This window comes from Pseudomonas sp. Pseusp88 (assembly GCF_047303955.1).
Lineage (GTDB): Bacteria > Pseudomonadota > Gammaproteobacteria > Pseudomonadales > Pseudomonadaceae > Aquipseudomonas.
Map to the genome: position 1 here is coordinate 1 of NZ_JBGLYM010000023.1, position 57,671 is coordinate 57,671.

Below are 57,671 nucleotides of genomic sequence, written 5' to 3' on the forward strand. Positions count from 1 at the left end.
CCGCGAGGGGGCCAGAACATCCAACACATTGGCGGCGTCCGTAATAAAGCTTTCGCTAATTAATTCGCTCCCACAGTAGGGCGTGAATATCATCGGATCTGTGGGAGCGGATTCATTCGCGAAGAGGCTGCTCTGGTTTTACAGCAAACATAGAATCTCCCACAGGCCCAGCTCCCAGCTCGCCCACCCTATGGCTCGACCTTGGAGAACAACTCCCGCATCAACTCGAACAAGGTCACCTTGACTGCCGTATCCAACCCGGCCCAGGCCAGCCCCGTCGCGGCGCGGTGACCGCCCAGTTGCAATGGTCGGGCAACCACATTGGGCGGCACCGCGAGGGCTGCATGGGCAGGTAACAGACCGACACCCAGCCCCGCCGCGACCAGCGCCAGCATGGTGGTGAACTCACCCAGCTCCGAGCTAATGGGCAACGCCACACCCTGGGTGCGCAACGCCCGCATCAACTCATCGTAGAAACCCGGCGCATAACGCCGCCCCAGCACCAGGATCGGCAAGGCTTGCAGGTCTTCGGCAAGCAGACTCTTGCGAACCGCCAACGGATGTCCTGACGGCAGGGCCAGCACGAAGGACTCGCGCAGGACCACCTGGGTCTGAATCCCGGCATAGGCAGCGGGCAGGCGCATCAGGCCGAAATCCAGCTGGCCTTCCTGCAGCGCCGCCGCCTGGTCCGGCCCGGGCATGTCCTTGAGTTGCAGTTCGATGCGCGGGAAACGCTCATGCACGCTGCGGATCAGCGTCGGCAATAATTCAGGCAATACCGACGAGACAAAACCCAGGCGTACCCGACCAATCTCGCCGCGCCCCGATGCCCTGGCCATATCGGCGGCATGGGCGGCCTGATGCAGGGTCGCCCGGGCCTCCGGGAGAAACACCCTGCCCGCCTCGGTCAGGCTGACGGAATGGCGATTGCGCTCGAGCAGGCGCACGCCCAACTCCTGTTCCAGGGCCTTGATCTGCATGCTCAGGGCGGGCTGGACCACTGCCAGGCGCTGCGCCGCACGGCTGAAATGCAGCTCCTCGGCGAGGACGACAAAGGCGCGTAAATGCTTGAGTTCCATGCTGACCCATCAATGGTTATCAAAATCTGTGATTACCCTATCACCAATAAACATTGGCCGTGATCCTGAAACCAGGCTGAACTGGGCGGCATTCAACGCCTCATACCGATCATCAGGAGATCACTGCATGTCCAACGTTAGCGAGCGCTTTCGCCTCGATGGCCGACTGGCCCTGATCACCGGCTCCAGCGCCGGTATCGGCCTGGCCATAGCCCGCGGTCTGGCCCAGGCCGGGGCGCGGGTCGTACTCAATGGTCGCACTGCGCAAACCCTGGAGGCCGCCGCAGAAGTCTTGCGCGGCGAAGGGCTTGAGGTGCATACGCAAATTTTCGACGTGACCGACACCGATGCCATCCGTCACGCCGTGGCCGGTATCGAAAAGAACCTTGGCCCGATCGAGATCCTGGTCAACAACGCCGGGATGCAGCGCCGTGGCCCGCTGGAAGAATTCAGCGAGGTGCACTGGAGCGAATTGATGCGCACCAACCTGGACAGCGCCTTTCTGGTCGGCCAGGCCGTGGCGCGCTACATGATCAACCGCCAGCGCGGGCGCATCATCAATATCTGTTCGGTGCAGAGTGAATTGGCCCGTCCCGGTATCGCCCCCTACACCGCAAGCAAAGGCGCGCTGAAGATGCTGACCAAGGGCATGGCCGTGGACTGGGGTCCCCATGGCCTGAACATCAACGGCATCGGCCCCGGATATTTCAAGACTGAACTCAACGCCGCCCTGGTCGCCAACCCCGACTTCAGCAGTTGGCTGGTCCAGCACACCCCAAGCCGCCGTTGGGGCAATGTTGAAGAACTGGCAGGAGCCGCGGTGTTCCTCGCCTCTGACGCAGCCAGTTTCGTCAACGGCCATATTCTCTATGTCGACGGCGGCATCACCGCCTCACTGTGATTTTCGGAGTCAGTCATGAATGCAATTGTTTGCCACGCAGCCAAAGATCTGCGGGTTGAAGCGCAAGATGAAGCTGCCCTGCCCGCCCCAGATCAACTACGGGTGCGTGTCGCCCGTGGCGGGATCTGCGGCTCGGACTTACATTACTACCAGCATGGCGGCTTCGGCACCGTGCGCCTGCGCGAGCCGATGGTGCTGGGGCATGAAATTTCGGCGGTGATCGATGCTGTCGGCGATAGCGACAGCCCATTCACGGTCGGTCAGGCCATTGCGGTGTCGCCGTCGCGCCCTTGTGGCGGCTGCCGCTTCTGCCATCTGGGTCAACCCAATCATTGCCTTGACATGCGCTTCTACGGCAGCGCCATGCCCTTCCCGCATATCCAGGGGGCGTTTCGCCAGAGCCTGATGATCGATGCCAGCCAGGCACATCTTCTCGCCGACGGCCTGAGTCTGGGTGAAGGCGCCATGGCCGAGCCACTGTCAGTGGGCTTGCATGCCATCGCCCGTGCTGGTGGGGTATTCGGCAAGAAAGTTCTGGTTACCGGCTGCGGCCCGATCGGCAATCTGTTGATTGGCAGCCTGCGCGCCGCCGGAGCTGCCGAGATCGTCGCCGCCGACCTCAGCGATTCGGCCCTGGCTTGCGCCACTCGCATGGGCGCCAGCAGCACTCACAACCTGGCCAGCACGCCGGATGCCCTGCAAGGCTACACCGCGCAGAAAGGCTATTTCGACGTGATGTTCGAAGTCTCCGGCAGCGCCAAGGCCCTGCACGACGGGTTGCACTGCGTCGCGCCCCGTGGTGTGGTGGTGACCGTTGGCCTGGGCGGCGATGTCGCCCTGCCGCTGAACCTGATCGTCGGCAAGGAACTGGATCTGCGCGGCACCTTCCGCTTCCACCCGGAGTTTGCCCAGGCCGTGGACTTGCTCAATCGTCGGGTGATCGATGTGCGCCCGGTGATCTCCCACTCGGTGCCTTTCAGCGAAGCGGTCAGGGCTTTCGAACTGGCGGCGGACAAGAGCCAGGCAATGAAGGTGCTGCTGGACTTTGGCGTCGCCGACCGCTGAGGCTCTGGCATCCTTGCCTGATCCTCTGAGGCGGGTTGTGTTTTGTGCGGGTCACGCGCAGATTCAGGGTCTATACCGCTGCCCGGTTTGCTTGTCATGACTGACCGATTCGCCGACGACCCGCACCGATCCCGCCAGATGGTGGCGCTGCTGCAACAGCTCGCCCCCGTCGAGGGCTACAACCTCACGCCCCTGGCCGATGTGCGCCTGCTACGTTCCAACCGCCCCCTGAGCCGCACGCCGGTGCTCTACGACCCGGGCATCGTCATCGTATGCCAGGGCCGCAAGCGCGGTTACTGGGGTGACGAACTGTTCGTCTATGACGCCCGGCATTACCTGGCAGTGGCGGTGCCGGTGCCCTTCACCATGGAGACCGAGGCCAGCGCCGCAGAGCCGCTGCTGGCCATCTATCTGCATCTGGATTTCACCGTGGCCGCCGAAGTACTGCTGGCCCTGAGCGAGCAAGGCGCCGACGAGCACAGCGAACCCAAGGGCCTGTATGCCTCGCCCATGGAAACGCCCCTGGAACAGTCGGTGCTGCGCCTGCTGGAGGTACTGGGGTCGGAAGTGGAAAGCCGCGTGCTGGGGCCGGCGCTGGTACGGGAGATTTATTATCGGGTACTGACCGGCGCCCAGGGCGGTTCGTTACGGGCCGCCCTCGGCCGCCAAGGCCAGTTCGGGAAGATCTCACGGGCGATCCGCAAGATCCATACCTGCCTGGGTGAGTCACTCGACGTGGAGCAACTGGCCCGGGAGGTGAACATGAGCGTGCCGACCTTCCACGCTCACTTCAAGAACGTTACCCAGACCTCGCCCATGCAATATCTGAAAGCCACCCGCCTGCATCAGGCGCGATTATTGATGCTGCGCAATGGCCTCAATGTTTCCACTGCCTCGCTGCAGGTCGGCTACGAAAGCCCGTCGCAGTTCAGCCGCGAGTTCAAGCGTCTGTTCGGCCTGACGCCCAGCGACGAAATCATGCGCATGCAGCAGTCCTTCGCCCTGCCGCCGCCGGCGGCGTCGTCAATTTATGTGTCGTCGCATTAGCGGGTGAGGCCACTATCCGAACTGGAATTTGCTTCCACAGTATTTGCACGCCCTGCCAATGGTTTGCAGGGGGTTTTATGTCATTTCAGACGCGGAAGCGCGACACCAGCGTCTGCAAATGCGTCCCCAGGCGCGCAAGCTCGACGCTGGACGCTGCGGTCTTGTCACTGGCCGTCGCGGTCTGTTCCGACACATCGCGCACGCTGATCACACTGCGGTTGATATCGTCGGCCACGGAGGTCTGTTCTTCAGCGGCAGTGGCAATCTGTTGGTTCATTGACTGGATCGCGGCCACGCTGCGGGTGATGCTTTCCAGGGATTGCCCGGCCTGACGGGCCAGTTCGACGCTGCTGTCGCTCAGGGCGCGGCTGTTTTCCAGAGTAGTGGACACCTGCTGGGTGCCCGATTGCAGACCGGAGATCAGCCCTTCGATTTCCTCGGTGGATTTCTGCGTGCGCTGGGCAAGGCTGCGCACCTCATCGGCGACCACGGCAAAACCACGTCCGGCTTCACCGGCACGGGCCGCTTCGATGGCGGCGTTGAGGGCCAGCAGGTTGGTCTGTTCGGCCACTGACTTGATCACATCGAGCATGCTGCCGATCTTGTCGCTCTCAAGCTTGAGTTCATTCATGGCATGGGTCGAATGGCCGACTTCCGTGGCCAGGCGATCGATCTGGGCAATGGCCTTGTTCACCACCTCGTCACCGGCACGGGCTTCGCGGTCGGCACCGGCTGCGGCGGCCGAGGCCTGCTCGGCGTTGCGTGCGACTTCCTGAACGGTCGCGGTCATCTCGTTCATGGCCGTGGCCAGTTGATCGGTTTCGATCTTCTGGGTATTGACCCCGACACTGGTCTGCTCAGTCACCGCCGACAGTTGCTCTGCAGCACTGGAAATCTGCGTAACGCCGTCACGAATGCCACCGATCAGCCCACGCAGGTTAGTGGTCATGCCGTGCACGGAGGCCTGCAGTTTGCCCAGTTCATCGCCGCGCTCGGTACGGGCGTGCTCGGTCAGGTCACCCGCCGCAACACGCTCGACGACCAGCAAGGTTTCATTCAAGGGCGTGACGATCTGCCCGGTGATCAGCATGGCGGCAATAACGCCCAGCAACAGCGCACCAATGGCCGCACCAATCAGGATGTAACGCGCCTGCTGCGTATCGGCTTCCCGCCACTGAATCTGGTTTTGCGTCAGCTTGTCGCTGAGTGAAAGCATCGCGATCATGCTGTCGCCAAGAGTCTTTGCCGCTTGCTCGCTGTCCGCCTGGGCAGCACGGAACTGGTCTGCCGTCGCGCGATAGCCGACAAGGGCCTGATCCAGACGCGCAGCGCCATCGACCAGCGATGGCGGCAAGGCTTCGGCGAGTTTCTTGATATTGGCCCGGGCCGCATCAATAGCCGCCAGGGCGCCCGGATACATGGAAATTTTGCCGCTGTAGGTAAAACCGCGCAGGGCGAAACGTGCGCCCTGGAACAGACGCTCCTGCTCAACCACGGTTTTTTCCTGGATTTCCCGTTGCAACAGTGCATCCGGTTCGGTTGGCAGCTTGGCCAGGCTGCTGTTCATTTGCTCAAGTTCAGCGGCGCCGGCATCGGCGTATTTACCGAAGACATCGCGGGTAGCTTCACGGCTATCAATCGCCTGACGGTATTTACCGAAGACGCTGCGGTAATCATTGAGCTGCTTCTGCGCCTCGCTCAGTAATTTAAGGTCTTCAGGAAACGCCAACTGGGCCTGAAGTTTGCTGAGGTGCGGATCGAGGGCGTCCATGATCTTGACCACGGCCGTCGCATGTTCGGCATCGTAATTGAGCGTGTAGGACAAACGCGCAACCCGCAGGTCACGGTACATCTCGGCCATCTTGGCAATGCTGACCAATTTGTCACTGCGACTGGTCAGCGAACTCAAGCTGCTCCACCCGGTCAGGCTGATCATCAGGGTCAACAACAGAACCAGAGCAAAACCGAATGCCAGCTTTGCACGTACGCTGATATTGCCCAGCACACTGCCTGCGGGACGAGCCATGGGTGAATCTCCAGAAAAACGCACGATGAACGACTACCAGTCAGGCGCACCTCGGCGCCTGTCACAACTGGACATGTTCTCGCTGCATCGGCATTGGACGGCTTATCTTGAAGGCCCGCTCGATATTTCGTGAAGACAAATCCTGTTACTTATTCGGTGACCACCACTCCGCGACGCGGCTTGAACATCCAGGTGGCGACAGCACAGCCAGCCAGTAATACACAGGTGCCGAGAAATACCACGCGCATGCCGAAATGCCCGCCCAGAAAGCCACCGGCCAATGGCCCCAGCACCTGGCCGACATATTGACTGGAGGTGGAATAGCCGAGCATGCGCCCGGCCACGTTCTCCGGCACGGCATGGCGGATGATCGCGGCGATGCACGGCAGCAGCCCACCCAGGGCCAGGCCCATGAGAAAGCGCAGCAACACCAGCTGCCATTCCTGAGTAACAAAGGCCTGGGGGATCAACAACAGTGAGGCCACGGTCAGGCAACCGGTGACCACGGTCCAATGGCCGATACGGTCGGCCAGCTTGCCCAGGCGCGAGGCCGAGATAATGCTGCCCAGTGCCGTGGCAGACATCACCAACCCGGCTGCCACCGTCACCTGCTCGGCCTTGAGCTGGATCAGGTAGACGGTGATGATCGGCTCGATGGACATGACCGCGAACATCAGCAGACTGGCGACCACCAGCATGATCAGCACCGGCTTGCGATCATCGATACCCGCCCAGACACTGGCCCTGGCAGCAGCCTTGTGTTCCTTGCTGCGCGGTGGCCGCGGCGCTTCCTTCATCAGGAACAGGGTAGCGAGGAAAGTCACGAAAATCGCCGCTCCGGCCAGAAAGAACGTATTGCGAATGCCGATCAGCGGCGGCAGGGAACCACCGATCAGGGGCCCCGCCAGATTACCCGCCATGATCCCCGACGAGAGCATCCCAAGAGCCCAGCCCGAGCGCGACTTGGGGGTCTGAGTGGCGACGAGGATGGTCGCACCGGAAGCATAGCCGCCCAACAAGCCAGCCAGCAGTCGCAACAACACCAGTTGCCAGACGTTCTCCGCCAGGCCGATCAGCGACATCGCCACGGCCATGCCCAGGCTGGCGCGAATCAGCATCAGCTTGCGTCCGTAACGGTCCCCCAGACGCCCCCACAAGGGCGCGGTAAGAGCTGCGGAAAGAAAGGTGGCGCCAAATGCCACACCGGACCACTGGGCGATGTCGGCCGGATCGCTGACGCCCAGTTGCTCGACATACAGTGGCAGGAACGGCAGCAGCAAGGTCATGGCGATAATCGTGGTGAATGAACCCAGGGCACAGACCGCCAGGTTGCGTTGCCAATGCTGCTCGACGGGGCTTGAGTCCGGTACTGCGCTCATGAATTCTCTCCAGGGATCCAAGCCAGGTACGCTAGCGCTTTGCTCCTCATAAATAAAATTCATGTTTTTTATACAGCCAATTACCAAATGGAATACCAACGAAGATTCGTTGGAGCCGGACAAGCCCGGCTCCCGTAATCAATCGCTGAAAATCCTCTAAGATAGGGACCTCGGACAGCCAAGGAATAACAACAATGAACTACTCCAAACCGTCCCCCATCGCCATCGTCGGCGACCGTTGCGGCGAAGGTGCCGTGTGGTCGGCAGCGCAAAGTGCGGTGTTCTGGGTCGATATCAACCGCTTTCTGATACACCGCCTGGACTACCCGTCGCGCCGGTTGCAGACCTGGATCTTCGACGAGCCGGTGGTGGCCCTGGCGCTGACCGAGGATGAGCAACGCCTGCTGGTCGCCCTTGGTTCGAAGCTGATCTGGTGGTGGCCTCACAACGACGAACGCCAGGACCACGGTTTTACTCTGCCTGCCTCGCCTCAGGCACGACTGAATGACGGACGCTGCGATCCGCTGGGTAATTTCTGGGTCGGCTCGATGTTCAACAATGTATCGCCTGAAGGCGAGAGCATTGGCGGCAGCGGCAAACCGGGAGTGCTGTACCGTCTTGGCGCGGACGGCGTTGCCAGCCCCAGAGTTGATGGCTTGCAGATTTCCAACACCCTGTGCTGGAGCCCGGACCGCACGACTTTCTACTTTGGCGACAGCCCGGCCAACGAAATTCGCGCCTACACCTACGACGCCAACACCGGCGATATCGGCCCTGGTCAGCCATTTTTCAGTGGGTTCGAACGTGGCGAACCGGACGGCTCAGCCATCGACAGTGATGGTTATCTATGGAACTGCCGCTACGGCGGTGGCGGCATCGCCCGCATCGCCCCGAACGGACAACTGGACCGGTTCATCGAAATGCCGACCCTCAACCCGACCACCTGTGTGTTTGGCGGACCGGACCTGAGCACCCTGTTTATCACCTCGGCGGCCAACGACACCCACCCAAGGGATCGCCTGGCAGGGTCGTTGTGGATGATCGAGACGGATGTGTCGGGGTTGCCGGAGAACCGGGTCAAATTGGCATGATATATGTGGGACCGGCTTTAGCCGGGAACAAGCCGGTACATCCGATACATCTCTGTCATCCGTACCTGGGTCTTCCCGGCTAAAGCGGGTCCCACAGTTGCTCAGTCATCCAACCCCTTCGGCGCAGCCGCAGCGCCCTTGCCCGGTTTGCCGCCCTTCTCCGGCGCCGCAGCCTTGGCTTCTGGAACCGCAGCCGGTGGCGGCGGTGCCGAGGCCTGCTTTTCAGTTGCAGGCAACTGATCGATGGTGCTGAACAACTCCTTGGGCTCGACGAATTTATCGCGACTCAGTTTCTGCTCACCGTCCTTGCCGAGCAGGATGATCTGGACCGGGGCACCGACTTTCAGCTTCAGCTCACGAATCAGGGACATGGTCGATTGCGCGTCGAGGTCCTTGCCGTTGCGCTGGCCGACGGTGTTGATCACGGTGTAGAGGACCATGTTGCGCTCGTCGAAGGCCTTGCGATTGTCCGGCTCGGCCAGAGCCTTTTTCAGGCTGACCAGGGTCGGATCCACCGTGCTGGGTACAATCACGATCAAAGGACGAGAACGGCCCCGGTCCTGATTCAGGGGGGAATCGCTGTCAGCCGCCAACAGAGGGCTGGCAAACGCCAGGGCGGTGATCAGCGTCAGTGATCGCATGAACATGGGGATCTCCTTTTCGTATTCTTGGTTGAAGCATTGCGCATTGTGAACAAAGCGCCAGCTTCAGACTGCAAAACCAGCCGATATATCCCGACACTAAACCAGCCGAAGCGTTAACGGAACATCCGTGCTGCATGGGTCAGCAATTTCAGGGTAACGTGGCGCACCGTCTTTACAGGAGTAGCCCCATGATCGACAGCCAGGCCGTTCTTACCGTATTCATGGTGTATATCGCCGGGGTACTGATACCAGGTCCGAATTTCGTGGCCGTGGTGCACAAGGCCGTGTCGGATACTCGTCAACGGGCTCTGGCGCTGGTGGCGGGAATCGTTCTGGTCAATGTGTTCTGGGCGAGCTGCGCCATCGGTGGGATCAGCGTGGTCTTCGCCGCCTTCCCCTGGGCGGCACTGAGCATCAAACTGCTTGGCGCCGGCTATCTGGTCTGGTTCGGCGTGCGCCTGTTACTCAAGGCTGGCATGGGGGCCGCTGCAGCACCTGAGCAAAGGGCGGTCGGCAGCGTGGGTCGCGCCTTTATGCAAGGCGTGATTACCAATATCGGCAACCCCAAATCCATGGCGTTCTTCGCCGCAGTATTTTCTTCGGCAGCACCGGCCCATGCCTCGCCGGGCACCTTCCTGTCGATGCTGGCGGTGGTGGCCATGGTGTCGTCGAGCTGGTACACCCTGGTCGCCGTCGCCCTGTCGCAACCGACGGTGGCGGCCACCTATCGACGCAGCAAGAAAACCGTCGACCGGTTATGCGGCGGCCTGATCCTGTTTTTGGGCGTACGGCAGTTGGCTCATTAAACCGATCAAGTGACCTGCTGAGGCCTGGCCATCAGCCACATCTCAAGATCGCTGGCCGATAAGGGCCGGGAGAACAGGTAGCCCTGAGCCACATGGTAGCCCTGACGCTTGAGGATCTGATATTGCGCCTCGGTTTCGATGCCCTCGGCCACCACCTTGAGGCCCAGGCTTTCGCCAATATGAATCACCGCATCGCTCAAGGCCTGGCTGGTCGGATCACTTTCCAGGTCCATGACGAAACTGCGGTCGAGCTTGAGCTCGCGGATCGGCAAGCGGCGCAGGTAGCTGAGGCTGGAGTAGCCGGTACCGAAATCGTCCATGGCCAGGCCGACACCCAGTACATGCACCTCATTGAGTACGTTGAGGGTACTGGGGTGGATGTCCATCAACACGTTCTCAGTCAGTTCCAGAGTCAGGTCACTGGCCGCGAGTCGGAAGTGCTCAAGGGTGCGGGCGATCATGCCGGGCAGTTCGATATTGTGGAAATTGGTCGGTGACAGGTTGACGGAAATCATCGGTATCACCAGGCCCTTGTCACGCCAGGCTGCCAGTTGCCGACATGCCTCGCGAATCGCCCACAGTCCCAGATCGCCGATCAGACCGCACTCCTCGGCCAGTGGAATGAAGCGCACCGGGGAGATTTCGCCGAACTGCGGATGGGTCCAGCGCGCCAGGGCCTCGACCCCGTGCAGGGTGCACCCCTGCATATTGACCTGGGGCTGATAATGCAGGCGAAACTGGTTACAGCCAAGCGCCTCACGCAGCGCCTGCTCCAGGGCCTGACGCTCCTGGGCCTTCTGATTGAGCTCATGACTGAAGAAACTGAAACGTCCGCGCCCGGCCTTCTTGGCCTGATACATCGCCATATCGGCGCGATGAATCAGCACGCCCATGTTGTCACCGTCGTCCGGGTACACGCTGATACCGATACTGGCCGACGGCGATAGTGTCTTGCCAGCTATGCGACAGGGTTCGCCGAGGTTCAGTTTCAGATGTTCGACCACATCGGTGACATGACGACTGCCGCATTTGGGCAGGATCATGACGAACTCATCCCCGGACAAACGCCCGACAATGTCACTCTGGCGTCGCTCGAAACACAGACGTTTGGCAACGATCTGCAGCAGTTCATCACCCGCCGGATGGCCCATTGAATCGTTGACCTGCTTGAAGCGGTCCAGGTCGATGAACAAGACGGCCAACTCGGTATTATTGCGCTTGGCATCGCTCAGGGCGTGCTCGGCATTGGCCTGAAGCAGGCTGCGATTGGGCAGTTCGGTAAGGCTGTCGTAAAACGCCAGCTGGCTGATATGGGCGCGGATTTTCTCCCGCTCCAGGGCCAGGGCGCATAACGGCACGATGACGTCCACCAGCCGCTGATGAAATGCCGAGGGGCTGCGCACGTCTTTGTAATAGAGCGCCAGGGTTCCGATTGCCCTGCCTTCGGTGCTCATGATCGGCGTCGACCAGCAGCTTTTAAGGCCAAGGGGCAGCACTGCGCCCTTATAGTCGAGCCACAACGGGTCATTGGCGATATCGGTGGAGATCACCTGTGTGCCGCGAAAAGCCGCAGTACCGCACGCGCCGACACCTTCACCGATTTTCACGCCGTCGATCTGGCGGCAGTAGTCACTGGACAAGCGCGGAGCAGCCAGGGTGCGCAGGCGATCCTGCTCATCGATCCGTAACACCGACGTGGTGACATCCGGAGCAATCCGTTCGATTTCCCGACACGCCAGCTCCATCAGCGTCTCCAGAGGCTCTTCCCGGACCATGGCGCTGAGCATGCGATGTTGCAGCACTTCATGCATTTTCGAGCGAGAGATATCGGTGAGGATACCTACCGCGTTGGTGATGCGACCTTCGCTGTCACGGATCGGGTTGATGGTCACGCTGCACCAGATGCGCTCACCACTCTTCACATAAGTCAGCTCTTCGGCCTTGATCGGTTGACCGATGCTCAACAATTCCCGAGTTCCGTCGCGCACTTCCCGCGACAGGTGAGGCGCCAGCAAGGTATCCGGAAACTGGCCGCGCACCTCGTCCAGAGAATAGCCGAACATACTTTGGAAACCGGCGTTGACATAAACGATCCGCCATTGGCTGTCGGTGATCATGATCGAGCTGTCGGTCTGGTCGGTCACCAGTGACAGCAAGCGCAGGCGTTCGCGCTCTTCATGCTGTTCGGTGACGTCTTTGATAAAAGCGGTATAGAGAATCTGCCCATCGGTGACGATGCGCGATATCGACATAGCGCCCCACCGCTGGCCACCATCGCCACGCATGATCGGCACATCGCGACTGACTCCGACGTACTTGTCGATGCCAGTGACGCGATTGCGGTTTACATAAGCATCGTGATGGGGACGAATATCGTGGGGGATCAGCACATTGACGTTGTGCCCCAGCACTTGATCACGGGACAGCGCCCACAAGTGTTCAGCAGCCGGATTGAACAGCACCACGTTATTGTCAGCATCGATGACCACGACGCTGTCGATGGCTTGTTCAAGGGTCTGAACGAAAATCTCGGAAAGACTGCTGGTAATGCCCATAAGGCTGGACCACTTGCGAGTAAGACCGCTGAAGGGCTGGACACCAGCACCTTCGTTGCCAATTTAATAGCACAAAGCCATGCGCGCGAGAAGTTGTCTGCAACTAAAGTGTCATGCCCTCACGCCGCCGCGCCGCGCATGCGCATGGGGATGTCGCGGCTAGTCCCGGGTCCGCCACATCACCGGCCACGGCGACGGACTGCCGGCGCAACTGCTCATCATCGCAAACGAGCGGGGGCGAAACCCCTTGCCGTCGTAGCGCCAGCTCTGGCTCGCACCACAATCGCCAATGCCGCGCCCCTTGTCGTGACTGCTCAAGACGCCGGTATCGGCGTCGTATTCGACATAGCCGGTCAATTCGTCGGCCATGTCCTCGCCCGGGAACTCGTCAACATCGAGCAATTCAGCCTTTTCCGGACTGTCCGGCGACGTCTGATACAGGGCGTAGTTGCAATTATAGGCCGCGCAGCTCGTCTGGATGATCACCAGGACAGTACTGTCATTGAGCGCATTCACCGTCACACCGGGATTTTCATCGGCATCGTGATCGGCGTCCCAATCGTCCCGGGTCGCCTTGAGCACGGCGTCGCCGATGCGTTTCTGCTCGGCCTCGCTGAGCGCCTTGGCCTTGATAAAGGGCGCCAGTTGCGGGGCCAACGGTGCAGCAGGAACACTGCTGTCCGGTTTGTTGCCACGTTTGAGCAGCGCACCCTGGGTGCCAACCCGTGCCTGCACCGAGTCGACCAGCAGCAAGGAAGCACTGAAACCATCCAGAGATGTACTGCCTTCGTCATCCTTGTTGGTCATGGACAGGCGCGTGCCATTGCGCAATTCATCGATCAAGGCCAGCGCCTGCGGCCCGCTGGCGACCCAGTTGTCGGCATCATCGCCACTGCCCTTTGACAATGCGCTCTTGAGCGGTTTGCCATCAAGCAACGGCTGTTCAGTGGCTGCGCCAGTCATGGCAATGGCCACCTGAGGCACTCCCTGAGGCCCGGCATCGCGATCTATACGCAGGGACAGCGGCGCATGCTCCTGATCCTCTTCAGCGGAAATCGCCGTGCAGTGACGCGTGTTGTCGCACACTACCACCCAATTCTTGATGTCCTTGTACAGCGGCACTTCTTCCGCCGCCCAGGTCACGACGGGCAGCAATAGCAGGGGCAGCAGCGCGGCTTTGCGGGTGAACGTCATGATGCAGCCCGAGGGAGGTCCGAAGTACAGGCACTTTAACGTGCCACTACAGGGCTGAGTAGCCGTCCTGCAGGCTGTTTTATTTGAACGGGTGGGCGCAGGACGGGGTTCCCTATAAAATCCCCGCTCTTTTAACGCTGCATCGGGATGATCAAACCGTGGATCTGGACGCTGAACTCGCTCACTGGCCCGCCCTGCAAGAGCGCCACGACTTTTCCGGATTGCTGCTGGGCAACGGCGCAAGTCAGGCCGTGTGGAAGAACTTTGCCTACGACTCGCTGTTCGACCTGGCCCAGACCACCCGTAACAAGCCCCTGAGCACCAGCGAGATGAGCGTGTTCCGGGTTCTCGATACGCACAATTTCGAGCCGGTGCTCAGCGCTCTGAAGACCGCCATGCAGGTCAATGCGGCCCTGACCATCAGCTCGGCTTCACCGCGCAATCGCTACTTCGCCATCAAGGAAGCCCTGATCCACGGCATCCGTTCAGTGCACATCCCCTGGAAGTTGATGCAGGAAAGTACCCTGGTCCGGCTCAACCAGGCGCTGCAGCAATACCGCAACCTGTACTCGACCAACTACGACCTGCTGGCTTATTGGGCGGTGATGCACGATCCGTTGCCCTTCGATGACCTGTTCGACGAAGACACAGGCTTCAGCCCGCGCCCGGCAACGGCCGAATGCACTCGCCTGCTGTACCTGCACGGCGGCATGCATCTGGTGAAGAACCTCGACGGCACCACGCGCAAGCTGCCCTCCTCCGGCAGCACCCTGCTCGGCAGTTTCGCCATCAATGCCCTGGACGATGTACCGACGTTCGTCAGCGAAGGCCGCAGCGCCGAGAAGCTGAAGATCATCCGTCACTCCGAATACCTGTCCTGGTGCCATGGCCAGTTGGCAACGCATGAGGGCGCGCTATGCATTTTCGGCCAGGCTCTGGGCGCCCAGGACCAACACATCGTCGAGGCTATCCGCCAGGCACGGCCGCAGACCCTGGCCATTTCCATCTATCCGCGCAGTCCGGCGTTTATCGCCCATCAGAAAAAACACTACCGCGAACTATTCAACGGTCTGGACACCGAATTGCTGTTCTTCGATGCCAAGACCCACCCTCTGGGTGACCCGGGCTTGAACGTGCCGGTGGAGCATTTGAAACTAAGATGAATCAATCAAGAGGCAGCGGTTGCAACCCGCTCCCTCTTCTTCGTTTATTTAAACAATCTGTATACCCACGCTAATCGTTTGACGTCAAAAAAGCCTATCTTCCCTAAGCACATGACAGGGCTCTAGAATCAGGGGCGGCTTTTGCCATTAATAGCAAATAGCCATTGATTTATTGAGTTATGCAGACCGCTTGGCAAGACCAGAACACCAAACGTGCACATCTGTAAAAATTGCCTATCTTTGGGTTATTCGGGTGTATTAGAAAAAAGGGTGACGTCTCAATGAACACAATGAAAATTGAAGATCTATTTCGTGATTTGCACAGTCTTCCGAGCATTCCAAAGGTCGCCCAGGACCTGATCCTGCAATTCGATAACCCTTCGTCCAGTCTGGAAAGCGTTGCCCGCAACATTGAGAAAGACCCGGTCATTTCCGCGAAGATCCTGCGCCTGGCCAACTCGGCCCGTTTCCGCGGCTCGCGCGAGTCCTCCAGCATCGAAGATGCGGCCATGCGTCTTGGCTTCAACACCCTGCGCACCCTGGTCCTGGCCTCGGCAGTGACCGGCGCGTTCAAGGCCAGCCCAAGCTTCGACCTCAAGGCCTTCTGGCTGAAAAGCTTCCAGGTTGCCGGCATCTGCCGCATGCTTGCCCGGCAAACCGGCGTCGATGCTGAAATCGCGTTCACCTGTGGCGTGATGCACAACATCGGTGAATTGCTGATCCAGACCGGCGCTCCCGAGGTTGCCGAGCGCATCAACGCAGCCGCCAAGGCCGGTACCGTCGGCCACGTGGCCAATGAAACCCTGCAACTGGGCTTCGGCTATCCGGAAGTCGGCGCTCATCTGGCCAAGCTCTGGCATCTGCCGAACGTCATCGTCGAAGCCATCGCCCATCAGGCGCATCCGTCCCAGGCCCCGGATAACGCTCCGCAGCCGTTGATCATTGCCCAGGCCACCACCATCTCCGACGCCATCGAAAGCCACGGCGGCGCGACGCCAGAAGCCCAGCAAGCGGTAAACGGACCATTGATGGAAGGTATCGATCTGGACATCCTGTTCCAGGGCCTGCCTGCGGTACTGGAAGCGGACAAGGCGTTTGCTGAATTGTTGAACTGATCCAGCCGCGATCATCTGTAGGAGCTGCCGCAGGCTGCAAACACGGCATCAAGCCGTTCGCAGCCTTAGGCCGCTCTCACAGGGCAACGTCGATCCCGGAAATGATTATTTGACCAACCCCGCAATCAACGCCTTATTGAACACCTCAGGCTCTTCCATCTGCGGTGCATGCCCCATGCCGGGGAACTCCATCAGTTGCGCCCCCGGAATCATCCCCGCTACCTGCTTGCCCAGTACCTGGTAGTGACCGATCTTCGCCTTGACCTCGGCCGGAGCAATATCGCTGCCGATGGCCGTCGTGTCGGCATCGCCGATCATCAATAGCGTCGGCACCTTGAGCTGGGGAAATTCGTAGAACACCGGCTGGGTGAAGATCATGTCGTAGATAAGCGCCGAGTTCCACGCCACCACTTGATGCCCCGGTCCCTTGTTCAGCCCTGCCAGCATATCGACCCACTTGTCGAACTCGGGCTTCCAGCGGCCGACGTAATAGGTGCTCTGCTCGTACTTGCGAATGCCTTCGGCGCTGAGCTTGAGTTCGCGTTCATACCATTGATCGACGCTGCGATAAGGTACCCCCAGGGCTTTCCAGTCCTCAAGGCCGATGGGGTTGACCAGCACCAGTTTGTCGGTCTGCTGCGGATACAGCAGCGCATAACGAGTGGCGAGCATGCCCCCGGTGGAATGGCCGATGATCGCGGCCTTGTCGATACCCAGGGATTCAAGCAAGGCATGGGTATTGAGGGACAGTTGCTGGAAGCTATACTGATAGTTGCCCGGTTTGCTCGAGGTGCAAAAACCGATCTGGTCCGGCGCAATCACCCGGTAACCGGCGCCACTGAGGGCTTTGATGCTGTCTTCCCAGGTGGCGGCGCAGAAATTCTTGCCATGCAGCAGCACTGCCACACGGCCGTTGCCAGCCCCCGTTGGCGCGACGTCCATGTAGCCCATTTCCAAAGCCTGGCCCTGGGACTGGAACGTGAATTTATGCAAAGGATGAGGGTAGCTGAAGCCCTCGAGCTGCGGGCCATAAACCGGAGTGTCGGCCATGGCCGCAGGTGTTGCACAGGCCAGCAGCAGGCTGGCGATGATCGTTTTGTACACGGGCGGCGCTCTCCAAAAAGCCGTAGCGCGCCGCCCGATCAGCGCTGTGTCAGGCGCCGGGGCGGCAGGTACGGAAAATATCCAGCTTGGGCTGATAAACCGAGGTTTGTACACCAAACAGACCGAGTACCGAGTGAAACATGTAATCGTGACTCAAGTCCTTGTCGTCACGCTTGGCCTGCAGGCAGCCCCGGTCCACGGCGGCATTGGCCAGGGTCGAGTTGCCGAACCACATCACCATCGGCACATGTACCTGGGCCTCAGGGGCAATGGCATAAGGCGCGGCATGCAGGTAGACACCATTCTCACCCAGGGATTCGCCATGGTCGGAAACGTAGATCATGGAGGTATCGAGTTTGTCCTGGTTCTGTTGCAGCAGGCCGATCACCTTAGCCAGGAAATGGTCGGTGTAGAGAATGGTGTTGTCGTAGACATTGACCAGCTCTTCCTTGCTGCAACTGCCCAACTGATTGGTGTGGCAGACCGGCTGGAAGCGCTCCATGGCTTTCGGATAGCGATCAAAGTACTCGGGGCCGTGACTGCCGTCCGAGTGCAGGACGATGATGGCATTGTCCTTGAGGCTATTGATGTAATCCTGCAGACCCACCAGCAAGGACTCGTCCAGGCAGTTATTGCCGTCACAGAACTCGCTCGGCTGGGTCTTGGGAATGTCCTTGTTCGGCACGCGCAGGCAGGTGCCCTTGCAGTCGCTGTTGTTCTCCAGCCACAGCACCTGCACCCCGGCACGCTGCAGGACGTCCAGCAGGCCTTCATAGGTCTTGCCTTTCTTGTCGCTGTAGTCGGTGCGCGGGAACATCGAAAACATGCATGGCACCGACACTGCCGTCGATGTGCCGCAGGAATGCACCTGGGTGAAATTGAGGATGTCGAGCTTCTTCAACTCCGGGTTGGTCTCACGCTCATACCCATTGAGGGAAAAATGATCAGCACGGGCCGTCTCACCGACAACGAACACCATCAGGCTTTTCTTCGGTCGGGCCAGGGTCGCCGCGCTAAGGGTGGCATCCTCACCAATGGCCTGGATCTTGACGTTTTCCTTGATGGCGAAACGTGACTTGGCCAGTTTGCTGGCCGCATAGATGTAGTTGGTCGGGTTGATGAAATGGGTCAGTTTGTCTTCCTGGCGGAAGATCGGCGCGTAGGTCGAATAAAACGCGCCGACCGAGACAGCCACCACCACAATACAGCCGACACAGACCAACAGCTTGTTCAGCAGGCCGCGGAAAAACGGCCGATAGGTCACAGGCGTCAGCCAGATGGCAATCACTGGCAGCACCCCCAATACCAGCAGATAGCCGAACAACTTGGGGCTGAGCAACGCGCTGGCTTCGCCGGGGTTGGTTTCCAGGACGTTCTGCATCATCACCGTATCGATGGCGATGCCGTAATCGTTCATGAAATAGGCGGCCGCCGCCGAACACAGGGCGATAATGCTGAGTACAGGCTTGAGCAGCGGACGGAACGAAACCAGGGTCAGCAACAGGGTAAAGGTGGCCCAGAGAAACAGGCCGAAGGACAGCTGAAATGCCAGGGCTTTCACACCCTGCAACTCCATCAGGCTGGTCAGGGCCTTCCAGCTTGCCAGGTTGTACAAAACCACCAGAGCCAGGGAAAACAGCAGGACCATGCGGGTAGAAGTAATGCGCTTGAACATCCAGATCTCCTGTACCGGAATGCGGGCGAGCACATTTCCCTGTGCCCAGCCAACCGTCGATTGCATCGCCGAACATCCCCCCACACAAAAACACCGTCACAGGCAAACGCTCCCGCCGATATCGACCGGGGGAGCGGTCGTATCGAAAGGAGCGAAAGCTGGACGGTGCAGCGAGACGGGTTACGGATGAACGCCGATCAAAGCGCGTTAATTTACAGGAGTGTTTGTCAAAAATATGTAATACCCAATGACCTTCAGTCCTTGAACAAAACCTTGTTCCAGACATACCGATAAGTCCGCGACGCCGGCGCCGGATTGCACTGGCCATTGTCGGCATCGGCCCCGACCAGAAACCATTCGGCCCTGGAGGTATGCCCGACCTGCCGGGCCTTTGGCAGCAGGAAGCAACGCTCCAGATCACGAGCCGGCACCAGCGCCACGGCCTGAAGATGATTGCGCAGGTACAGAGCGGCCTGATCCGTGGTAGAGCCCTGCATAAAGCCGAAATGAATGATCGGCTGACGGGCAAACAGCCAGTGCCCTTCGCGCCAGCCGGCCAGCACCAGGTCAGCGCCGCCGGACATCTGCGCCGCATCCTCCATCAACTCATCGTGGGGGTTGCGTCCGTCCTTGATCGGCTCGATAAAGCCCCGGGCGAACCAGGCACAGAACCACACCACTACCACCACCGGGAAAACCCGACGCAGCCATGGCCAACGGGAAAACCAGCGCTTGAGCAGCCAAGGCAGCAACGGCGCCGCCACCAATACCAGAGCCGGCAATGCCGGGAAGATGTAGATCTTGCGCTTGCCAGTGCTCAGCGCAAAAAACACCAGCACCAGTACCACCCAGCCCAATAGCACCAGCACGCGGCCGTCATGCTTGAGCAGTTGTTTGCGCCAGGCCGGGACCAGCCAGGGCAATGCCAGCACCAGTGGCATCCAGTACTGCGGAATGACATTGGTCAGGAAGTACCAGAAGGGCTCCTTATGCTCCCACGCCCCGGCATAGCGATCGGCCGTCTGGTGCAGCAGGATGTTCTTCAGATAGGCGATCGCGTCGGCATCGCCGTTCAGGGCCACGCTTATGCCAAGCGGCAACAGCCAGACCGACACTGCAGCCAGCAGGGCCAGCAACCCCAAGGCCCAGCGGCCCGCCTGACCCGGCATCACGGCTACACCGGACCAGCCCTTACGCACGGCATAGGCGTAGGGGATCAGCATCAGGATCGGCAGGAAACCCACGCCTTTACTGATAATCCCCAGGCCCATGGCCGCACAGGCCACATAGAACCAGCCCCACGCCGGGCCGAGCAGTAAATGACGAACCATGCCGTACAGGCCAAGAGCGATCCACAAGGCCAGGAAGCTGTCGATCTGCCCGACCCGCAGGATACTGTAGGTCTGATAGGTAGCCAGGAACAGCAGCGCGGCGATCACCCCGATGCGGCGATTCCACAGACGCGCGCCCAGATCATGCAGGCAGGCCGTCGTCACTACCGCCGAGAGCAGTCCCGGAATGAACAGGGCAATCTTCGGCAGACCGGTCAGCCAGGTGAACAGCATGATCACCCACATGAACAGCGGCGGCTTGTCCGGGTAGATCTCGGCCGCACGGTGCGGGATAAACCAGGAACCGTCCTGCAACATCTCCAGGGCCACGCCAAGAAAGCGCTCCTCATCGACGTTGTACGGCTGACGCAGGCCAAGACCGGCAGCGATCAACAACAGCGCCAGCAACATCAGCCCCCAGCGCTCGATATTCAGGGAATACTTGCCCCGGAAAAAATACTCAGGCACCGGGTTCTTCCTGCTGGTTTTTCTGACGGGCGATCAATTGCAGATTGCGCAGATAAACAATAAAACCGAAGGACTGCCCGGCGATAAACACCGGGTCCTGGCGATAGATGGCATAGGCCAGCAACAAGGCGCTGCCAACGATGCTCAAGTACCAGAAGCTCACTGGAATAATGCTGCGCTTCTTGTATTCGCTATACAGCCATTGCAGGACAAAGCGCCCGGTAAAGGCCAATTGCCCGGCGAAACCCAGGGCCAGCCAGAGACTTTCACGGCTGAAGTTCATGGCTGCACCTCCCGCGGTACGGCATCCAGGCGAGTACGTCGGATCAACCACCAGACCCCGGCCAGATCGAGAATGCCGACCAGTGCCCGATCGAGATTACCGTACTTGGACACCCCGGCCTGACGATGGCGATGGTTGACCGGATGCACGCGCATTTCGCCGTGATGACGGCGGATCAGCGCCGGAATGAAGCGATGCATATGGTCGAAATACGGCAGGCGCAGAAAGGCATCGCGCTCGATCAGCTTCAACCCGCAACCGGTGTCAGGCGTTGCATCCTTGAGCAGACGGCTGCGCAGGCCATTGGCAAAGCGCGATGCCCAGCGTTTGCTGGCACTGTCACGACGGTTGACTCGATGGCCGGCCACCAGTTTGATTCCGCCAGTTTGCCCTTCGCTGCCACGAACCAGCGCGAGCATGCCGGGAATATCTGCCGGGTCATTCTGTCCGTCACCATCAAGTGTCGCCAGCCAATGCCCACGAGCAACCGTAGCCGCGTGCCAGACCGAAGTACTCTGACCCAGGGAGCGCTCGTGACTGAGAACGCGCAACTGGTTAAACCCGCATTCCTTTAACGCACGCAACTCGGCCAGCGTCTCATCGGTACTGCCATCATCGACGACTATTACTTCGTAGAATTCATTGGCCAGGGCGGTACGAATTTCCTGCAACAACGGCGGCAGATTGCTCGCTTCGTTTTTCGCCGGAATCAACACGGAAACATAAATAGCGTCGTTCATGGGTTACCTGAATAAATGTTCTGGTATTAAGTGCGATCAATAAACAGCATCAGGCACGATGAAAGTCCCGATACCATTCGACGAAACGTTCGACCCCTGTTTCCACACTGACCGCAGGGCGAAAATCGATCAACTGCGCCAGTTCGCTGATATCGGCCCAGGTCCGCAGCACCTCGCCCGGTTGCATGGGCAACGGATTGATCTTGGCCCGCAACCCAAGTGCGCCCTCAATACACTCGATAAAATGCAGCAACTTCACCGGCTCGCCACGGCCAATGTTATAGATCCGCCCTGGTACAACTTGCCCGTCCGCCGCCAGTGGCGGGCGCAATCGCAGGCGCATGATGCCTTCGACAATATCGTCGATATAAGTGAAATCACGGGACATCTCGCCACCGTTGTACACATCGATGGGCCGGCCATCGAGAATCGCCCTGGTGAACTTGAACAATGCCATGTCCGGCCGCCCCCAGGGGCCGTAGACCGTAAAGAAACGCAAGCCGGTCATGGCAATGCCGTACAGATGGGAATAGGTAAACGCCATCAGCTCATTGGCACGCTTGGTCGCGGCATACAGCGACGCAGGGCGTTCCACAGCGTCGGCAGTGGAGAACGGCATACGCTCGTTGAGCCCATACACCGAACTGCTGGAGGCGTAGACCAAATGCCCCGGCCGGTACTGACGGCAGGCTTCAAGAATATTGAGAAAGCCATTCAGATTGGACTCGGCATAGACCTGAGGTTGCTCCAGTGAGTAACGCACACCGGCCTGGGCCGCAAGATGAATGACTTGGGCGAAAGCAGTGTTCTTGAACAGAGTGAACAAGGCATCCTTGGCGACAATATCAACTTTATGGAAACTGAAAGTTGAATAACTTGCCAATTGCCCCAGGCGCGCCTGTTTAAGTTCGACGCTGTAATAGTCGTTGAGATTATCGATACCCACCACGGCCACGCCTTCCTCACACAAGCGCCTGGCCAGATGAAAACCAATAAATCCCGCAACGCCGGTGATTAATACCGTCATGCCTTCCCCGTCGGCACGCCGTGGCGTCCGATATAGAAATCCGTCAATAAAAGAATGCAAGACAACTGTTCAGAAACAGCGCAAAGACTGCTGAAACAACTGTAAAAATTGTGTCACTGATTTATGACGTTTGGATGAAGATTAGAGGGGAGTGAGATGACAGGCGCCAGGTCATCAAAACCAACACCATCCATAGCGTTGGAATCATCTCTGCAGGAGGTGCCGAAGGCTGCGAAAGCGGTGTATGCAGGCAGATTCATTCGCAGCCTTCGGCACCTCCTGTAAAAATCTCATTTCAGTAAGCACGAGCCTACCTGTGCCAGGCAATCAATCCCACCTCCAATGGCACCGACAACCCGGCACTGGCGTCGGCGATCACCCGCGCCGTGTAGTCAGAGTCCGGGCGGTCATCCGGTACTTCGCCGCGATAGACCGACAAGCCACCGGCCTGGGCGGTAGGATCCAGGCGCAGGTCCCAGGCCTGGGCCGGGCCGCCGTTGCGGGTTTCGGCGTAGAGCTGTACCCGCAGGTGTACCGGCGACAACCCGGCCAGGTCCATGCTCAGGCTTGCCCGATAGCGCCCGTTGCCGGGGGACATTTCCAGAGTCTGAAAGCGGATGGCGGACCAGTGGCTGTGCAGATCCTCGCGGACCTGGGTCAGTTGCCGGGCCAGTCGGCTGTGTTCCTGGATACGCTGACGGTAGGCCGCAGCAGCGGGCAGGTAGTAATGCTCGGTGTACTCACGCACGGCACGGTCAGCGGAAAATTGCGTCACCAGCGTCGCCATGCTCGCACGCATGCGGCGGATCCATTGGTTCGGCACGCCCTGCCCGTCCCGCTCGTAGAATGCCGGGACCACCTGTTGCTCAAGCAGCTCGTACAACTGGTCGGCATCCCTGGCGTCGAACTCCGGACCATGTTCAGCACCGTCGCCGATCCCCCAACCAACCTCTTCCGTACAGGCCTCGGCCCACCAGCCATCGAGCTGAGACAGGTTCAGGCCGCCGTTGGCGAGGATTTTCATGCCGCTGGTGCCGCTGGCTTCCCATGGCCGACGCGGCGTGTTGACCCACACATCCACGCCCTGCACCAGATGCCGCGCCACACGCATGTCGTAGTCCTCGAGAAACGCCACCTTGCCACGCACGTCCGGTCGTTCGATAAAGAGTTGCCAGTCGGCAATCATTTGCTGGCCGACCTTGTCCGCCGGATGGGCCTTGCCCGCCAGCAGCAGCTGCACTGGACGACCCGGCTGATTGAGGATGCGCACCAGTCGTTCAGGATCGCTAAGCAGCAGATTGGGTCGTTTGTAGGTAGCAAAGCGCCGGGCAAAACCCAGGGTCAGCACCTCGGCGCTGAACAGGCCGCCCAGCGCCTCGATATCGTCCAGGGCCGCACCATGCACGGCCGCACTTCGCGCCAGATGAGTGCGAACAAACTCGATCAGCCAGGCCCTGGCCTGTTGGCGATGACGCCAGAGATAGGCATCGTCGACCCGCTCCAGGGTTTCGCTGACACGCAACTCGCTCATACCCAGCCAAGGCAGTTGTTCGCCATGCAGGGCCTGCCAGTGTTGCTCGGCTTCCCGGGAAATCCAGGTCGGCAGATGAACACCGTTGGTGACATGGCCAATCGGCACCGCTGCCAGCGGCCAGCGCGGAAACAGGTTATGAAAGATCTGCCGACTGGTCGCCCCATGCAACTGGCTGACGGCATTGACCGCTCCGGCGCAACGAGTGGCAAGAAACGCCATGTTGAACGGTTCGCTGCTGTCCTCGGGGTTCTGCCGCCCCAGGGCCAGAATCGCTGCCAGGGACTGACCCAGTTCATGCTCGATGTAGCGTCCCAGGTATTTACCGATCAGCTCTGCCGGAAAACGGTCAAATCCGGCCTCCACCGGCGTATGTGTGGTAAATAGATTGCCGGCGCGGGTGGCGGTCAAGGCTACCGCGAAATCCACCCGATGGGCCTGCATGTAACTGCGGGCCCGCTCCAGCATGGCAAAAGCCGCATGCCCCTCGTTGAGATGGCAGACTTCGGGCACATACCCCGCCGCTTCCAGCAAACGCCAGCCAGCGATGCCGAGCACCATTTCCTGGCGCAGGCGCATTTCCAGGTCGCCGCCGTACAACTCACTGGTGATCAGTCGTACCGGCGGCGGATTGGCCGGGTCATTGCTGTCCAGCAGTAACAGACGATTGCGCCCCACCACCGCCTGCCAACCGCGCAGCCAGACCGTCAGCCCCGGCAGCTCCACGGCCAGGCGCAACAGGCTGCCATCCGGACGCAGCAACGGCTCAATCGGCAACTGGCGACTGTCATTGACCGGATACAGTGCCTGCTGCACGCCATGCAGGCCGACTTCCTGACGGAAATAACCGTGCTGCCAGAGCATCCCCACCGCCACCACCGGAACGCCCAGGTCACTCGCGGCCTTGAGCTGATCACCGGCGACGTTGCCCAGGCCGCCGGAATAGATCGGTAATGCCTCGCTGAGCATGTACTCCATGGAGAAGTACGCCACACGGGTCAATCCGGGTGTGTGCGGTCGATTCTCAAACCACGTCGGGCGGGCCAGCAACTGCCGATGCTCCTCGGCCACCTGCTGGACCCGGCCATGAAAATGGCTGTCAGTAAGCAGCACGCCGATGCGTTGCTCCGAGACCGCGTTGAACACCAGGCACGGGTTATGGGTCAGCTCCCACAAGGAGTTGTCGAGGGTGCGCCACAGGTCATCGTTGAGGCTGGACCAGCGAATGGATTGATCGAAGGCCAGCTGACGCAGGGTCAGATAGCCTGGATCACCGTGGTTGTCCTGGTTTGACATGGTCGCTCCCCAAACACATCAGAATTGAAATGCGCCTTGTGGGACCGGCTTCAGCCGGGAAGACGTCGGTATATCCGATAAATATTCATGGCCTGGAATATTGCCTTCCCGGCTAAAGCCGGTCCCACAAATCAAGTCCCACAGGCAGTTCGCTACAGAGCTGGGTTCGCTTACTCAAGCATCAGTAAACAACTGCCCCCGACTCTGCCCCCTGGCCAGTGGCGGCGGGCTGTCCGGCTGGCTGAAATCGTCGGTCCAGTGCCAATTGCGGATTTCCGGCATGTCCTGGAAATGCTCGCGAATATAGGCGTCATGACGGCGCAGCTGGCTTTCGAAATAACTGATGGCCTCCAAAGCCTGCTGACGCAGGTGCGGAATATGCTCCAGAGCGTCGATGGCCAACTGATAACGACTCATGCGATTGAGCACCACCATGTCGAAGGGCGTAGTCGTGGTGCCACGATCGGAGAAACCGCGCACATGGAAGCGCGCTTCGTTGGCCCGGCCATGGACCATGGAATGGATCACCCAGGTCGAGCCGTGGAAGGCGAACATCACCGGTACTTCACGGGTGAACAGCGCCTCGAAGGATGCGTGATCCATGCCGTGGGGACGGTCCTGAGGACTGGAAAGAATGCCCAGGTCCACCACATTGACCAAACGCACGCGAATGCCCGGCACATGTTTGCGCAACAGCCAGGCCGCAGCCACCGCTTCGGTGGTCGGTACGTCCCCGGCGCAGCCCAGCACGATGTCGGGCGTACCGCCGTCATTGCTGGCGAAGTCCCAGATCGAAGCCCCCTGGGAGCAGTGCTTGAGCGCGGCGTTGAAGTCCAGCCACTGGAAGTCCGGCTGTTTACCACAGGTCACCACGTTGACGTAATTACGGCTGCGCAGGCAGTGGTCAAAGACATTGACCAGACAATTGGAATCCGGCGGATAGTAGACCCGCACCACGTCGGCCCGGCGTTGCAGGACGTTGTCGACAAAGCCGGTGGACTGGTGGCTGAAACCATTATGGTCGTTGCGCCAGGCATGGCTGGTGAGGAGGATATTCAGCGATGCAAGGGGCCGCCGCCACGGGAATTCCCGGGCCTGCTGCAACCACTTGGCATGCTGGGTGACCATGGAATCCACCACCTGGGCGAAGGCCTCGTAGGTGGACCACATGCCGTGGCGACCGCTGAGCAGATAGCCCTCCAGCCAGCCCTCGCACAGATGTTCGCTGAGCACTTCCATCACCCGGCCGTCCCGGGCAAGGTGTTCGTCCAGCTCCAGCAACGGCCCGCTGGCCGTGCGCTCGGTGGCCTCGAAGACCGCGTTGAGGCGATTGGAGTTGGTTTCGTCCGGGCCGAACAGGCGGAAATTGCGCGGATTGGCGCGAATCACATCGCGCAGGTATTCGCCCAGTTTGCGCGGCGCCTCGGCAATCACCTGCCCAGGGCCAGGTACTTCCAGACCATAGTGAGCGAAGTCCGGCAGGTCCAGCGCGGTCAGCAGGCGCCCGCCGTTGACGTGAGGCACAGCGCCCATGCGCAGCGGTGCCGGCGGGGTCAGGGCTTGCAGCTCGGGGACCAGGGCGCCATTGTCATCGAACAGGGTTTCTGGCGAATAGCTGCGCAGCCAGCGCTCCAACAGGACCAGATGCTCGGGGTTTTCGATGACATTGGCCAAGGGCACCTGATGGGCGCGGAAGGTGCCTTCCACTGGTACACCATCGACTTCCTTGGGCCCGGTCCAGCCCTTGGGGCTGCGCAGGATGATCATCGGCCAGCGTCCCCGGGCGACATTGCCGAAGTCCCGGGCCGCACGCTGGATATCGCGGATATCGCCATAGGCCTGGTCGAGGGCGGCAGCAAAGCGTTGATGCATGCCCGGCAGGTCGTCCCCGGCAACAATGATCGGCTCATAGCCGCGACCACGGTACAGGTCGAGCAGATCGCTGTCGGCCATCCGCGCTTCCACGGTCGGCCCGGAGATCTTGTAGCCATTGAGATGCAGGATCGGCAGCACTGCACCATCGCGCAGTGGATCGAGGAAACGAATGCTTTTCCAGCTGCCTTCCAACGGGCAAGTCTCGGCCTCGCCATCGCCAATCACACAGGCCACCAGCAGGTCCGGATTGTCGAAGGCCACGCCAAAGGCATGCACCAGGGCATACCCCAGCTCACCGCCCTCGTGCAACGAGTTGGGCGTGTGGGGTCCGCAGTGGCTGGGTACCCCTCCAGGCGTGGAGAAACTGCGGAAGAAGCGCAACATGCCGTCGCCATCGGCGCGGATATCGCTATGCACTTCGCTGTACGTGCCTTCGAGCCATGCGCAGGCATTGAGGGTCGGGCCGCCATGGCCGGGACCGGAGATATACACCACCTCACTACGTTGCTCACGGATCAGGCGGTTGAGGTGCACATAAATGAAATTCTGCCCGGCCGAGGTGCCCCAATGCCCGAGCAGGCGCGGCTTGATATGCCCGGCCTGCAACGGCTCGCGCAACAGGGCATTGGCCTTCAGGTAGATCTGCCCGACGCACAAGTAGTTGGCGGCATCCCAATAGCGCTGCATGTTGCGCAGCAGTTCAGGGCTCAGCGGCCCTGCCTGGGGCGAAGGTGGCGCTGGCGCGGTGGACGCCAGATCGGCGCTGGACAGCAACGAATTGAAGATGTACATGACGGCTCCTTTGAAGGGCGTAGTAAAAACTTCAGATGTGCAAGGGTAGACGCTGGAACGAGCGGGCGGCGCTCCAACGAGCATCAGTCAATTCAATGAGCGGCGCAGCCGCGACAACGCCACGCCGAAAAACAGACTGCCAATCACGGCAATCGCCAACAGTTGCGGCCAGACAATGCCAATGGACGCACCACGGAACAGGATCGCCTGGCTCAACTCGACAAAATGGGTGGTCGGCGCCGCGAGCATGATCTTCTGAACCAGCTCGGGCATGCTTTCGCGCGGGGTCATACCGCCGGAAAGAATCTGCAACGGGATCAGGGTCAGGATGATCAGCAGGCCCAGTTGCGGCATCGAACGCGCCAGGGTGCCGAAGAAGATGCCGATGGAAGTGGTAGCGAACAGGTGTAGCGCAGCGCCAGCGAGAAACAAAAGGAACGAGCCATTGATCGGAATCTGCAACCACTGCCCCACCACCAGTCGCACCGAAAGGGCCGCCGCCACCAATACCACCAGGGCCATGGACCAGACCTTGGCCAGCATGATCTCGAAAGGCGTCACCGGCATGACCAGCAGATGCTCGATGGTGCCGTGCTCGCGTTCGCGGATCAGTGCCGCGCCGGTAAGAATGATCGAGAGCATGGTGATCTGGTTGATCACCTCGTTGATCGCGCCGAACCAGGTCGCCACCAGATTGGGGTTGAAGGCCATGTGCACCACGGCATTGGCTTCGTCCGGCTCGACGCTTCGATAATGGCGCAGGAACTCGGCCACTTCGGTACCGATGATCTGCTGGATATACCCGGCGCCGGTAAAGGCCTGGCTGATCTGAGTGGCGTCAACGTTGATCTGGATGGTCGGCTGCCGACCGGCCAGGACGTCCTGTTGCAGACGCGGCGGAATATCCAGGGTGAAGGTATAGACACCGGAGTCCATGCCATGGTCGATCTGGCCGTAATCGATATCTACCGGTTTCAGGAAGTACGGCATCTGGAAGGCATTGATGATCTGCAGGGACAACGGCGAACGATCTTCATCGATCACACCGATGGTGGCGCGATGAGGCGACTCCGGGACCTTGGTCGCAGAGGAATACACACCAATGGTGAAGGAAAACACGATCAACAACAGCAAGGCCGGGTCGTGATACAGGCTGCGCAGTTCCTTGATACCCAGTTGCAGGATATTGGAGAACATCTCAGTCCTCCTGCTGCTTGAGGCCGACAACGCTGAACAGCGTCAACAGCGGAATGGCCAGCAGCAGCGGCAAGAAATACAGATACAGGTCAGGCAAGCCCAGCGCTTTGGAGAACACCCCGCGGCTGATGGTCAGAAAGTGTCCGGTGGGATAGATATTGCCGATCACCGCACCCATGCCCTCCAGAGACGACACCGGATTGAGCAACCCGGAAAACTGGATCGCCGGCAGCAGCGTGGCAATGGCGGTGCCGAAGATCGCCGCGATCTGGCTCGACAGAATCGACGACATCAACAGCCCCAGACCGGTGGCGCAAATCACGTAAACCAGCGCACCGAAGGTCAGGGTCAGCAGACTGCCCTTGACCGCAACACCGAACACCAGCAACGCCAGGACCAGCATCACCAGAAAGTTGATCATGCCCAGGGCGATATAGGGCAGTTGTTTGCCCAGCAGGAATTCCAGGCGGGTTACAGGGGTGACATACAGATTGGTGATCGAACCCAGCTCTTTCTCCCGCACCACGCCCAGAGCCGTGAGCATCGCCGGGATCAGCATCAGCAACAGCGGAATCACCGCCGGGACCATGGCCGGCAGACTCTGCACATCGGGGTTATAGCGATAGCGCAAGGCAATATCCAGCGGTCCGCTATCAACCCGCCCGGTGGTTTCGAATAGCCGCTGCTGCAACCAGGCACTGTGGATACCGGCGACATAACCGCGAATGGTTTCGGCGCGAGTCGGCATCGCACCGTCGATCCAGAAACCGATTTCGGGATGACTGCCGCGATCAAGGTCGCGGCCGAAACCGGGAGGAATCTCCACTGCCAGGCTGATCTCCCCACTGCGCAAACGCTGATCAAGATCGTCGTAGTCACGCAGCGCGGTTTTTTCCGTGAAGTAGCGCGACCCGGCGAGGTTAAGGGCATAGCCCTGGCTGGCGCCGCTGTGATCGCGGTCGAGTACTGCGTATTTGAGGTTCTCTACGTCCAGGTTGATGCCATAGCCCATGATCAGCATCAACAAGCCGCTGCCAATCAACGCCAGGGTCGCCCGCAGAGGATCGCGACGCAGTTCCATGGCTTCGCGCTGGCTGTAGCTGAACAGACGGCGCAAGCTGAAACGAGCAGTATTGACACCAGGGGTCGTGGCATTCACAGGTGCCGCGACTTCGACAGCGGCCTGTTGAGGTGGCGCGACATCCTGCAGATAGGCGATAAAGGTTTCTTCCAGGGTCGGCAGACCGCGTTTGGCCATCAGTGCCTGGGGCGTATCGCTGTCCAGCACGCGCCCGGCATGCATCATCGAGATACGGTCGCAGCGCATGGCTTCGTTCATGAAGTGAGTGGAGATAAAAATCGTCACCCCCTCCTCCCGCGACAATTGCACCAGCAACTCCCAGAAACTGTCCCGGGCCACCGGATCGACCCCGGAGGTGGGTTCGTCGAGGATCAGCACTTCCGGGCTATGAATCACCGCCACTGCCAGGGACAAACGCTGACGTACACCCAGAGGCAAGTCGTTGGGCATCTGTTCGGCCACAGCGCCGAGATCGAAACGCTCAAGCATTGCCTGCACCCGCGCCCCGCGTTTCTCGGCTGGCAGGTGAAACAGCCGGGCGTGCAGTTCCAGGTTCTGCAACACGCTCAGTTCGCCATACAGGGAGAACGCCTGGGACATATAACCGACCCGGCGCCGGGTCTCGATATCTCGCGGGTCCACGGTCTGGCCGAACAACAGCGCCTGGCCTTCACTGGCCGGTTGCAGCCCGGTGAGCATTTTCATGGTGGTGGATTTGCCGCAGCCATTGGAACCGAGGAAACCGAAAATCTCCCCGCGCTCGATGCGGAAGTCGACGTGATCCACCGCGACGAAGTCGCCGAACCGACAGGTCAGGCCATGGGCTTCGATAGCCGGAGCCGAGTCCTGTCGCTTGCGTGGCGGGATGCTCAGGGCATGGTGCCCTCGGCGTTTCTCTTCCGGGAGCAGGGCGATAAAAGCCTGTTCCAGGCTCTCGCTGGCGGTGCGTTGCAGCAGCTCGGCGGGGCTGCCGGTGTCGAGAATCCGCCCGTTATCCATCGCCATCAACCAGTCGAAGCGCTGGGCCTCATCCATATAGGCGGTGGCGACCAGTACGCTCATGCCAGGCCGACTATGGCGAATTCGTGCGATCAGATCCCAGAACTGGCTGCGCGCCAGCGGATCGACGCCTGTCGTGGGTTCATCGAGGATCAACAGATCCGGGTCATGGATCAAGGCGCAACACAACCCGAGTTTCTGCTTCATGCCACCGGAAAGCTTGCCTGCCGGGCGCTCACCAAAACCGTCCAGGCCGGTACTGCGCAGCAATTCGTCGATGCGTCGGCGACGCTCGGTCACGCCTTGACCAAACAGGCGGCCGAAGAAGTCCAGGTTTTCGAACACGGTCAAGGTTGGATAGAGGTTCTTGCCCAGGCCCTGAGGCATATAGGCGATGCGGGGGCAGACCTGGCGCCGATGGCGGCTGTCGGCCATATCACCGCCCAGCACCTGCACCGAGCCGGACTGGATTTTGCGCGCTCCGGCGATCAACGCCAGCAGGCTGGACTTGCCAACGCCGTCAGGCCCGATCAGGCCGACCATGCGATTGGCCGGGATCGCCAGGCTGACGTCCTGCAAGGCCGTGGCCTTGGCATAATGCAGACTGACCTCCGTCAGTTGCACCACCGGCGCGGTATCGCCGGTCATTGCGGCACATTGATCTGAAGCTGCGCAGGCCACTGGGCGTCGCCATCCAGCTTCAGGTAAGCCACGCCGGGCAGGCCGGTCTTGACCTGATTCAAGTGTTTTTCCAGCAACTGCCGGTCAATCCGCGCCTTGATGCGGAACATCAGTTTTTCCCGCTCGCTGGCGGTTTCCACGGCCTTGGGGGTGAACTGGGCGACACTGGCCACATAGCTGACCCTGGCCGGAATCACATACTGCGGCGCAGCATCGAGAATCAGCCGCACATCGGCGCCCAACGCCACGCGCCCGGCCTGGGCGGTGGGCAGGAAAAAGGTAATGTAGACATCGTTGAGATCGACCAGATTCAGCACCTTGCCGCCCGCAGCCAGGACCTCCCCCGGCTGCGCCACGCGGTACTGCACCCGCGCCTGACGATCAGTCTTGAGCTGGCTGTCGAGGATATCGGCCTGCAGGCGCTCGACCGCAGCCTTGAGCGCTTCGACACTGGATTGAGCTTCGATGACCTGAGACTTGGCGGCAATGATCGCCGCCCTGGCCGACCATACCTGGGCCCGGGCCGACGCTACCCCAGCCTCTTTGGCCTGCTGCACGGCGAGGTCATCGTCCAGTTGCTGGCGCGCAACGGCATTGTATTGAATCAGTTGATCGGTGCGGCCATAACGCTTTTGCGCGGCGGTCAGTTCTGCCACCCGTTGGTTGACCGTGGCTTCGGCGGCATTCTTCTCGTTCTCGCGCTGCTCGACCACGGCCTGGGCGGTGAGTACAGCATTGTCGGCCTGACGCACCTGGGCCAGGGCCTGATTCAACTGTGCCTGCAGCACCTGGATATCCATGGTCGCCAGGACTTGCCCTGGCTGGACGAAATCACCCTCGTCCACAGCCACTGTCATAATCCGCCCGGCCAGCTTGGTGGCGACATCGATCTCCGTCGCCTCGATACGGCCATTACCGCTGGCAAAGCCATCGCCAAGGCCCTTTGGCCGCAGCTCCATCCAGATCCACACGGCAAGCACGACGATAACCGCTGCTGCCACGGCATAGCGGATCCAGGCTTTCTTACTGACCGGGGGCATTCACACTTCCTTGGTTTTCAACGCGGCGAGGTCGAAGGGCATGGCTGTGGTTATAACAGCCCGCCCCCCTCCCTGCCATTGATCCAGGTCATCTTTTGCGAGCGCACCCGTTGGAGCGAGGCTTGCCCGCGAAGGTCTCATTGCTATTGTCCTGCCGCACCGCATCATCGTTCTTCGCGGGCAAGCCTCGCTCCCACGGACTCTGGCCTGCTCCCCCTTAGAGCTTGTATTCGGTATCGCTGCGCTCCAACTGCCGAATCAGCGCATTCCAGTGCCGCGCCACGCCAGGGCTGTTGCCATCCTTGAAGGCCTTGGCCTGTTGTTCGACCTTGGCCACCACTTCGGCGGGCGGGAAGATCAGTTCGGTATTGCCCGCCGTCTGCGCCGCGATCTGGATATTGCAGGCATATTCGAGGAAGTGCAGTTGATGGAAGGCATGTTCGACACTGACACCCGCCGTCAGCAGGCCATGGTTGCGCAGGATCATCACGCTCTTGTCGCCCAGGTCCGCCACCAGACGCTCGCGTTCATCCAGGTCCAGGGCCACGCCTTCATAGCCGTGGTAAGCAATGCGTCCAGAGAAGCCGAGGGAGTGCTGGGAGATCGGCAACAGGCCGTCCTTCTGCGCCGATACGGCAATACCGTCACGGGTATGGGTGTGCAACACCGCCTTGAGGTCCGGCCGCGCGGCATGAATCGCGCTGTGAATCACATAGCCCGCATGGTTGATGCCCAAGCCGGTCGGGTCGTCGACAATGGTGCCGTCGATATCGACCTTGACCAGGTTGGAAGCAGTGATTTCGTCGAACAACAGCCCAAAGGCATTGATCAGGAAATGCTCCTCCGGCCCCGGCACCCGCGCCGAAAAGTGCGTGTAGATGTGGTCGGTCCAGCGCTTGAGCGCCGCCACCCGGTAAGCCGCCGCGAGCTTGACCCGCACCTCCCATTCTTCTGCCGAAACCCGGTCACGTACGCTTCCGTCTTGATGGGCGGGCAGATTCAAAGCACTGACATTACTCACGAAGCATTACTCCTATAGGGGCCGACTGGTCTGATGGAGCAAGACTATGCGCATAAGAAAACGATTAAAAAGCACATTTACTTCTAAGCTAATTATTAAAAAATAGAATATTAAAAGCAGAAGACATGCTTAGATTGCCAGCCCGACCGCCCACCACGCGGAGGTAATTCCAACCTTGGTGCGTGTGTGGAGCCGGCATGAACGCTTTATCGTCTCGATCCCTGTTGCTTGACCTTGAGACCGATGTACTGATCATCGGCGGCGGCCTGGCCGGCACTTGGGCCGCCGTCGCGGCAGCCCGCGAGGGAAGCCGGGTGATTCTGGTCGACAAGGGCTATTGCGGGACCAGTGGCGTAACAGCCACTGCAGGCCCCGGTCACTGGTGGGTACCGCCCGAGGGACGCGAGGCCGCCATCGACAAACGCCTGGGCAGCGCCTTCGGCCTGGCGGATCGCTCGGTGATGGCCCGCGCTCTGGACACCACCTGGCGCAGCCTGCCGAGCATCAACGATTACTACCCCTTCCCCCGTAACGAACAGGGCGTGGTGCAGTACCGCGGCCTGCGCGGTCCGGAATACCTGCGCGGCATGCGTCGCCTGGTGCTGGACAGCGGCGTGACCCTGCTCGACCACTGCCCGGCCCTGGAACTGCTGCGTGACGATCACGGCGCCATTGCCGGTGCCCGAGGCTGGCGCCGCCAGGCCGGTGGAGGCTGGCGGGTGCGAGCTGCCGCAACGGTCATCGCCAGCGGCGGCTGCGCCTTTCTCTCGCACTTGCTGGGCAGCCACAGCAATACCGGCGACGGCTACCTGATGGCCGCCGAGGCCGGTGCCGAGCTGTCGGGCATGGAGTTCTCCAACTACTACGGAATTGCGGCGGCGGGCAGCAGCATGAGCCGCTCCATGGTCTACACCTTCGGTGATTATTTCGACGCTGCCGATCGGCTGCTGGACATCAGGCAAGGACCGGGCTTTACCGAAGAACTGGCCCGGGCCCTGTTGCAAGGCCCTGTCTACTGTCGCCTCAATCGCGTGCCGCAGGCGATCCGTGCACAGCTTCCCAGCGTACAGCCCAACCTGATGCTGCCGTTCGACCGCCAGGGCATCGACCCGTATACCCAGCGCTTCCCCGTGACCCTCCACGCCGAAGGCACCATACGCGGCGTCGGCGGCGTGCGCGTCATTGATGAGGACTGTCAGACCAGCGTGCCCGGCCTGTTCGCCGCCGGAGATGCAGCCAGCCGAGAACCCATCGCCGGGGCCACCTCAGGTGGTGGTGCACAGAATTCGGCGTGGGCCTTGTCCAGCGGACAGTGGGCCGGAGCCGGCGCCGCTCGCCTGGCCCGGCAGCGTAAAGCCACCCGGGGACCATTGCGGGGCCTGGGGCTGGAAGCAGTAAAACAAGGCCCGCAACTGGACAGCGCGGCACTGATCCGACAGATCCAGGCTGAAGTACATCCTCTGGACAAGAACCTGTTTCGCAGCGGCGCCCAACTCGAGCGCTCGTTGCAGGCACTGGATTCGGTATGGGACGCCGTGCGCCACGGCTCGTTCAACACTGACAATCCCCTGCGCGCCCGGGAAACCCTGGCCATGGCGGCCACTGCCCGCTGGTGTTACCTGGCCGCCGAGCAACGCCGGGAAAGTCGCGGCATGCATCAGCGCAGCGACCTGCCGGGCCATGCCCCAGGCTTCGACGCCCACCTGCGCATCGGTGGCCTCGACCGCCTCTGGACTCGCCTTGATACCTTGCCTCAAACCCTGCCCTTGCCGGAGATCGCCCTGCCATGATCGAACTGATCTATTCCGACCTGTGCAATGGCTGCGGCCAGTGCGTCACCGTCTGCCCGACCAACGCGTTGAGTCCAGGCCCGGACGGCGTGCCGCTGATAGCCGAGCAGTCGGCCTGCCAGACCTGCTTCATGTGTGAGCTGTATTGCGCCCAGGATGCTCTGTATGTAGATCCGGACTGCGAACACCCCCATGAACTTGACCCACAGAAAATCCGCGCGAGCGGCCTGCTCGGCCAGTACCGGCGGGATTCAGGGTGGGATGAATGGGCCGACGATCCGCGTCATGCCAACGAGCATTGGCGCATGGACGGAATTTTTGCCCTGGCACGAGGGGCGGGCTGACAGCGTAACCTTGTGGGACCGGCTTCAGCCGGGAGGGCCCCGTCTCTGCCAACGGAGATGCGGCGGATGTACCGGCCCCTTCCCGGCTAAAGCCGGTCCCGCCGGGCCTCAACAACACCAGGCACGCCTTACGCCCTCACCCCTTCCCGCTCCTGACTGAACCACGCCTGGATATGCTCAGGCGCAATCGGTCGCGAGAAAAAATAACCCTGCACCAGAGTGCATCCGAGGCTGGTCAGGGCATCGAGTTCATCTCGGGTTTCCACACCCTCGACAATACATTCCAACTGCATGTCCAGGCTCAGGGCCACCAGGGATTTGACGATCTTGTAGCTGGCTGGTTTTTCATGCAGCCCGGTGACGAAGCTGCGGTCAATCTTGATTTTGGTAAAGGCCAGGGAGTGCAACTGGCTGAGGCTGGAATAACCGGTGCCGAAGTCGTCCAGGGAAATCCCGCAGCCCAGCCCACGCAAGCGGTTGACCGCACGCTGCACCTGGGCAAGGTCCTGCATCATCGCCGTTTCGGTGATCTCCAGGTCCAATCGCCGCGGGTCGAAACCGCTTTCGAAAATGACCTGAACAATCTGCCGCGCCACATCGTCAGAGGCGCAATCGTGGGCCGACAGATTGAATGACAGGCGAATATCCTCCGGCCATTCACGGGCAGCCAGCAGCGCCTTGCGCAGCAGTGGCGGGGTCAGGCGGTTGATCATGCCGATGCGCTCGGCCACCGGAATGAACCGGTACGGCGAGACATCCCCCAGTTTCGGGCTGTGCCAGCGCGCGAGGGCCTCAAAAGCCACAGTGCGCTGGCTCGGCAAGTGGATCACCGGCTGGAACACCAGGCTGAATTCCTGCTCGATATCGACCCGGCGCAAGGCCTGCTCGGTAACGCCGTCCTGCAACAGCTGCCGATGGTGGTCGGCGGTGAACATCGACATCGTGCCTCGATGGTTGCGCTTGCTGTGGTACAGGGCGTAGTCGGCGTGCTCAAAGGCTTCGGTGGCGTTGGAGGCCATGTCCGGGAAGGTAGCGATACCCAGGGAGCAACTGATCTGCACCGGCAGGTCGGTAAGCATGAAGGGTGTCGACAGGGCAATACAAACCCTCTCGCCAAACCGCACCAACGCCCCGTCGCTGGCGTCGTTCCCTATGATCAAAGCAAACTCGTCGCCGCCGAGCCGGGCCAGATGCATACCCGGCGCAAGCAGCCCTAGCAGGCGCTGGCCGACCTGCTCCAGCAGGTGATCGCCGACACGGTGGCCGTATTGATCATTGACCGGTTTGAAGCCGTCCAGATCAATGATGCCCACCGCAAGCCGGGTATTGCCCGCCTGGGCCCGGACCATCTCACGATCCAGGGTGCTGAAGAACTGTCGGCGATTGGGCAGTCCGGTAAGACTGTCCTGATTGGCCAGGCGCAGGTTCTCATCGCTCAGCTCCTGAGCGGTGACCTGGGCGTCGATAAGGCGGATAAACGCACGGTAATGGTTGTTGAGAATCACCAGCATGGCGATGGACACCAGTGCCACGTTCAACGCCATGGCGATAAAGGTGCTGTCACCGGTGGCCGAGAAAAAAACCACGAATACCACGTTGACGATCACAGCTGTGGTCTGGGCGGCCGGGCGCAGGTGCATCATGCTGAAGATCACGCTGATGACCGTGATCGCCATGTAAAAGGCCACATGGGACTGGGCATAGGCGTCGCCGTAGGGAAACAGCGCCAGCGACCAGAGGGTGAAGAGAATTGAGATAGGCGCAACCAGTTTATTGGTGCGGGTCAGGCTGCGCAGGATATGTTCCGTGCCGGGGTCGGTATCGCGGGCATACAGCCACAGCCAGGCTCGACCGCCGCAGATCAGAGTCAACAATGACGGGACATAGATCACCAGCCAGTTCGGCGCAGTGCTCATATGGGTAAAGGCCAGTGCCCAGGTATTGACCAGCAGAATCAGGTACATCAGCGGTAACTGGCGCGACAGCGCGATGTACTGAGCCTTGAGCAACCGAGGATTATCACTCGGCAGGGCCATGAGCGCCTGCCACTTCTTGAGCAGTCCGGTCTTTATCAAGATGACCTCTCTGGCCTCGTCAATGGAGCACGACCTGTGCGCAAGCGCCCATACACATTCTTAGGAGGTAGGACAGCGTGATGGCCAATTAGTGTCATTGAAGATATATGACATAGCTAGCGTATGGCTATTGTCTGTATGTCGGCAGGAACTTCGGATTCTGGAGGGATTTAAGAGGCCGGAAAAATGGGTGGGAGCGAGGCTTGCCCGCGAAAAGTTTTGTAAACCCGCTAAAGTATGTCTCGGATGCACTCACTTCTTCACGGGCAAGCCTCGCTCCAACGCGATGCATTTCAATGCTTCAATTCACCTGGGCCACCTGCCCCGCCGTCACCAACGCCTTGAGCGAAGCATCGAACTGTTTCAGGGCCTGGACTTGCAGGGTACGCTGCTGGTCGATCTGCGCGGCGATTTCAGGAGCCGCCTTACCGCGAACCCAGACCGAGTCCAGTTGCTTGCCGCCGAAACCTTCGGCCTTGCCGATGTATTGCAGGTTGGCGTCGTAGAACTTGGCAACGAAACGCGCCTCCACCTGAGCATTGCGCTGGGTTACCAGACGGTTGTAGGTGTCCAGCATCACCACCACGTCAGGACGGGCCTGCATCAGCGCGTCGAGATTGTCATAGACGGTCACAGTGGCGAATTCTTTCTGCAAGGAACCTTTGAGCCAGTCGATCGCCAGTTTCGGGTCGGAGCTATTGATGAAAGCGTTACGAATCCGCGAGTCGAGGCTACCGTTCGGGCTGTTGACCGCAGTGGCGTGGTAGCGCTCCAGGTATTGCAGATTGCTCACGGTGTTTTCGCTGTACAGCACGCCGACGGACTGCGTGCGCTGCAGGCCCAGGCTGCTGTCGGCCATGGGCATCAGGTGGCAGGCGGCATCTTCGGCAGCGGAGACGGGTGCAGTGGCGGCGAACGCGCCGGTCAGGACAGCGACAAGTGTCAGCAGGGTTGAAATTCTCATCGCATAGTTCCTTCAAAGCAGGTTCGGTATGGCGCTTATCCTCCTCCTTTGCCGGAAAAACAGAACTTGCATTCTTTAATGGTCACTATCGATTGAACAGATGATTGACTATCGCACTCTGAAATAACTCAAGGGCTATGACCTCAGGGTTCAGGCTCCTTCGCCGGTCAGTACCACTTCGATGCCCTGGCGCTGATAATCCGCCAGGCTGCCCGCCCCATCCAATCGCTCGCTGAACAGCAGATGGATACGACTGCACGGCGCAACCACGAACGGCTCCACCGCTCCCAGCTTGTCCGCTGTGGTCACGGCGATCACGTGGGAGGCGCTGTCGATCATCGCCTGCTTGATAGGCACCTCATCGAAATGCAGGGAACTGATGCCGACTTCCGGGTGAATCGCGCAAACCCCGGTAAACAACAGGTCCGCCTTGATCCCCTGAATCAGGCGCAGGGTTTCATTGCCACAGGCCGACATCGTCGCCGGGTGCAACTGACCGCCGCCCATGATCACCTTGATACCGGCGTATTCGGAGAGCGTAATGGCGATCATCGGCGACGCGGTCACCGCAGTGATGCGGATATCGAGTGGCAACGAACGGGCAATCTGCAACGTGGTGCTGCCCGAATCGAATATTACGATCTGCCCCTCTCGCACCTCCTGGGCCGCGCGCCGGGCCAGATGTCTTTTCACCTCGCTGGTTTCGCTGATACGAGTGAAGTAATCCTTACCGGTGTCCCGCGGCCGCGGCAGCGCCCCGCCGTGAACCCGTTGCACCAGACCGGCATTGGCCAGCTCGGCAAGGTCGCGGCGGATTGTGTCCTCGGAGACAGCGAAATGCGCCCCCAGCTCGGAGGCCATGACCTTGCCGTCACGTTCGAGAATCAGCAGGATTTTCTGCCGACGCAAATGGGGAAGCTCGGCAGCGGAGTGTTGGTTTTGCATGTTTACGCCTGTTTATGCACGATTATGCAAGATTAACCAACGTCCGGGACAACTGCAATGCACTTACCAGGTTTCACTCCATGGGCGCAAATCCAGCTCATGCGTCCAGGCTGAAGGCTTCTGCCGATGCAGGGCGAGATAGCTCTCGGCAATATCATGGGGTTTCAATATGCGGTTTTCTGCCAGTTTCCGTTCCAGATCGGGAATCGTCTGCTGGGAGAACACACCATCGATGGAACCGTCGCAGACTACATGGGCAACATGAATGCCCTTGGGCCCCAATTCACGGGCGACACTTTGGGCCACCGCGCGCAAACCAGCCTTGGCGGCGGCAAACGCGGCAAAACCTTCACGACCACGCAGGCTCGCGGTGGCGCCGGTGAAGATAATCGTGCCACGTCCCCGGGGAACCATCACCCTGGCTGCCTCCCGCCCCGCGAGAAAACCGGCAAAACATGCCATCTCCCAGACTTTATGAAAGACCCTGGCCGTGGTTTCCTCGATGCCAAAGCGCACATTGGCGCCGATATTGAAAACAACCACCTCGATCGGGCCAATATCCCGTTCGATTTCGGCAAACAGCGCGACGGTTTCCTCTTCCGAACGGGCATCGACGCCCTTGGCGTACACCTCGCCGCCCAGGAGCTGAATCGCCTCGGCACGAGCCTGCAGTTGATCAAGGTTGCGGGCGCGACGAGTGATGACCGTGGGATGACCATCCAGGGCGAATGCCTGAGCGATAGCACCCCCCACGCCATCGCCCGCACCAATGACCAGACACACGCCTTTGCTATCGTTGTTCGACATTGAGAGTGCTCCAGGGAATTAAAGGGCGGCCTGTTGAAGAATTTCCTCTTCCAGGTCATGCAAGCTGTCTTTGCCGAAAAACAGCTCCGTACCGAGCAGAAAGGTCGGGCTGCCGAAGGCTCCGGCCGCGACAGCAGCCTCGGTATTGGCGATCAACTCGGCCTTGACTGCGGCGCTCTGACTCAGGCCAATCAGCTCATTCACCGGCAGGCCGATTTCAGCAAGAGAGGCCGCCAGCACCTGGGGGTCATCCATCTTGCGCCCGCGCTCCCACATATCGGCGTAGACCTGGTCGATATAAGCGGCAAAGATCCCGAGCCGTTGGGCGGCAATCGCTCCACGCATCAGGTTCAGGGTATTGATCGGAAAGTGCGGATTAAAGCGGTAGTGCCGCAGGTCATGACGGCGAACGAAACGCTGGATCTCCAGATGCTCGTATTCGAGTTTGTTCCTGATCCCGACGTATGCAGTCGCCGGAGACTGATTGCCCGTCAGCTTGAACACGCCGCCCAGCAGGATCGGCACGTAATTGAACGTCACACCCGTGCGGGCTTCGATCTGCGGGATGACCTTATGGCAAAGGTAGGCATTGGGACTGCCGAAGTCGAAATAGAAGGTCACTGTCTGCATATGGCTTCTCATTCTTGTTGTGTTGAGCGGACCAGCTTAAAAACAACCCATGGAATGATAGCCGTAATAATCATATCTGCTTTGCAATCGAGCCTTCTATATCAGACCGGCCATATGGGCCATGACGACCCGTCGCACTTTTTCCAGAGCAAGGCGCAGTGCCGCCATATCCACAGACCCCAGGGCCAGGCGAATGGCATGGGGCACATGGACTCCGATGGCAAAGGGCTCGGCCGTGGACACCGCAACCTGCTCGCGCATCAGCGCCATCGCCACCTGATCGGCGCGGACCTCTTCCGGCAGGGGCAGCCAGAGCAGATACGAAGCCGGATGGCCAACCCAGCTCAACCCTGCCAGTACCTCACGGGCCAGCGCTTGCCGGGCCCGGGCGTCCTCGCGCTTCTGCGCTTCCAGCTTCAGGACGGTGCCATCGTCGAGCCAGCCGGTAGCGATGGCAGTGAGTACGCCAGGAGTGTTCCAGGTGGTCGCCCGGACGCTCTGCTCCAACGCAGCGATGTAACGCACGGGGGCCGCGATAAAACCCACGCGCAAACCGGTGGCGACGTTCTTGGATAGCCCGGATACATACACCGTCCGCTCCGGCGCCAGGGCCGCCAATGGCGCGGGAGGATCCTTGGCGAGGAAGGCGTAGGCGGCATCTTCGAGAATCAACAATCCATGCTCACGGGCGATGGCCACCAGGCCCTGACGCTGCTCGATATCCATGACCCAGCCCAGCGGGTTATGCAGCGTCGGCATGCTGTACACGGCCTTGATCCGGCGACTGCGGCACAATCGCTCCAATGCATCGAGGTCGGGTCCGTGCTGGTTGACGGGAATGGCAACCAGTTCCAGATGCAAGGTCTCGGCGAGCACCTTGAACCCCGAATAAGTCAGGGCATCGGTCGCCACCACGTCGCCGGGTTGCAGCAGCGCCATCAGTGTTACCGCCAGACCATGCTGGGCACCGCTGACAATCAGCACCTGCTCAGCCTCGACCGTCAGCCCGCGCACTTGCAGATGGCGGGCCACCGACGCCCGCTCGTGCAGGCGGCCAGCATGGGGCTGATAGCGCAGCAGTGACTCCAGGTCACCACCGACAGCCAGTTGGCGCAACGCCCCGCGCAGCAATTCGGCCTGCCCCGGCAGCGATGGGTAGTTGAAATTCAGATCCAGCACACCGTCGGCAACGACCGCCTGATTGACCCCCAACCCCGGCGGCAAGGCCGTCTCCCGGACAAAGGTGCCCCTGCCCGTCTCGCCACTGACCAGGCCCATGGCTTCCAATTCGGCATAGACCCGGCTGGCAGTGACCAATGCCAGACCGTGCTGCGCCGCCAACTGGCGGTGAGTGGGCAGACGCGTGCCCGGCAATAAGCGGCCCGAGCGAATATCGGCGGCCAGTGCGTCGACCAGGGCCTTGTAACGGAAACGGGGCATCGAAGTGTATCCATGACAATTTTTTGATTGTATTGCTTGACCTGCCTAGCATGCCTCAGTCATCGCCAATCCCCAACCACCCTCGAGCGCATCGCCATGGAACGCACATCCTCCCTCACTGACACCACCAGCGGCTGGCTCAATGGTCTTATTGGCGTCGTCATCTTCAGTGGCTCACTGCCGGCGACTCGCATAGCCGTGCTGGAATTCAGCCCGGTTTTCCTGACCGTGGCCCGGGCCAGTATTGCCGGGCTGCTGGCCCTGGCCTTGCTGCTGGTGTTCAAGGAACGGCGCCCGACCAGACAGCAACTGCTCCCCCTGTTCATAGTGGCCCTGGGCGTTGTGCTGGGTTTCCCTTTGCTGACTGCATTGGCATTGCAATACGTGACCTCGGCCCACTCCATCGTCTTTGTCGGCATGCTGCCCTTGGCTACCGCAGTATTTGCCGTATTGCGCGGCGGCGAACGGCCGCAGCCGATGTTCTGGCTGTTCTCGCTGCTGGGCAGCGGCCTGGTGGTGGGTTTTGCCATTGCCCAGGGCGTCAACGCCTCGGCCACGGGCGACCTATTGATGCTGCTGGCCATCCTCGCCTGCGGCCTGGGCTATGCCGAGGGCGCGAAACTGTCCCGCAGTCTGGGCGGCTGGCAGGTAATCTGTTGGGCGCTGGTTTTATCGCTGCCGGTCATGGCCGTGCTGACCTGGCTGATTGCGCCACCGACACTGACAGGCATCTCGATACCCGCATGGTTGAGCCTGGGCTACGTGTCGTTGTTCAGCATGCTGATCGGTTTTGTGTTCTGGTATCGCGGCCTGGCCCAGGGTGGCATTGCCGCGGTGGGTCAGTTGCAGTTGCTGCAACCCTTCTTTGGCCTGACACTGGCGGCGACCCTGCTGCATGAACAGGTCAGCAGCGCCATGATCGGCGTGACCGTCGCGGTGATTTTGTGTGTAGCCGGAGCGAAGAAATTCGCCCGATAATTTGAATTGGAATGCTATTCGGTGGGACCGGCTTTAGCCGGGAAAGGGTTGGTGCATCCGCAGCATTTCCTTGATCAGCACATCGTCTTCCCGGCTAAAGCCGGTCCCACACGTTGGCCGTGCAGTGAATAAAAAAGGGCCACCTCCAATAGTGAAGGCAGCCCTTGATCAAGCCAACGAGCCTTACACCTCTTTCACCAACACGTCCGCAATGCGGATACTCAACGCCGCACCGGTCAGCGTCGGGTTCACGCAGGACGACGACGGCATCACGCTGGTCCCGGCGATGAACAGGTTGTGGTGGTCGTGGCTGCGGCAATCACGGTCAACCACCGAGTCCTTCGGATCATCGCCCATGATGGTGGTGCCCATGATGTGCTGACGGTTCTGGAAGCCCACGTCGGTGCTGAGAATGTCGGCATCAAGCAGCTTGGCGAACTGTTTGAAATCCTCCAGGGCCTTTTCCTTACCGGCGTGCCAGTAATCGGCGACGCTGTAGTAGATCTCCGGCACCGGCAGGCCGATGGCGTCGAACTTGGTCTTGCTCGGCGTCACGCGGTTTTCCGGCAGCGGCAGGGTTTCGAAGTCTACCGCCCAGTTCAGCGAACGGGCCGATTGCAGTCGGATCTGCTCGTCGAGCTTGGAACCCAGCACGCCCTTGGCGATCAGCCCGGAGGTGATCTGCGAGGTCGGTACCGTGTTGCGCACCTTGATCTTGTAGCTCGGGTAGTCCTTGCGGAACCCACCGTCGCGACTGTTGAGATAGACCAACAACTGGGTCGGGCCTTCGCCCGGCCACATGTCTTCCTTGGTCATGACGTTCATGCTGATGCCGGTGTGGTCCATCAGGTTGCGACCGACCTGGTCCGACGAGTTGGCGATGCCGTTCGGATACTTCTCCGAGGTCGACATCAGCAGCAGTTTCGGCGACTCGATGCCATAAGCAGCCAGCACGAAGTAACGCGCGGTCAGCTTGTGCGAACTCTTGTCCGGGCGCATGTACCAGATGGCAGTGATCTTGCCGTCATCGCCAGCCTCGATCTTGTACACCACCGAGTTTTCCATGACCTTGGCGCCATGGCGTTCGGCTTCGTCGATGTGCATCGAGCCGTCGTACTTGGCGGCAATCGGGCACACCGGGTTGCAGTTGTTGTTGCCCGCGCACGGCGGGCGCTTACCGTAGGGGCGCGTGGCGCGGCCGTTGGGCTCGAGGATCGGGTTGTAGCCGCCTTTGCCGAGCATTTCCGACAAGCGGGTGAACATGTAGCTCGGCTTCAAGCCTTCCATTGGATACGGGATCGAGCGCGGCGGGAATGCAGCACCGCCCTGCCCGCTTTCGTCCTGGCCATCGACGCCGGATACACCCAGCTCGGTCTCGGCACGGGCGTAGAAAGGCTCCAGCTCGTCATAGCTGATCGGCCAGTCGCGACCGCGGCCATACAGGGACTTGAGGCGGAAGTCGTTGGGCAGCATGCGCCACAGCGACGATCCGAAGTGCCAGGTAGTGCCACCGACGACCCGCAGGTAGGAGGTGTTGTACTTCACCGGGCCGGTCTGTTGCAGGTAATCGCCATAGGTGGACGGCGCATGGGGCAGGCTCGGATAAGGTGAACCGGCGCCTTGCAGCTTGGCGTTGGCCAGGGACAACTTGACCGGCGCGTTGCGGAAGGTCTCGACCACGTCGCGGCGATTGACCCGCGGGCCCGCCTCGAGAACGATCACCGACTTGCCCGCCTTGGCCAGGCCCGTGGCAATCAGGCCGCCCATGACGCCGGAGCCGATGATGACGACGTCGGCATCGAATTCAGCGTTGCTCATACTTTCGAATCCTGCAGATTGGCTGGTTTGGGGCCCCATGAAGCAGGGCCACCACCGTAAGTGGGGATAATCAGAATGCCGTGGGTCGGCTGGTACATCATGGCTTCGGAGTAGCTGACCAATTCAGCGGTGGCCGGCTCGCCGACGATGCCCAGGTACCAGGCCGAGATAATGCTGGTGGCCGTGGCTTTCAGGGACGCATCGGGACTGGCCATGGCCAGGTACTCATCAACATGCTTGAAGCCATTGCCCGCCACCAGTTGCTTGAGGGCGCTGACATTGGCGGCAAAGTTCGGTGCGCGTTTGCTCAGGGCGGTGTAATAACGGCCAGCCAACACCGGATTGACCGGGCGGCTCACCAGAAACTGCGACAATGCGACGAAGTCGTCATCCGCCGCCGCAGCCATGGCTGCCTGCCACGGCAGCATGCCGCTGGCCAGGCCCAACAGGCCCAGAGCGACAGAGCCACGCAGCAGATTGCGCCGGGACAGACCTTGTGGCGCATCGGTTTGAATTGAAGTGTGCTTATTCATTTGCTCAGACTCCCTTGCGCTGGCGACGGGAGACTGATCGGAACACGATCAGGCCGATCAACACACACAGGACAATGATTGCCGGGATGGTAAAGCTGGCCATCTTCGCCAGCGGCGCCTTCGGGCCACCCTCGCGGGTCAGGGCCACATCGGCAGCGGTAACGGTCTGCGCGGCATTGCCGAAGCGTGTCAGCACGTAGTTACTGACATCGGCGATCTGCTGGTCAGTCAGGCGATCGGTGAACAGTGCGTCCGGGCCGAACGCCGGCATATCAATGGCCACACCATCGACAGTGCGGTGCACGCCATAAACGATGGTGGCGATCAGGTTGTCACTGCGGCTGGTCGCGGTGTTATGGAACAGCGACGGGTATTCCTTATTGCCCTGGCCATTGGCCTGGTGGCAGTTGGCGCAGGTGCCGCTATAGATGTGCCAACCCGGATTGTCTTCCGGCTTGCCACCGCGCAGGGTCAGCTCATCAGTGGACGCCTGGCCGTATTCATGACGGGCCTTGCCTTCGTCAGTCTTGATCGGCGTGGTCTGCTTCAGGTAAGCAGCGATCGCCTTGAGGTCGTCATTGCCCAGGTATTGCAGGCTGTGCTCCACGGCTTCGGCCATAGGTCCGGCGGCTTGCGCCTTGCCTTCGACATGACCGGTGCGCAGGTAGGCGACGATTTCATCAGTGGACCAGGCACCGATGCCGCTGACCTTGTCCGAAGTGATATTCGGCGCATACCAGCCACCCAGGGCGCCACCGGCCAGAGGCTTGCTGTTGTCAGCCGCCATCAGCAGATTGCGTGGGGTGTGGCAGGTATCGCAGTGCGCCAGGGCATTGACCAGATAATCGCCACGGTTGACCTCGGCCGACTTGGCCGTGTCCGGGATGAAGCGCGTCTTGCTGTGGAACAGCGCATTCCAGCCGATCATCGACGCCCGCACATTGAACGGGAAGTCCAGTTCAGTCTTGTGGTTCGGTTGATCGACCGGTTGTACTTCATGCATGAAATAGTCGTACAGCGCCGTAACGTCGCTGTCAGTCATCTTCGCGTAAGAGGTGTACGGCATCGCCGGGTACAGATGCGTGCCATCAGCGGCCACACCATCGCGCACAGCCCGGGCGAACTCTTCACGGGAGTAGTTGCCGATGCCCACGGTTTTCGACGGAGTGATGTTGGTCGAGTAGATCACGCCCATGGGCGAACTCAACGGATAACCGCCAGCGAAAGCCTTGCCGCCTGGCGCGGTATGGCAAGCCACGCAGTCTGCGGCGACGGCCAGGCGTTTGCCCGGCGAGGCCGATGCATCCAGCCCTTCGGCAGAGGCGAAACCTGCCGAGGCGGCGATCAGGGTCACGAGTCCGGCAAAGACGTTTTTCAGTCCTTTACCAGTACGCGAATAACGCGACAAAGGTTCTATATTTGGCGGCTGCATTCATTACTCTTCAGGAATCCGGATGTCCACTAGAGCACGCTAAAAAACCACACTGTATGCATGGCCTTAAAGGTACGACGTCGTATAACACCTAACAAATATTTCACGCTAAGTTACATTTAGCAACATTAGGTGCGGCAAAATGCCACTTTTCTACCCAGTTATCAATAGAGGCTCTACTTCAGTAGTCTTAGCGGTAGGAAGGAGGATAACTTTAATAATTTGCTCTCTTTAAGAATCATTCTTATCAAGCATGATGAGAAATTAGTTACTTTAAAGCAAAAATAAACCCTAACTACTCGATCGATTTTTTGCTCGTCTTCAGCGAAAAATCACAGAGATACGACAACTATATGAAAAAAAACCTCTAGCTTGCTCTCGTTTGGCCGATATGAGGTCATCCGGCGGTTTTGCCCTCATCAGGCCGCCCACTCACTTTCGGCCCTATCCTCGCAGGACGCTCACATGACCTGGTTCCACGACGCAAAACTCTCAACCAAACTGATTTCAGCCTTTGCGCTGTGCGCCTTGATCACCCTTGCCGTAGGTCTGCTCGGCGGCCGCGGTGTCTCTCAACTGGCGGACAGCCTGAAATTGGTGTTCGAGAACAATCTGGTCTCCGTCGCCAACACGGCCCAGGCCAAGACCAAGGCCGTTGGCCAGAGCCGCGACCTTTATCGCCTCTATGTCGCGGTCTCCAGCGGTGCGCCACAAAGCGTCAAGGACGAGTACATCGCTTCGATGGATGCCAACCGCAAAGCAAGCGAAGCGGCCTTCGTCGACTACCGCAAGACGCCCTTGGCCGATGATGAGCGCATCGCTGGAGACAAGATGGAACGCGACTGGCCGGTGTATCAGGCCATGGTGCAGAAGTACGTAGCCTTGATGCAGGCCGGTGACCTGGAGAACGGTCGCACCCTGCTGCTGGGCGAGCTGCAGAAAAGCTACCGGGTGATCATGGATGAAATCAGCATCATGGTTGATTCCAACAATCAGCAAATCGGCGAGGGCGCTCAGGAGGCCGCACGCCAGGAGGCTTCGGTCAAGACCATGCTCTATAGTGGTATCACCCTGGCCTTTATCGCCGCCTTCGCCCTCGGCCTGCTGATCAGCCGCCTGATCAGCAAACCCATTGCCAGCGCCGTGGCCAGCGCCCAAAGCATCGCCAGTGGTGACCTGACCCAACGCATCAACAGCACCGGTCGCGACGAAGCTGGCCAATTGCTCACTGCCCTTGGCAACATGCAGAGCAACCTTAAAAGCACCATCCAACAGATCTCCACCGCTTCGGATCAATTGGCGCAGTCGGCGCAACAGCTGTCGAACGTCACCGAAAACGCCAATGCCGGCCTCGTACGGCAGAACGACGAGATCCAGCAGGCGGCCACTGCGGTCACCGAGATGACCTCGGCGGTGGAAGAAGTCGCGCGTAACGCCGTCTCCACCTCCGAAGCCTCCCAAGTCACCAGCGTGCAAGCCACAGACGGACGCAACAAGGCCCGTGATGCAGTCGTAGCGATCAACCATGCCACTACTGAAATCACCGCCTCTACCGGCATGGTCGAGAATCTGGCCGTGCAGGTACGTGATATTGGCAAGGTGCTGGATGTGATCCGTGGCATCGCCGAGCAGACCAACCTGCTGGCACTCAATGCCGCCATCGAAGCCGCCCGTGCCGGTGAACAAGGCCGTGGTTTTGCCGTGGTGGCCGACGAAGTCCGCGCCCTCGCCGCCCGAACCCAGGCCTCCACCGGGGAAATCGAAGGCATGATCGACCGGGTTCAATCCAGTGCCGATGAGGCAGTGAAGGCTATGGGCAAGAGCCAGTCTCTGGTGACCGATACCCAATCCCTGGCCCAGGCCGCCGGATCGGCGCTGGAGCTGATCGCCGAGAGCATCTCGCAGATCAATGAGCGCAATCTGGTCATCGCCAGCGCTTCGGAAGAACAGGCCCACGTGGCCCGGGAAGTGGACCGCAATCTGGTGAATATTCAGGACCTGTCGACCCGTACGGCTGCCGGTGCCGAGCAGACCAACGCCTCGACGCAAGAACTGTCCGGGCTGGCGGTATCGTTCAATACCCTGGTGGCCCGGTTCAAGCTCTGACCATTACCTGGCCTCTCCACAGGCAGGATCGATTCTGTGGGAGCGAATTCATTCGCGAATAGGACCTTACAGGCGACACATTGCTAACGCCTGTACACCGCTATCGCGAATGAATTAGCTCCCACAAAAAAGTGGTTACTTCAGCAGACAGGCGACAAAAAACCCGCGCGACCTCGCTAATGGCAATGTAGAATCACCGCACTTTTTTACCCTGAAATGGAAGTCAAACCATGCGCCTCATCCTGGCCCTGATCGCTGCTGCCAGCCTTACTGGCTGTGCCTTTACCTCCGAATCGATCGACATCCCCTACACCCAGCAACAAGGCGTGGCCCAAGTGCCCGGCGCCGACGGCTCGACGGTGTCGGTGGACGTCACTGATGCCCGCTCCGACAAATCCAGGGTCAGCAGCAAAAAGAACGGCTATGGCATGGAAACCGCGCCCATTACCGCCAATGAAAATGTCAGCCTGACGATAGAACGCGCCCTCGAACAGGAAATACGCGCACGCGGCTTCCGCGCAGGCTCCGGCGCCAGTGACGTCAAGGTCAGCGCCGAAATCAACCGCTTCTACAACGATCACAAGATGGGCTTCTTTTCGGGTGATGCCGTGGCCGACCTGAACCTCACGGTAAAGGTTTTCGACACCCGCAATACTCAGCTCTACTCCAGGGCCATCCTGGTCCAGGGCAAAGAAGAAAACACCCAGATGCTGACGGGCAAGAACGCCTCGAAAGCCCTGTCCAAGGCGCTGTCGGCGGGCATGGCCGAACTGTTCAACGATGCCTCGTTTATCGCCGCTCTCAAGCACCCTTCAACCGTGCCACTGGCAGTGGTCGCCGGGCAGAAAAACAAGTCGCAACTGCTCGATGAACTGGCCGCCGACAAGAGTCTTTCCTATGAGGAGTACCAGCGCCGGTACTCCATCATCATGCGTCAGCAGTAATCCGCCACACTGACTCAAGCCCGCCACGCGCGGGCTTTTTCATCATCGCGTCGAAAACTTGATCTTGCCCCAGGTCAAACCGATCACCGCTGCAATGGTCGAAGCCACCAGCACACTGAGCTTGGCCGCAGCCAACAGCGCCGGATCGGCAAACGCCAGAGCGGCAATGAAAATCGACATGGTAAAGCCGATACCGGCCAGCAGCCCGACCAGGCTGACGCCGGTCCAGGTCACACCTTCTGGCAACTGGCAGATATTAAGCTTGACCAGAGTCACGCTGGCCAGCATCACCCCCAGTGGCTTACCGACGATCAGCGCCAGCATGACCCCCAGCATCACCTGACGGGACAGCCCATCATCCAGACTGACCCCGCCCAGATTGACTCCGGCGTTGGCCAGGGCGAACAGCGGCATGATGCCGTAGGCCACCCAATGATGCAGGCCGGCCTGGATGCGCTTGACCGGCGCCGGGGTCTTGCCCTGGGTGGTGACGGGGGTCATCAGGCCGAGAATCACCCCCGCCAGGGTCGGATGTACCCCGGTTTTCAGCAGGCCAAACCAGACAATCGCCCCTGGCAGGATGTACACATACGCCCGACCAATGCCCATGCGCTGAAACAACAGCACCAGCAGCAGGCCGCTCACAGCGATGAGCAGCCCCAGATAGTCCAGGCTGACGGTATAAAACACCGCGATGATCAAAATCGCCACGATGTCATCGATAATGGCCAGGGCCAGCAAGAGGATACGCACGCCACTGGGAATCGCCTTGCCCAGCAGGGCCAGGACACCCACGGCAAAAGCGATGTCAGTTGCGGTGGGCACGGCCCAACCGGAACCGGCGACAGTGCCATGGTTGAGCAGCGTGTAGATGATCGCCGGCATCATGACCCCGCCCAGCGCGGCGCCCAGCGGTAATGTCGCCAGCTTCAGGCTGGCCAGCGCACCGTCCTTGATCTCCTGGCGAATCTCGACGCCGACGACGAGGAAAAAAATCGTCATTAGCCCATCATTGACCAGGAAATGCAGCGAGCGCGACACGCTGAAATCCCCCAGACCAAGGGTGATTTGGGTATTCCAGAAATGCTCGTAGGAATCCGCAGCCGGGCTATTGGCCCAGATCAGCGCAATAACGGCGGCGATCAACAGGACGACGCCACTGACCGCTTCAATATGAGTAAACCGCTCCAGAGCGGCCAGAGCCTTCCTGGTCAGGACCTGCGGACGGGGAACAGACGGGGACGCCGGGCTTTTTTCAGGCACAGTCAATCTCCGTTGGCGGCCCGACCAACGCTGAGATTTAACCTGCCCTGTTACATGTGTAACAACGCACCCGCAGCGATCATAAGGAGCCGGCGGGTGAGATGCAAACAGCCATGTATCTGTACCGCTCCAAACGACCCTAGACCCGGAACTGCCTGACCGCCGCGTCCAGGTCCTGATTGAGCCGGGCCAGTTCCCGAGCGGTGCTGGCCACCTGCTGCGTTTGCTCTGCCACGCTTTCTACGCCGACGGCAATGTGCTGAACGCTGCGATTCACTTCTTCCGCCACGGAGGTCTGCTGGGCAGCCGCGCTGGCAATCTGAGCGTTCATCTGGTTGATGGCAGCAATGGATTGAGCGATGGCCTGCAACGAGCCCATGGCCTGCCCCGCCTGCTCCCGGGTCGCCACGCCAGCGTTGCCGGATTCACGCATGGCCAGCAAGGTGCTGGCCGCGCCGCGCTCAAGGCGCACGATGATCTCCTGGATTTCCCGGGTGCTGCCCTGGGTCCGGCTGGCCAGGGCGCGAACCTCATCGGCGACCACTGCAAACCCCCTGCCCGCCTCTCCGGCGCGGGCCGCTTCAATGGCGGCGTTAAGTGCCAGCAGGTTGGTCTGCTCGGCGATAGAACGGATCACATCCAGCACGCCGACAATGGATTGCACTTCATGCTGCAAGCCATCGAAAGCCGTGCTGCTGGATTCAAGGTTGAGCACCAGTTGATCGATGCTGCGGGCACTGCTGCCAACGGTAGAACTGGCGGCGTCACCCTCGCTTTGCGCCTGATTTGCCGACCGGGCAGCATCTTGCGCGCTGTCGGCCACTTCCTGGGCAGCCGCCGACATTTCATGGATCGCCGCCGCCACCTGCCCGGTTTCCTGGCGCTGCTGATTCATGGTGACCCGGGATCGCTGCGCCTGCTGCACCATCTCGTCAGCCAGCCCGCTGACCTGGCCGGTCATACTGATGATATGCCGCACCAGCACATGGATTTTTTCCACGAAACGGTTGAACGAGACGGCCAGTTGACCCAATTCATCGTTGCGCAACACCGGCAAGCGGTGTGTCAGATCGCCGTCTCCAGCGGCGATGGCATCAAGCTGCTGGCGGATATGCTGCAATGGCGCCAGCAACCCCCGGACCAGCCAGGTGGCGATCAGAGCTAGGGCTATGAAAGAAGCAATGCTCACACCCATCATCAACTCGACCAGGATACGGCTGCGAGCCTTGAGGTCGTCGACAATAAGTGCGACCTGAGCATCGACATCGTCAAGATTGGCCGCTGTACCAATCATCAAATGCCACTTATCCAGATACAGCGCGTAGCCTATTTTCGGCACTACCGCGCTACTGTCGGGAACCGGGAAACTATAGGCCTGGTAATGACTGCCCTCCCGGGCGACGCGCACCAGTTCGTTGATCACGGCGATGCCGGACGGGTCACGGAAGCCCTTGAAGCTCTCACCGATTTTGATGTTTTTGTCGGCCCAGAACACCCGCACGCTGTCCGCGTCGTAGCCGAAGAAATAGCCGTCGCTGCCGTATGTCAAATGCTTGAGCACCTCAACTGCCCGGTCCCGGGCCGCCAGGTCCCCTGGAGCGGAGGCGTCATAAATCGGCGCAATGGTGCTGCGGGCAACCTGAACCGCGTGCTCGATCGCACTTTTGCGGGCGTTGATCATCATTGTCCGGCTGTCATTGATCTGCTCATCAGCAGCATGTTGCAGCAGGATTACCGACATTGCGCAAATCACACAGGCCAGCAGTAACACTGGCGTCACACATAAAAGTACCACTTTGCTGCGGATGCTTAACCCGCTGGTGGACATGTTCTGCACTGCGCATCACCCCGGCACGGCGCTGAACGCCTGTTATATGACATTAGAAATATAATCGACCGACCTTACACAATGCCGATGTGACTGTCTATCTATAGATAGGTATTATTGTACAATGCCATCAGATGCCTCGGGCGGCACTCGGTGAGCAGCCGAAGTGGCTCTTGAAGGCCCGACTGAACGCTGCTTCGGACTCATATCCGACCCGGCTCGCCACCTGCACCACACGCAATCCGGGCATGGTACGCAGCAGGTCCGCCGCCAGGGTCAAGCGCCATTGCGTGGAGTAGCGCAATGGCGGTATGCCCACCGTGGCGTTGAAACGCAGGGCGAATGCCGAGCGGGACATCATGGCGATATTTGCCAGGGCTTCGACGCTCCAGCTGCGAAACGGCTCGTCATGAATGGCTTGCAATGCCCGGCCGATACGCGGCTCCTTTAGCCCCGCCAGCCAGCCGCCGAGTTGCTCGCTGGCATCGACCCAGGTGCGCAGGGTCCTGAGCACCAACAGGTCGATCAACCGGGAAATCATCAAACCCGCACCCGACTCGGCCAGAGCAGCCTCCTCGACCATGAAGCTGACAATAGATGCCAGCCACAACGGCACCGGCCCGGCACTGGCCGGCAGATGAATAAATGCGGGCATGGCCGCCATGATCAGCGGCAGTGGCGCGCCCTCGAAACGAAAGGCGCCACAGATGATCATTGCCGGGCTATCGCCCACGACCATGCGATGACCCGCAGCATGCAGCGATAACAGCAGATCCCCCGGCCCTGCGTCGATCACCTCGCCCTGAGCGTCAATCACCCGGACCGCGCCGGACTGCACATAGTGAAAGTACGAGTGACCTGCAGCGAAGCCATGTTCCAGATCGGGGAACAGGGGTAATCGATAAATGAACTCACCCCGCAGACGGATGCTGGCGAACACCTGAGAGAGCAAATCCCACTCGACGGGGGTCGAGACCTGTTCAGCCGGGATTCCGGACGCAGGAGCAAGAGAACGAAGTCCCCGGTCATGGATCGTCATTGTCTGCAGCCCTCACCATATGCACTCAACGTTCGATTTGGATCAACTGCCATGAAAAAGCTCTTCGCCTCCTTAACCTTCGCCACTTCGCTGTTCTCGGCCGTTGGCGCCAATGCCGCCACTGCGCAACCCGTGATTGCCCTGGTCCATGGCGCATTCGAGGACGCCAGTATCTGGGGCCAGACCCAGAAACAACTTCAGGTTGACGGTTACAAGGTCATCACCGTCGATTTACCCGGTCGCCCCAGCAACCCGTTGGCGGCCGACAAGACCAGCCTGGATCTGTACCGCGACACCGTGATCAAGGCCATCGCCAAAGAATCACAGCCCGTGGTGCTGGTCGGCCACAGTTTCGGCGGTATCGTGATTTCAGCCGTGGCCGAGGCAGAACCGGCCAGGATAAAGCAATTGATCTATCTGGCCGCCTACCTGCCCAAAGACGGACAGTCGCTGCTGCAACTGGCAGGCACCGATCCTGACAGCAAAATGGGTCAGTTCGTCCAGGTCGACAAGCAACGCGGCGTTGCCTCCATCGCCCATGACGCCCGTGCCGAGTTGTTCGCCAACGACGGACCGGATGCCCTGAAAAAGGCCATCCCCGACCTGATCCTCGATGAAAGCGTCACGCCCCTGGGTACCCCCGTGCATCTAACTGCCGCGCATTTCGGCGCGGTCAAAAAAGCCTATATCCATACCACACAGGACCATGTAATAAGCCCGGCCCTGCAAGCTAGCATGGTCAATAACGGTCACGTGGAACAGCAAGCCACGCTCGACAGTGGCCACACGCCGTTCCTGACTCATCCGGTTGAACTGGCCCAGGCCATCGAAAAAATCGCTCGTTAAACGCCTCGACCAGCCCCGCTTGCTGCCAGACCGGACCGGTTGTCAGGCGGGCCTGCCGCACGGTCAGTAGGCAACGACACCGAGGTGACAAACGGAAGCTAACGCTTTTCAATATTATGCCGATCAACATATAAAACCAACGGACTGTGAATCATGATTAACCTGCTGACCCAGAACACCCCTCTCGCTGCCACTATCGCCCCCTCGCTTTTGACCACCAAAAGTGCAGTCTCCAGCACCGACACAGCGCCTCCATCTCCCCCAAAAAGCCTCGAAGTCAGCCTCTCACCGGAAGCGACGAAAAAAGCCGCCGAAGAGAAAAAGCGCAATGCCGATATTGATGCCTCCCCCCTCCCCGATGGCATCAAGGACTCACTGAAAGCGATTCGCGAAATTCAACAAAAAATCGCCGAGAAGCTTGAGGAACTGACCAAGCTGGCGTCTGATAAAAGTCTGAATGCAGAGACGAGGGAAAAGCGTAACAAGCAGCTTCAGATCGAAATCAGCTCCCTGACCAGCGCCTTGTCGACCGCCGAATCGGCACTCAACAAGGCCATGAGCGCGCAGAATCTTTCCGCCGATGATCGCAAACTGGCTCATGGATTAATTGGCAAATAAAGACGGCGCTTTTCCCGCCAATTTGCTCTCCAGTCCGGCTTTAACCCGTGCCCATTCGTCATCGATGATGCTGAAGCGCACCGAATTGCGCTTGCGCCCGTCCGGCATGATGCGTTCATGACGCACGATGCCCTCTTGGGTGGCACCGATACGCAGGATCGCCGCCCGGGATTTTTCATTCAGCTCATCGGTAGTGAACTGCACGCGCACGCAGTTCATCACCTCGAAGGCGTAGGTCAGTAACAGGAGCTTGGCTTCGGTATTGACCCCGGAACGTTGCGCCGACCTGGCCAGCCAGGTGTGGCCGATTTCCAGCTTGCGATTGAGACGGTCAACTTTCCAGAACCGGGTACTGCCCAATGGCGTGCCGGTTTCGCGATGGATGATCATAAAAGGCATGACCGTACCGGCCTGGGCGCCTTGCAGTGCGGTGGCCAGGTACTTGTCCACCGTGCTCGGCCCGGGAATCACCGTGACCGTCATATCCCAGAGCTGCCCATCGGCAGCGGCAGCCAACAGAATCAGGGCGTCATCGGCGCGCAGTGGGCGCAATTCGATGGTCGGACCGACCAGCGTCGGGACGTCGAACGGGGTTTTATCGTGCATGATGGGTAGGTCCGGCGCAAGAGAAGTCAGATGAGTGATGGCCCCCTTACAGGGCCAGAGCCAATCAGACGTTAAACTGGCTTGAATCACGCATACAGTAGTAACCATTGATAGACCAATCAAGGTGCACCATGCCCGACAATCCATTGCTCTGGTACGAACGACGCGACGTCGGCGACGGCATCACGCAATTCTCCCAGCCGCATATTCATCGCTACTTCGCCGCCAACTTTTTCCACCTGCGCGGGCGTGATGCCGACCTGATCATCGATTTCGGCATGGGCTTGCAGCCTTTGCGGCCGTTGCTCGACGTTCTGCCTGGCAAACCCTTGATTGCCCTGGCCACCCATATCCATGCCGACCATATCGGCGCCTTTCACGAGTTCGAAACCCGTCTCGGCCACCCTCGCGAAGCTGAGGCCTTTGCCCAAATGACCGACGAGGACACCCTGGCCCGGA

General features: G+C 60.1%; 47 protein-coding genes and 3 pseudogenes (1 of these 50 running past the window's edge). 17 read left to right on the plus strand and 33 right to left on the minus strand.

The annotated features are described in order from the left end of the window. Window positions 1-188 precede the first annotated feature (188 nt). Window positions 189-1,079 (minus strand): LysR family transcriptional regulator, encoded by an 891-nt coding sequence (locus ACCD02_RS23365; RefSeq protein WP_413307173.1) that lies wholly within the window; start codon window positions 1,077-1,079, stop codon window positions 189-191. A 127-nt stretch (window positions 1,080-1,206) separates the two neighbouring features. Between ACCD02_RS23365 and ACCD02_RS23370 the strand changes: the two genes are divergently transcribed. The 3 genes from ACCD02_RS23370 to ACCD02_RS23380 all read left to right on the plus strand — a co-directional run bounded on the left by ACCD02_RS23370 (window position 1,207) and on the right by ACCD02_RS23380 (window position 4,092). Further along, the gene (locus ACCD02_RS23370) at window positions 1,207-1,980 is read left to right on the plus strand and encodes an SDR family oxidoreductase (RefSeq protein ID WP_413307176.1); all 774 of its coding nucleotides are present in this window, start codon (window positions 1,207-1,209) and stop codon (window positions 1,978-1,980) included. Window positions 1,981-1,995: 15 nt separating this feature from the next. Then, window positions 1,996-3,045 carry an L-idonate 5-dehydrogenase gene (locus ACCD02_RS23375; protein ID WP_413307178.1) on the plus strand — a complete coding sequence of 350 codons (1,050 nt, stop codon included), beginning with the start codon at window positions 1,996-1,998 and terminating at the stop codon, window positions 3,043-3,045. A 96-nt stretch (window positions 3,046-3,141) separates the two neighbouring features. Further along, window positions 3,142-4,092, plus strand: coding sequence for an AraC family transcriptional regulator (locus ACCD02_RS23380; RefSeq protein WP_413307181.1), 951 nt, complete (start codon window positions 3,142-3,144; stop codon window positions 4,090-4,092). 85 nt (window positions 4,093-4,177) lie between these two features. On the opposite strand, the gene ACCD02_RS23385 is transcribed toward ACCD02_RS23380, so the two are convergent. Both ACCD02_RS23385 and ACCD02_RS23390 read right to left on the minus strand, forming a co-directional pair. After that, window positions 4,178-5,041 (minus strand): methyl-accepting chemotaxis protein, encoded by an 864-nt coding sequence (locus ACCD02_RS23385; RefSeq protein ID WP_413307408.1) that lies wholly within the window; start codon window positions 5,039-5,041, stop codon window positions 4,178-4,180. Then, window positions 5,036-6,118, minus strand: a pseudogene (locus tag ACCD02_RS23390) (methyl-accepting chemotaxis protein); the annotation flags it as partial. The gene ACCD02_RS23385 and the pseudogene ACCD02_RS23390, both read right to left, overlap by 6 nt. Here ACCD02_RS23390 and ACCD02_RS23395 point away from each other — a divergent pair. Next, entirely contained in the window at window positions 6,117-6,251 is a 135-nt protein-coding gene (locus tag ACCD02_RS23395; protein ID WP_413307183.1) for a hypothetical protein, read from the plus strand. The pseudogene ACCD02_RS23390 and the gene ACCD02_RS23395 sit on opposite strands and share 2 nt — an antisense overlap. Before the next feature lie 16 nt (window positions 6,252-6,267). Here the strand turns inward: ACCD02_RS23395 and ACCD02_RS23400 are convergent, their stop codons facing one another. Next, the gene (locus tag ACCD02_RS23400; protein ID WP_413307186.1) at window positions 6,268-7,497 is read right to left on the minus strand and encodes an MFS transporter; all 1,230 of its coding nucleotides are present in this window, start codon (window positions 7,495-7,497) and stop codon (window positions 6,268-6,270) included. A gap of 194 nt (window positions 7,498-7,691) precedes the next feature. On the opposite strand from ACCD02_RS23400, the gene ACCD02_RS23405 reads away from it, so the two are divergent. Next, a complete protein-coding gene (locus tag ACCD02_RS23405) occupies window positions 7,692-8,588 on the plus strand; it encodes an SMP-30/gluconolactonase/LRE family protein (protein WP_413307189.1) in 897 nt (298 codons plus the stop codon). Window positions 8,589-8,689: 101 nt separating this feature from the next. Here ACCD02_RS23405 and ACCD02_RS23410 read toward each other — a convergent pair whose 3' ends face one another. Further along, complete coding sequence (locus ACCD02_RS23410) at window positions 8,690-9,235, minus strand: DUF4174 domain-containing protein (RefSeq protein WP_413307192.1); 546 nt, start codon at window positions 9,233-9,235, stop codon at window positions 8,690-8,692. 185 nt (window positions 9,236-9,420) lie between these two features. On the opposite strand from ACCD02_RS23410, the gene ACCD02_RS23415 reads away from it, so the two are divergent. Beyond that, on the plus strand, window positions 9,421-10,038 hold the full coding sequence (locus ACCD02_RS23415) for a LysE family translocator (RefSeq protein ID WP_413307195.1): 618 nt from the start codon (window positions 9,421-9,423) through the stop codon (window positions 10,036-10,038). A 5-nt stretch (window positions 10,039-10,043) separates the two neighbouring features. Here ACCD02_RS23415 and ACCD02_RS23420 read toward each other — a convergent pair whose 3' ends face one another. Further along, complete coding sequence (locus tag ACCD02_RS23420; RefSeq protein ID WP_413307197.1) at window positions 10,044-12,593, minus strand: EAL domain-containing protein; 2,550 nt, start codon at window positions 12,591-12,593, stop codon at window positions 10,044-10,046. A gap of 159 nt (window positions 12,594-12,752) precedes the next feature. Then, window positions 12,753-13,787, minus strand: coding sequence for a DUF1176 domain-containing protein (locus tag ACCD02_RS23425; RefSeq protein ID WP_413307200.1), 1,035 nt, complete (start codon window positions 13,785-13,787; stop codon window positions 12,753-12,755). Between the two features lie 119 nt (window positions 13,788-13,906). On the opposite strand from ACCD02_RS23425, the gene ACCD02_RS23430 reads away from it, so the two are divergent. After that, window positions 13,907-14,950, plus strand: a complete 1,044-nt coding sequence (locus tag ACCD02_RS23430) for a DUF4917 family protein (RefSeq protein WP_413307410.1) — start codon at window positions 13,907-13,909, stop codon at window positions 14,948-14,950. Between the two features lie 290 nt (window positions 14,951-15,240). Beyond that, entirely contained in the window at window positions 15,241-16,065 is an 825-nt protein-coding gene (locus ACCD02_RS23435) for an HDOD domain-containing protein (protein ID WP_413307413.1), read from the plus strand. 105 nt (window positions 16,066-16,170) lie between these two features. Here the strand turns inward: ACCD02_RS23435 and ACCD02_RS23440 are convergent, their stop codons facing one another. From ACCD02_RS23440 to ACCD02_RS23495, 12 genes are all read right to left on the minus strand, one after another. Next, complete coding sequence (locus ACCD02_RS23440) at window positions 16,171-17,115, minus strand: alpha/beta fold hydrolase (protein ID WP_413307416.1); 945 nt, start codon at window positions 17,113-17,115, stop codon at window positions 16,171-16,173. A gap of 103 nt (window positions 17,116-17,218) precedes the next feature. Continuing rightward, entirely contained in the window at window positions 17,219-18,844 is a 1,626-nt protein-coding gene (locus ACCD02_RS23445) for a phosphoethanolamine transferase (RefSeq protein ID WP_413307203.1), read from the minus strand. Between the two features lie 254 nt (window positions 18,845-19,098). After that, window positions 19,099-20,586 (minus strand): ArnT family glycosyltransferase, encoded by a 1,488-nt coding sequence (locus ACCD02_RS23450; protein WP_413307419.1) that lies wholly within the window; start codon window positions 20,584-20,586, stop codon window positions 19,099-19,101. Between the two features lie 49 nt (window positions 20,587-20,635). Beyond that, window positions 20,636-20,926, minus strand: a complete 291-nt coding sequence (locus tag ACCD02_RS23455) for a lipid-A-disaccharide synthase N-terminal domain-containing protein (protein ID WP_413307206.1) — start codon at window positions 20,924-20,926, stop codon at window positions 20,636-20,638. Continuing rightward, window positions 20,923-21,666: a glycosyltransferase family 2 protein gene (locus ACCD02_RS23460; protein ID WP_413307209.1), complete on the minus strand. Its 744-nt coding sequence runs from the start codon at window positions 21,664-21,666 to the stop codon at window positions 20,923-20,925. Before ACCD02_RS23460 ends, ACCD02_RS23455 begins: the two co-directional genes overlap by 4 nt. Before the next feature lie 49 nt (window positions 21,667-21,715). Continuing rightward, on the minus strand, window positions 21,716-22,693 hold the full coding sequence (locus ACCD02_RS23465; RefSeq protein WP_413307212.1) for an NAD-dependent epimerase: 978 nt from the start codon (window positions 22,691-22,693) through the stop codon (window positions 21,716-21,718). 310 nt (window positions 22,694-23,003) lie between these two features. Beyond that, on the minus strand, window positions 23,004-25,520 hold the full coding sequence (gene glgP, locus ACCD02_RS23470; protein WP_413307214.1) for an alpha-glucan family phosphorylase: 2,517 nt from the start codon (window positions 25,518-25,520) through the stop codon (window positions 23,004-23,006). 174 nt (window positions 25,521-25,694) lie between these two features. Continuing rightward, the gene (locus ACCD02_RS23475; protein WP_413307217.1) at window positions 25,695-28,187 is read right to left on the minus strand and encodes a phosphoketolase; all 2,493 of its coding nucleotides are present in this window, start codon (window positions 28,185-28,187) and stop codon (window positions 25,695-25,697) included. 87 nt (window positions 28,188-28,274) lie between these two features. Beyond that, complete coding sequence (locus tag ACCD02_RS23480) at window positions 28,275-29,384, minus strand: ABC transporter permease (protein WP_413307219.1); 1,110 nt, start codon at window positions 29,382-29,384, stop codon at window positions 28,275-28,277. Between the two features lies 1 nt (window position 29,385). Continuing rightward, the gene (rbbA, locus tag ACCD02_RS23485) at window positions 29,386-32,112 is read right to left on the minus strand and encodes a ribosome-associated ATPase/putative transporter RbbA (protein ID WP_413307222.1); all 2,727 of its coding nucleotides are present in this window, start codon (window positions 32,110-32,112) and stop codon (window positions 29,386-29,388) included. Continuing rightward, window positions 32,109-33,185 carry an HlyD family secretion protein gene (locus ACCD02_RS23490; RefSeq protein WP_413307224.1) on the minus strand — a complete coding sequence of 359 codons (1,077 nt, stop codon included), beginning with the start codon at window positions 33,183-33,185 and terminating at the stop codon, window positions 32,109-32,111. Before ACCD02_RS23490 ends, rbbA begins: the two co-directional genes overlap by 4 nt. Window positions 33,186-33,402: 217 nt before the next feature. Continuing rightward, complete coding sequence (locus tag ACCD02_RS23495) at window positions 33,403-34,206, minus strand: class II aldolase/adducin family protein (RefSeq protein ID WP_413307227.1); 804 nt, start codon at window positions 34,204-34,206, stop codon at window positions 33,403-33,405. Window positions 34,207-34,403: 197 nt separating this feature from the next. Here ACCD02_RS23495 and ACCD02_RS23500 point away from each other — a divergent pair, with 197 nt between their 5' ends. Both ACCD02_RS23500 and ACCD02_RS23505 read left to right on the plus strand, forming a co-directional pair. Further along, on the plus strand, window positions 34,404-35,996 hold the full coding sequence (locus ACCD02_RS23500) for an FAD-dependent oxidoreductase (RefSeq protein ID WP_413307229.1): 1,593 nt from the start codon (window positions 34,404-34,406) through the stop codon (window positions 35,994-35,996). Further along, window positions 35,993-36,340: a 4Fe-4S binding protein gene (locus tag ACCD02_RS23505; protein WP_413307232.1), complete on the plus strand. Its 348-nt coding sequence runs from the start codon at window positions 35,993-35,995 to the stop codon at window positions 36,338-36,340. The genes ACCD02_RS23500 and ACCD02_RS23505 overlap by 4 nt, the downstream gene beginning before the upstream one ends. A 128-nt stretch (window positions 36,341-36,468) precedes the next feature. On the opposite strand, the gene ACCD02_RS23510 is transcribed toward ACCD02_RS23505, so the two are convergent. The 6 genes from ACCD02_RS23510 to ACCD02_RS23535 all read right to left on the minus strand — a co-directional run bounded on the left by ACCD02_RS23510 (window position 36,469) and on the right by ACCD02_RS23535 (window position 43,201). Continuing rightward, the gene (locus ACCD02_RS23510; RefSeq protein ID WP_413307422.1) at window positions 36,469-38,400 is read right to left on the minus strand and encodes a putative bifunctional diguanylate cyclase/phosphodiesterase; all 1,932 of its coding nucleotides are present in this window, start codon (window positions 38,398-38,400) and stop codon (window positions 36,469-36,471) included. A gap of 316 nt (window positions 38,401-38,716) precedes the next feature. After that, on the minus strand, window positions 38,717-39,379 hold the full coding sequence (locus tag ACCD02_RS23515) for an ATPase (protein WP_413307235.1): 663 nt from the start codon (window positions 39,377-39,379) through the stop codon (window positions 38,717-38,719). A 150-nt stretch (window positions 39,380-39,529) separates the two neighbouring features. Next, window positions 39,530-40,324, minus strand: coding sequence for a DeoR/GlpR family DNA-binding transcription regulator (locus tag ACCD02_RS23520; protein WP_413307238.1), 795 nt, complete (start codon window positions 40,322-40,324; stop codon window positions 39,530-39,532). 63 nt (window positions 40,325-40,387) lie between these two features. After that, complete coding sequence (locus ACCD02_RS23525) at window positions 40,388-41,131, minus strand: SDR family NAD(P)-dependent oxidoreductase (RefSeq protein ID WP_413307241.1); 744 nt, start codon at window positions 41,129-41,131, stop codon at window positions 40,388-40,390. A gap of 18 nt (window positions 41,132-41,149) precedes the next feature. Further along, entirely contained in the window at window positions 41,150-41,761 is a 612-nt protein-coding gene (locus ACCD02_RS23530) for a 2-hydroxychromene-2-carboxylate isomerase (protein WP_413307243.1), read from the minus strand. Between the two features lie 96 nt (window positions 41,762-41,857). Beyond that, window positions 41,858-43,201 carry a PLP-dependent aminotransferase family protein gene (locus tag ACCD02_RS23535; RefSeq protein ID WP_413307246.1) on the minus strand — a complete coding sequence of 448 codons (1,344 nt, stop codon included), beginning with the start codon at window positions 43,199-43,201 and terminating at the stop codon, window positions 41,858-41,860. A gap of 96 nt (window positions 43,202-43,297) precedes the next feature. Here ACCD02_RS23535 and ACCD02_RS23540 point away from each other — a divergent pair, with 96 nt between their 5' ends. Then, entirely contained in the window at window positions 43,298-44,179 is an 882-nt protein-coding gene (locus ACCD02_RS23540; RefSeq protein WP_413307248.1) for a DMT family transporter, read from the plus strand. 183 nt (window positions 44,180-44,362) lie between these two features. On the opposite strand, the gene ACCD02_RS23545 is transcribed toward ACCD02_RS23540, so the two are convergent. The 3 genes from ACCD02_RS23545 to ACCD02_RS23555 are packed head-to-tail and all read right to left on the minus strand — an operon-like array spanning window position 44,363 to window position 47,962. After that, window positions 44,363-45,997: a GMC family oxidoreductase gene (locus tag ACCD02_RS23545; RefSeq protein ID WP_413307251.1), complete on the minus strand. Its 1,635-nt coding sequence runs from the start codon at window positions 45,995-45,997 to the stop codon at window positions 44,363-44,365. Further along, window positions 45,994-46,530, minus strand: a complete 537-nt coding sequence (locus ACCD02_RS23550; protein ID WP_413307254.1) for a sugar dehydrogenase complex small subunit — start codon at window positions 46,528-46,530, stop codon at window positions 45,994-45,996. Before ACCD02_RS23550 ends, ACCD02_RS23545 begins: the two co-directional genes overlap by 4 nt. A 4-nt stretch (window positions 46,531-46,534) precedes the next feature. Further along, entirely contained in the window at window positions 46,535-47,962 is a 1,428-nt protein-coding gene (locus ACCD02_RS23555; RefSeq protein WP_413307256.1) for a cytochrome c, read from the minus strand. A 465-nt stretch (window positions 47,963-48,427) separates the two neighbouring features. On the opposite strand from ACCD02_RS23555, the pseudogene ACCD02_RS23560 reads away from it, so the two are divergent. The 3 genes and pseudogenes from ACCD02_RS23560 to ACCD02_RS23570 form a co-directional block, all read left to right on the plus strand. After that, window positions 48,428-49,210: pseudogene (locus ACCD02_RS23560) on the plus strand (MCP four helix bundle domain-containing protein); the annotation flags it as partial. Then, window positions 49,205-50,068: a methyl-accepting chemotaxis protein gene (locus ACCD02_RS23565; protein WP_413307424.1), complete on the plus strand. Its 864-nt coding sequence runs from the start codon at window positions 49,205-49,207 to the stop codon at window positions 50,066-50,068. The pseudogene ACCD02_RS23560 and the gene ACCD02_RS23565, both read left to right, overlap by 6 nt. Before the next feature lie 230 nt (window positions 50,069-50,298). Beyond that, window positions 50,299-51,012: a YajG family lipoprotein gene (locus tag ACCD02_RS23570; protein ID WP_413307259.1), complete on the plus strand. Its 714-nt coding sequence runs from the start codon at window positions 50,299-50,301 to the stop codon at window positions 51,010-51,012. A gap of 42 nt (window positions 51,013-51,054) precedes the next feature. On the opposite strand, the gene nhaA is transcribed toward ACCD02_RS23570, so the two are convergent. From nhaA to ACCD02_RS23590, 4 genes and pseudogenes are all read right to left on the minus strand, one after another. Continuing rightward, window positions 51,055-52,275 carry a Na+/H+ antiporter NhaA gene (nhaA, locus tag ACCD02_RS23575; RefSeq protein ID WP_413307262.1) on the minus strand — a complete coding sequence of 407 codons (1,221 nt, stop codon included), beginning with the start codon at window positions 52,273-52,275 and terminating at the stop codon, window positions 51,055-51,057. A gap of 139 nt (window positions 52,276-52,414) precedes the next feature. Continuing rightward, entirely contained in the window at window positions 52,415-53,236 is an 822-nt protein-coding gene (locus tag ACCD02_RS23580; RefSeq protein WP_413307426.1) for a methyl-accepting chemotaxis protein, read from the minus strand. 36 nt (window positions 53,237-53,272) lie between these two features. Continuing rightward, window positions 53,273-54,103, minus strand: a pseudogene (locus tag ACCD02_RS23585) (cache domain-containing protein); the annotation flags it as partial. A gap of 130 nt (window positions 54,104-54,233) precedes the next feature. Then, on the minus strand, window positions 54,234-55,142 hold the full coding sequence (locus ACCD02_RS23590; protein WP_413307265.1) for an AraC family transcriptional regulator: 909 nt from the start codon (window positions 55,140-55,142) through the stop codon (window positions 54,234-54,236). Window positions 55,143-55,193: 51 nt separating this feature from the next. On the opposite strand from ACCD02_RS23590, the gene ACCD02_RS23595 reads away from it, so the two are divergent. Beyond that, the gene (locus tag ACCD02_RS23595) at window positions 55,194-55,988 is read left to right on the plus strand and encodes an alpha/beta fold hydrolase (protein ID WP_413307268.1); all 795 of its coding nucleotides are present in this window, start codon (window positions 55,194-55,196) and stop codon (window positions 55,986-55,988) included. A 153-nt stretch (window positions 55,989-56,141) separates the two neighbouring features. After that, on the plus strand, window positions 56,142-56,606 hold the full coding sequence (locus ACCD02_RS23600) for a hypothetical protein (RefSeq protein WP_413307270.1): 465 nt from the start codon (window positions 56,142-56,144) through the stop codon (window positions 56,604-56,606). On the opposite strand, the gene ACCD02_RS23605 is transcribed toward ACCD02_RS23600, so the two are convergent. After that, complete coding sequence (locus ACCD02_RS23605) at window positions 56,592-57,212, minus strand: GNAT family N-acetyltransferase (RefSeq protein ID WP_413307274.1); 621 nt, start codon at window positions 57,210-57,212, stop codon at window positions 56,592-56,594. The two genes, ACCD02_RS23600 and ACCD02_RS23605, sit on opposite strands and share 15 nt — an antisense overlap. Before the next feature lie 131 nt (window positions 57,213-57,343). Here ACCD02_RS23605 and ACCD02_RS23610 point away from each other — a divergent pair, with 131 nt between their 5' ends. Then, window positions 57,344-57,671 carry the start of an MBL fold metallo-hydrolase gene (locus ACCD02_RS23610; protein ID WP_413307277.1) on the plus strand. Its footprint extends 416 nt past the window's final position, so 328 of the gene's 744 nt are visible here — the first part of the coding sequence; the start codon lies at window positions 57,344-57,346; the stop codon falls past the right edge of the window.

Coding starts and splice junctions, on each gene's coding strand:
- ACCD02_RS23365 (WP_413307173.1), bottom strand. CDS start 1,079: ATGGAACTCAAGCATTTACGCGCCTTTGTCGTCCTCGCCGAGGAGCTG.
- ACCD02_RS23370 (WP_413307176.1), top strand. CDS start 1,207: ATGTCCAACGTTAGCGAGCGCTTTCGCCTCGATGGCCGACTGGCCCTG.
- ACCD02_RS23375 (WP_413307178.1), top strand. CDS start 1,996: ATGAATGCAATTGTTTGCCACGCAGCCAAAGATCTGCGGGTTGAAGCG.
- ACCD02_RS23380 (WP_413307181.1), top strand. CDS start 3,142: ATGACTGACCGATTCGCCGACGACCCGCACCGATCCCGCCAGATGGTG.
- ACCD02_RS23385 (WP_413307408.1), bottom strand. CDS start 5,041: ATGACCACTAACCTGCGTGGGCTGATCGGTGGCATTCGTGACGGCGTT.
- ACCD02_RS23395 (WP_413307183.1), top strand. CDS start 6,117: ATGGGTGAATCTCCAGAAAAACGCACGATGAACGACTACCAGTCAGGC.
- ACCD02_RS23400 (WP_413307186.1), bottom strand. CDS start 7,497: ATGAGCGCAGTACCGGACTCAAGCCCCGTCGAGCAGCATTGGCAACGC.
- ACCD02_RS23405 (WP_413307189.1), top strand. CDS start 7,692: ATGAACTACTCCAAACCGTCCCCCATCGCCATCGTCGGCGACCGTTGC.
- ACCD02_RS23410 (WP_413307192.1), bottom strand. CDS start 9,235: ATGTTCATGCGATCACTGACGCTGATCACCGCCCTGGCGTTTGCCAGC.
- ACCD02_RS23415 (WP_413307195.1), top strand. CDS start 9,421: ATGATCGACAGCCAGGCCGTTCTTACCGTATTCATGGTGTATATCGCC.
- ACCD02_RS23420 (WP_413307197.1), bottom strand. CDS start 12,593: ATGGGCATTACCAGCAGTCTTTCCGAGATTTTCGTTCAGACCCTTGAA.
- ACCD02_RS23425 (WP_413307200.1), bottom strand. CDS start 13,787: ATGACGTTCACCCGCAAAGCCGCGCTGCTGCCCCTGCTATTGCTGCCC.
- ACCD02_RS23435 (WP_413307413.1), top strand. CDS start 15,241: ATGAAAATTGAAGATCTATTTCGTGATTTGCACAGTCTTCCGAGCATT.
- ACCD02_RS23440 (WP_413307416.1), bottom strand. CDS start 17,115: ATGGCCGACACTCCGGTTTATGGCCCGCAGCTCGAGGGCTTCAGCTAC.
- ACCD02_RS23445 (WP_413307203.1), bottom strand. CDS start 18,844: ATGTTCAAGCGCATTACTTCTACCCGCATGGTCCTGCTGTTTTCCCTG.
- ACCD02_RS23450 (WP_413307419.1), bottom strand. CDS start 20,586: ATGTTGCTGGCGCTGTTGTTGATCGCTGCCGGTCTTGGCCTGCGTCAG.
- ACCD02_RS23455 (WP_413307206.1), bottom strand. CDS start 20,926: ATGAACTTCAGCCGTGAAAGTCTCTGGCTGGCCCTGGGTTTCGCCGGG.
- ACCD02_RS23460 (WP_413307209.1), bottom strand. CDS start 21,666: ATGAACGACGCTATTTATGTTTCCGTGTTGATTCCGGCGAAAAACGAA.
- ACCD02_RS23465 (WP_413307212.1), bottom strand. CDS start 22,693: ATGACGGTATTAATCACCGGCGTTGCGGGATTTATTGGTTTTCATCTG.
- glgP (WP_413307214.1), bottom strand. CDS start 25,520: ATGTCAAACCAGGACAACCACGGTGATCCAGGCTATCTGACCCTGCGT.
- ACCD02_RS23475 (WP_413307217.1), bottom strand. CDS start 28,187: ATGTACATCTTCAATTCGTTGCTGTCCAGCGCCGATCTGGCGTCCACC.
- ACCD02_RS23480 (WP_413307219.1), bottom strand. CDS start 29,384: ATGTTCTCCAATATCCTGCAACTGGGTATCAAGGAACTGCGCAGCCTG.
- rbbA (WP_413307222.1), bottom strand. CDS start 32,112: ATGACCGGCGATACCGCGCCGGTGGTGCAACTGACGGAGGTCAGTCTG.
- ACCD02_RS23490 (WP_413307224.1), bottom strand. CDS start 33,185: ATGCCCCCGGTCAGTAAGAAAGCCTGGATCCGCTATGCCGTGGCAGCA.
- ACCD02_RS23500 (WP_413307229.1), top strand. CDS start 34,404: ATGAACGCTTTATCGTCTCGATCCCTGTTGCTTGACCTTGAGACCGAT.
- ACCD02_RS23505 (WP_413307232.1), top strand. CDS start 35,993: ATGATCGAACTGATCTATTCCGACCTGTGCAATGGCTGCGGCCAGTGC.
- ACCD02_RS23515 (WP_413307235.1), bottom strand. CDS start 39,379: ATGAGAATTTCAACCCTGCTGACACTTGTCGCTGTCCTGACCGGCGCG.
- ACCD02_RS23520 (WP_413307238.1), bottom strand. CDS start 40,324: ATGCAAAACCAACACTCCGCTGCCGAGCTTCCCCATTTGCGTCGGCAG.
- ACCD02_RS23525 (WP_413307241.1), bottom strand. CDS start 41,131: ATGTCGAACAACGATAGCAAAGGCGTGTGTCTGGTCATTGGTGCGGGC.
- ACCD02_RS23530 (WP_413307243.1), bottom strand. CDS start 41,761: ATGCAGACAGTGACCTTCTATTTCGACTTCGGCAGTCCCAATGCCTAC.
- ACCD02_RS23535 (WP_413307246.1), bottom strand. CDS start 43,201: ATGCCCCGTTTCCGTTACAAGGCCCTGGTCGACGCACTGGCCGCCGAT.
- ACCD02_RS23540 (WP_413307248.1), top strand. CDS start 43,298: ATGGAACGCACATCCTCCCTCACTGACACCACCAGCGGCTGGCTCAAT.
- ACCD02_RS23545 (WP_413307251.1), bottom strand. CDS start 45,997: ATGAGCAACGCTGAATTCGATGCCGACGTCGTCATCATCGGCTCCGGC.
- ACCD02_RS23550 (WP_413307254.1), bottom strand. CDS start 46,530: ATGAATAAGCACACTTCAATTCAAACCGATGCGCCACAAGGTCTGTCC.
- ACCD02_RS23555 (WP_413307256.1), bottom strand. CDS start 47,962: ATGCAGCCGCCAAATATAGAACCTTTGTCGCGTTATTCGCGTACTGGT.
- ACCD02_RS23565 (WP_413307424.1), top strand. CDS start 49,205: ATGCAGAGCAACCTTAAAAGCACCATCCAACAGATCTCCACCGCTTCG.
- ACCD02_RS23570 (WP_413307259.1), top strand. CDS start 50,299: ATGCGCCTCATCCTGGCCCTGATCGCTGCTGCCAGCCTTACTGGCTGT.
- ACCD02_RS23580 (WP_413307426.1), bottom strand. CDS start 53,236: ATGACCGGCCAGGTCAGCGGGCTGGCTGACGAGATGGTGCAGCAGGCG.
- ACCD02_RS23590 (WP_413307265.1), bottom strand. CDS start 55,142: ATGACGATCCATGACCGGGGACTTCGTTCTCTTGCTCCTGCGTCCGGA.
- ACCD02_RS23595 (WP_413307268.1), top strand. CDS start 55,194: ATGAAAAAGCTCTTCGCCTCCTTAACCTTCGCCACTTCGCTGTTCTCG.
- ACCD02_RS23600 (WP_413307270.1), top strand. CDS start 56,142: ATGATTAACCTGCTGACCCAGAACACCCCTCTCGCTGCCACTATCGCC.
- ACCD02_RS23605 (WP_413307274.1), bottom strand. CDS start 57,212: ATGCACGATAAAACCCCGTTCGACGTCCCGACGCTGGTCGGTCCGACC.